Source organism: Paraclostridium sp. MRS3W1, assembly GCF_032465715.1.
Lineage (GTDB): Bacteria > Bacillota > Clostridia > Peptostreptococcales > Peptostreptococcaceae > Paraclostridium > Paraclostridium dentum.
This window is the reverse complement of sequence record NZ_JAWDJM010000007.1, coordinates 1-57,671: the sequence shown is the minus strand read 5'-3', so window position 1 is coordinate 57,671 and position 57,671 is coordinate 1. Positions and strand designations below refer to the sequence as shown.

Genomic DNA, 57,671 nt, shown 5'->3' with positions numbered 1-57,671 from the left:
TTTGATTGTCAGTTAGATGATAGTATGTTTTCAGTAGAAGAGATTAATGAACTACTTGAAGAACTAGGTGAAGAAGCTACTGTAGAAGAATTTCAAATATTATTTGAAGATGTAAGAGCTTTTGTAAAAGATATTACAGATGAAATTGAGTCGGATTTAAGAGAACAGTATTTAAATGATGATATAAGATGCTTTTTTAATGTTTATAGTATAGATGAAACATTTACAGATTTTAAGTTGGTATTTGTAATAAGCTTTAAAGATATAAGCATTGCATCACTTACTAGCTTGACTGAGTTAATAGGAAAAAAACAATTAAATGGAGATTCTAAATTTTATAGCTAAAAATAGTTTTGGGGATGCCTTAAATAAAAACATTTAAGACACCCCCATTTTAATGTAAAAGAATATAAATTGTAATAATGAAAAATTAAAAGTATAATAATACCTATAAAATAAGATGAATAAAAATAAAAGAAAGGATGGAAATGGGATGCCACAAATAAAAATAAGAGGAATAAATGAAACTGATGTATGTAAAATAAGCGAGAATATGATAGATAAATTAGTTGAAGCAGTTAAATGCCCAAGAGATTATTTTGAAATAGAGTGTATAAAGTCAGTTGCTATAAGAGATGGAAAGATTGCAGAGGTATATCCTTTTGTAGAAGTTGCATGGTTTGATAGAGGACAGGAAGTTCAAGATGTAGTTGCTAAAATTATAACTGATAGTATAATAAATAATTTAGATGTAGAAAGTATGGATTTAGCTTTTACAGTCTTTGAGAAAGAAAAGTATTATGAAAATGGAGAACATTTTTAAAGGAAGGTACAGATTATGGCTAAAAAACAACGATTAGATAAAGTACTTTCTAACTTAGGCTATGGAAGTAGAGCTGAAATAAAGAGAGATTGCAAAAATGGACTAGTTAAAGTAAATGGGAAAATAGAAAATAACCCGGGTCTTCAAGTTGATACGGATAAAGATATCATAAATTTTGATGGAGAAACTATAGAATATAAAGAATTTATATACTTAATGTTAAACAAACCAGATGGATATATATCAGCTACTTTTGATAAACATGATCCTATAGTTTTAGATTTAATAGATAAAAAATCATTAGCATTTGAACCGTTTCCAGTAGGAAGGTTAGATAAGGATACTGAGGGGTTATTAGTATTAACTAATGATGGACAATTATCACATAGGGTTTTATCACCAAAGAGTCATGTTCCTAAAACTTACTTTGCAGAAATTGATGGAGTTGTAACAGAAGATGATATAAAAGCTTTTAAAGAAGGAGTAATATTAGATGATGGCTATAAAACTATGCCAGCAGAACTTATTATTCTTGAAAGTGGAGACGTATCTAAAATAGAGCTTACTATACATGAAGGTAAGTTTCATCAAGTAAAAAGGATGTTTGAAAGTGTAGACAAAAAAGTTACGTACTTAAAGAGACTTTCTATGGGAAAACTAAATCTAGATGAAAGTTTAGAGTTGGGAGAATATAGAGAATTAACAGAAGAAGAAGTTAAATTAATAGAAGAAAGATAATTTTGTATACGGAGGATTAAAGAGTGAAAAGAAGAGATATTATAGAATTTGAGATAGATAAAATGGAATTTGGAGGAACGTCAGTAAGTCGTTTAGGAAATAGAGACATATATATGAAAGGCGGAATAACTGGACAAAAAGTTAAGGCTTCGGTTAAAAAAACTAAAAGTGGAAAAGCTGAAGTAAAAATGATGGAACTTTTAGAAAGTTCACCACTAGAGACTGAAACACCATGCAAGCATTTTAACGTATGTGGTGGGTGTAGTATGTTATCTGTGCCTTATGAAAAACAATTAGAAATAAAAGAAAGACAAGTAATGGATTTATTTTTAGAGCAAGATATATTTGGATTTAACTTCCAAGGTATCGAGCAAAGTCCTCAAACTAAAGAATATAGAAACAAAATGGAGTATACTTTCGGAGATGAAATGAAAGATGGACCATTAACTTTAGGATTACACAAAAAAGGGAAACATATTGATATTTTAACTGTTGATGGATGTTTTTTAGTAGACAATGATTTTATAAATGTTTTAACATCTACAGTAGAATATTTTAACGAAAAGAATACACCTTATTACAGAAATATGAGTCATAAAGGTTATTTAAGAAATCTTGTAGTAAGAAAAGGTATAAATACAAATGAAATGATGGTTAACATCGTTACATCATCTCAAGAAGATTTCGATATGACAGAATATAAAGATATGCTTCTAAACTTAGACTTAAAAGCTGATTTAGTAAGTATATTACACACAATAAATGACGGGTTAGCAGATGCAGTTAATTGTGATGAACTAATAGTTTTACATGGAAGAGATTATATACAAGAAGAACTTTTAGGCCTTAAATTTAAGATATCTCCATTCTCATTCTTCCAAACAAACACAAAAGGTGCTGAAGAATTATACAAAATAGCTAGAGAGTTTGTCGGGGAACATAATGATAAAGTAGTATTTGACTTATATAGTGGGACTGGAACAATAGGACAAGTTATGGCTGAAAAAGCTAAAAAAGTTTATGGTATAGAGATTATAGAGGAAGCTGTTGAAGCTGCAAATAAAAATGCAAAATTAAATAACTTAACAAATTGTGAGTTTATAGCAGGAGATGTAGCTAAAACAGTTAATAAATTAAAAGCTAAGCCAGATATAATAATAGTAGATCCACCAAGACCAGGAGTTCATAAAGATGCTATAAGAGATATATCAAAATTTGATTCTAAAGAGATAGTTTATATATCTTGTAATCCAAAAACTTTAGTATTAGACTTAGTAGAGTTTAAAAAATATGGATATGAGGTAGAAAAGGTTAAATGTATGGACATGTTCCCAAATACTCCTCATGTTGAAACAATTGTAAAATTATATAAGAAAAATTAAAATAATATAAACTAAAAAAGCTATCTCGATTTACGAGATAGCTTTCAATTTATATATTAAGCTTTGTTTATAGAACCGAATAATTCCATTTTCTCTTTAACAGTAGCTTTTATAGCTTCAAATCCTGGAGCTAAAACTTTACGAGGGTCAAAACCTTTACCTTGTAGGTCTTTTCCTTCTTCTATATATTTACGAGTAGCAGCAGCGAAAGCTAATTGACACTCTGTATTAACGTTTATTTTAGAAACACCTAAAGATATAGCTTTTTTTATCATATCAGCAGGTATACCTGTTCCACCATGTAAAACTAATGGCATGTCTCCTGTAACATTGTTTATAGCTTCTAAAGCATCAAAGTTTAATCCAGCCCAATTTTCTGGATATTGACCATGTATGTTTCCTATACCAGCTGCTAACATATCAACACCTAAATCAGCTATTAATTTACATTCATTAGGGTCAGCTATTTCACCAGCACCAACAACACCATCTTCTTCTCCACCTATAGAACCAACTTCTGCTTCTACAGATATTCCTTTAGCATTTGCTATTTTTATTACTTCTTTTGTTTTTTCTATATTTTCTTCAATAGAATAATGAGAACCATCAAACATTACAGAAGAGAATCCTGCTTCTATTACTTTTAATGCTCCTTCATAACTACCATGATCTAAATGTAGAGCTACTGGAACTGTTATATTTAATTCTTCTAACATTCCATTAACCATACCAACTATAGTTTTATATCCACCCATGTACTTACCAGCACCTTCAGATACCCCTAGTATAACTGGAGAATTGTTTTCCTGAGCTGTAAGTAATACTGCTTTAGTCCACTCTAAGTTATTTATGTTGAATTGACCAACAGCATATTTACCTTCTCTAGCTTTGTTTAACATTTCTTTAGCTGAAACTAACATATTAAAAACCTCCATAAGAAAATTAACTTTAATAACAATAACAAGATTGTTAAAAAGTTATGTATATACCTAATGCATATTATACCCTAAAAGGACAAAAATGAAAATAAAATATTAAATTAGATTTTTGTTTTGGATAAAAAAAGTTTTATAAAAATATTTAATATTATGTAAATTTAGCGATTAATTATAAATAAACAGGTATACTTAAAGTATGAAATATTGTATATTTATATATGGGAAAACCATATTTAATTCAACTCTCACATAGTCTATAGTTAGGAGGGCATATATGTACAAAATTATAAAGAGCTTCAATAATAATGTTATCTTATGCGTAGAAGAAAATCAAAATAAAGAGTACATTTTAGTAGGAAGTGGAATTGGATTTAAGGCAACTATAAATTCAATTTTTAAAGATACTAATAAAATTGAAAAAATATTTGTTATAAATGAAGATAGATATAAAAATATAGAAGAATTATATAACTCTATAAATCCAACCTATATTGGTGTTGCCACAGAAAGTTTATCTATATTAGATAATAGTATAAATGTGGATATGAATGATAAATCTCATATGGCATTGTTAGACCACTTAGTATTTGCTATAGAAAGATACTTTGACAATATATATTTAGAAAATCAATTTAAGGCAGAATTAAAAACCCTATATGAATATGAGTGGGATTTAGCTAAAGATATAATTGATTTTATAAATAGAGCACTAGGTATAAATTTAACAGAAGATGAAGTTGCGTTTGTAACGATGCATATAAATGGAATATTAAATAAAACAAAAGTTGTTGATAGTGCTAAGCAAGCTATAATAATTAAAGAAGCTATTGATTTTTTAGAAAAAGAATTAGGTATAAATATATGCAAAGATTCTATATATTATAATAGGCTGATAATACATTTAAGGCTAGCTATAAATAGAGCTGTAAAAGGAATTTCAGAAGAAAATATGTTATTAGATCATATAAAGGAAAAGTTAAAGAACTCATACAACATATCTGAAACATTATGCAATTATTTAAATGAAAATTATGATATAAAGTTAAGTGAAAATGAAATAGGATTCATTACACTACACATTGATAGACTAATAACAAAAACAAAAAAATAATGTAGAAAAAAGTCGGGAAACTGTTTACAAGGTTTAAATTAGATGCTATAATATAACATATACTTAATAAATGAGCGTGTTACTGGTAAAGCAGGCAAGAGCTAATATATTTGTATTTATACGATTATTTTATAATACGTAAAAATATGAATATTTTAGCTCTTTTTTATTTATCATAGTAATATGTATAAAATGTTAATTTAAATTTAATTTGATTAGTCATACTAAAAAATTAAGGAGGAATTATAATATGCTTCAATTTTTACAAAGAATAGGTAAAGCAATAATGCTTCCAATAGCAGCATTACCTGTTGCAGGGATATTATTAGGAGTTGGTGGAGCGCTTCTTAATATAGCAGCATTACAAAATGCGCCAGCTATATATCAACCACTAATAGCATTTGTATCTATACCTGCAGTAACAGTAATTTTACAGATAATGCAAGGTGTAGGAGATATAGTATTTGGAAACTTACCTCTATTATTTGCAGTTGGTACAGCAGTAGGGCTTGCAAAAGAGGATAAAGGTACATCAGCACTTGCTTCAGTATTTGGATTCTTAATAATGAATAAAGTTATAGGTGTATTACTTGGATTAGGAGTTACACAATTAGGAGTTATAACTCCAGATAGCACTCCAGCTCAGTATGCAACATATGTAACTACAACATTAGGTATATACACACTTAATATGTCTGTATTTGGTGGTATTATAACTGGTATAGTTACATCTACTTTACACAATAAATATTACAATATACAATTACCACAAGTTATAGGATTCTTCTCAGGATCAAGATTTGTTCCAATAGTAGTTTCAATAGCTATGGCAATTGTAGGTGGAATACTTGCATTTGTTTGGCCATTTGTTCAAGATGGAATAGCATTTATAGCATTAGGAGTTAACAATGCAGGTGCAGTAGGAACATTCTTCTACGGAGTTATAGAAAGATCATTAATACCATTTGGATTACACCATGTATTCTATACACCATTCTGGTTTGGTTCTTTTGTTGATGGTCATGTTTTAATAGATGGAACTTGGCAAACAGTTCAAGGTGCAAACTATGCATACTTTGCACAATTAGGAAGTATGCAGGATTTAGTAGGAGCTTCACCAGAAACTATGTCAAGAATAGTAGCAGGAACAACAAGATTTATGGCTGGTAAATTCCCATTCATGATGTTTGGATTACCTGCAGCAGCATTAGCAATGTATCATACAGCTGCTCCAAGTAAGAAAAAAGTTGTTGGAAGTTTATTATTATCAGCAGCAGTTACATCTTTCTTAACAGGTATAACTGAACCATTAGAATTTACATTCTTATTTGTTGCACCAGTTTTATATGGAGTTCACTGTATACTTGCAGGTATTTCATTCTTACTAATGGATGTATTAAATGTATTTATAGGAATGACATTCTCTGGAGGATTTATAGACTTCTCATTATTTGGAATACTTCCAGCTGGAGCAGGAGTTCCAACTAACTGGTTAAGAGTTATAATGGTAGGAGCTGTATATGCAGTAGTTTACTACTTCTTATTCAAGACTTTAATACTTAAATTAAACTTAAAAACTCCAGGTAGAGATGAAAATGAAGAAGAAACAAAATTATATACAAAAGCTGATTATCAAGCAGAAAAAGGCGGAAAATCAGCTAATAGTGAAATAGAAGAAAATGCACCATATGTTTTAGAGGCATTAGGAGGAGCTGAAAATATAGTTTCTGTAGATGCATGTATAACTAGACTAAGAGTTGAAGTAAAAGATACTTCTAAAGTTCAAAAAACTAGATTTAAAGAACTTGGTGCTGTTGGGGTTATGGAAGTTGGTAAAGGAATCCAAGTTATATACGGAGCTAAAGCTGACGCATACAAACAACAAATTAATAAAATATTAGGAAGATAAATAAAAAGCCTTAAAGTTTAACTTTAAGGCTTTTTTTATGTTTAAAAAATTATATGCTTGTTAGTAAATTAAGAAAAATAAATTGTATTACAAAATATAGGTATAATATTTTTTACTTATAAATCACATACTATATATTATGCAACAGGAGGAATATATACTATGGTAAATATAAAAAAGATTATATCCTTAATTATAATTACAATTGTATCAATTTCTGCTATTTTTATAAATTTAAAATTAAATGAAAATATGAGTATCAATGAAATAAAAACATCAATAATACAAGGTTTTAAAACTGTAAAGATAATAGCAGATAAAAGTAGTATTGATTATGATGGACTAAAATTTAATGTAAATATGCCAGTTGTAGACTATGAGGATAAAGATATAGAAAGATATATAAATACATATATAAGAAAAAATATAAATGAATTTATTAATTTAAAAAAACAAAGAAAAGATGTTTCTAAAAATTATAAAGGTGAGAAAATAGATATAAATTATCATGTGGTATTTGAAGATAAAAATGTATTGAATATTCTTATATATAAAGATATATATATAAAAAATAAGAAATACGAAAGAATAAAAGATAGTTATGTATTTGATTTAAAAACAGGGCAAAGAATATATATAGACAATTTTTTAAAAAATAATCAAGATTACAAAGACACAATAGAAAATTATATTATTAATGATGCTAATAAAAAAAATATTAAAATAGATAAAAATAAAATAAGAATAGATAAATATACAAATTACTATATAACTAATGAAGGTATATGTGTATATTTTAATCCATACCAAATTAGTAATAGAAAAAATATTTATGATTTTAAAATTCCAGTTACAGCATTTAATAATAAGATAAAAGATATAAACACAAATCCAATAGTGGCACAAATCGATACTCAAACTATAACTAAAAACAATACTTATTTAAATAGTATAATAAATGTACCAATCATAATAACTGAAAATAAAAATATTGAGAAAAATATAAATGAACTTATAAAAAATGACATAATGAATGGGTATTTTGAAGTAGAAGAAGAGGCTAAAGACTTTTTAAAAAATACACCTAAAGAATATATAACTCCGTATATATATAACGTAGATTTTGATGTTAAAAAGAATAGTGATTCAATGCTAAGTATTTTAATTAAAATTTACCAATATAGTGGAGGGGCTCATGGATACTATGAGAATAGATCCTATAATATATTTATAGAAAACGGACAAAACTTAAATTTAAAAGATTTGTTTAAAGAAAACGCAGATTATAAAAAGGTTATAAATGGTTTAATAAGGGATGAAATAAAAGAAAATAAACAAGAATATAGTTTTAAATCAATTTCTGAAAATCAAAAATTTTACATTCAAGATGATAAGTTAGTTATATATTTTGATTTGTATGAAATAGCTCCTTTTGCAGGTGGAATTCCAGAGTTTAGAATAAGTTCAGATAAAATAAATCACATTTTAAATGAAAAATATATAAATATATTTAAATAGTGTAGTAATATTACTACACTATTTAAATTTTTCGATTAAATTGTTGGATTTAAATTAAAGAAGCTATTTTTGTAACTGCAACATAAACTCTAGAAAGTTCATACCATGTTTTAAAGTCTACAATTCCGCTTTTAGGTAATCCAAATATACCTTGAAATACTTTAACAGAGTTTGCAGTATCCTGACCAAATACTCCATCTTCTTTAACTTTAGGAATTGCAGGATATCCCTTAGAAATAGCATTCAATTGATTTTGAATTGTTCTAACATCTTTACCTGAAGAGCCTACTTTTAGAGGTTCGCCAGGGAATGATACAGGAACTCCACTTACTATTGGAGCTTTTTCAAGAACTATACTTTCACCATAAAACTTTCTTAAAATTTCTTCATAACTAAGGCCTTGATCTCCTAAATTTTTACTTCCCCACTGAGTCATTTGACCAGGACACTGAGTTTTATTTCCATCACAATATTGTGCTAACAAAGGCTGTCTAGCAGTTGGAGGTCTTTTTATAAAAGTGTTGAAAACTTCGTCTACAGCAATGCTTATAGTATCGAATACATTTCTTTCGTGAATATATTTGTGGTCATAAGCTGTAGTTGAAGTAATGGTAAATGAGTAACCTTTACTTCTATACCATTCAGTAAAAACTCTATTTAATGTAAATGAAACAATTGCTATTACATTAGCCAGTATCGTTTCTGTTGGCCATGTAGAATAAATCTCTGAAGAAGCAACATTTTTTACATAGTCTTTAAAATACACCCAATAGTCAGGAGCATTTTTGTTTTCAGGCAATCCATCATGCACAACTACAAATTCTGGGACTACTGGATTATCTAAAACAACGAACCCTGTTGGAGGTGGAATAGGCTTTAGGTCGCTTTCAGGAATCTTAGGAGGATAAGTACCCCATAATGTATGAGCTCCTATATCCACTACTATTTCGTTTTGTCTACTATATAAGCGCTTACTTCTTTGACGAGGTACCATTTGTATACCTTGTTGAGCTATAACCGTTGCCAAAACTTGTGTACCATTAATTATAATTGTTTCGTATCCATCTTTGATAACCTCTACTATATATTGACTGTAAGGTCTTACATCACTTGGTTGTTGAGAATATATTAAATCTGGAGCAGCTAGATTTAAACCAACAACCTGACCAGAGATATCGGTTTTTAAATTTTGATAAATTACTGTCGAGGCTTTATTGTCATCTCCTACGGAGTATACGTTTACGTTTGCACCTACAACTGGAAAGTTAGTAGTACTATCTACGACGCTAACAGTTAAAAAACCATCTTGCATAAAAAAACTCCTTTCTTATATGAAATCAACTTATCTATACATAGTATGAATAAAGGTATTATTTTGTTAAGATATTTGGAAATAATATAATATGAATGATAAAAAAGAAAGGTAATTCAAAAAATGAAATTAGACTTGTTAATAATATCTCTAGCGCCTACAATAGCGATTTTAATATGGATATATATAAAAGATAAATATGATAAAGAACCTATAAAGGTACTTATAAGATTATTTTTTATAGGTACATTGATAAGTATACCTGCAATAGCTATTGAAGATATATTACTTAAAGCTAAGATTGATAATTCGCATTTAAACTTAATTTACACTGCATTTGTAGTAGCAGCTGCAACAGAAGAAATTTTAAAAATTATGATTTTAATTCCTTATACTTTAAGAAGTAGGCATTATACAGAAAAATTAGATGGAATAGTTTACAGTATATTTACGACTCTCGGATTTGCTACAATAGAAAATCTTATTTATATTTTTCATGGAAACCAATTAAATTTATTACAAATTGGATTAGCTAGGGCTGTAATATCTATTCCTGCACATGTTTTATTTGCAATAAATATGGGATATTACTTATCTATGTATAAGTTTAATTTGGATAAGCCTAAAGTAAGAAAAGTATTTTTAGCTAAGTTGATTTTAATACCGATAGTTTTACATGGAGTATTTGATATTTTAGCTATGATAAAAACGACAGGGGCTTCTATATGTTTTGTTATTTATTTAATTTATTTATGGAAAATAAGCTTAGATAAGTTAGATGAATACACAGATTATGCTAGAAGACGTTTTTTAAGATTAAAGAAAAAGAAACATAAACATAAAAAATAAATAGGAGTGATTTTATGAGTTATATAAACAAAAGTCAAGAATTAGTAATATCTAAGTTTTTGCAAAGATATGATTACGATGGTGTTTTAGATATATTAATTGAATGCGGAATAGAGAGTGGAGATTTATATTATTTATTAAAATCATGTAAATATGCTACTAATTTTGATTTTAAAACTGCACTTAAACTTACTAATAATTTAAGTGAACAAATGCTGGAGAGAAAAGAAATTAAAAATCTTATAACTAATTTAGAAAATTTAAATAAAGGAGAACCTGAAGATATACTATCAGAGTTAATTGAAAATATAAAAATTCAAATTGTTAATGAGGAATATATAGATTTTTTAGGAAGATTGTATAGATTAAAAGAAGCTTTATTTAAATATATATTTGTTAATACGAAAGAAGGCAAAAGGTATACTGTATCAATGCATGGCAATATGGTATCTAAGAAAAATATACTATATACATTAAAAAAGAAGTATAATATATATAATGGTAATCTTATACATGGTGTAACTCAGTATATAAAAAGATATCTAAAACAAACTAAAAGGATGGACAGAGTTCTTGAAATACTAAATAGTGAAAAGCTTGAAAATTTAATAAGACTTAGAAATGAAAGCCCTGTAGGCCATGGATTTAGAGGTGTAAGTAAAGAAGATATTGAAAAAATTTATGGAAGTCCTATGGAAGTTGTTTATGACTTGATAAAGGCGTGTGAACTTTTAGATTTGGGAATAAATACTAAAAAGTATGAACATATAAATGATATAGTTATAGAACTTTTATCTAAGTATGTAGAACATGGAGGAGATGGTGAATTTGAGCGCAAATGTTAAAAAAGAAATAATAGAATGGATAAAAATAATAGTTACCTCACTAGTCATAGCACTTGTAATAACTCACTTTGTTAGACCTACATTAGTACAAGGCTCATCAATGTATCCAACACTTGAGGAAAAAGACTATTTAATAATAAATAGAGTTGCCTATAACCATAAAGAGCCTCAAAGAGGAGATATTATAGTTTTTAAATCTGATTTAGTGCAAGCTAATGGAAAAGAAAAAGATTTAGTAAAAAGAGTTATAGGTGTTCCTGGTGACCATCTTAAGATTACAAATGGAGATGTGTATATAAATGGAAAGCTTCAAAATGAACCTTATATACATGGTCAAAAAACTGAAGGTGAAATAGACACAACTATTCCAAAAGGATATATATTTGCAATGGGAGACAACAGAGGTAACAGCATGGATAGTAGAGATCCTGAGGTAGGTATAGTAAAAGAAAGTGATATAATGGGTAAAGTTGTGATTAGACTATTACCTTTCAATAAAATTGGTAAAGTTTCATAGGAGTTTAAAATGAAATTAGGAATATCTGCTTTAGTTCATGAAATAGATCGTGCTATTTGTATATGTAAAACAAATAAAAATATAAATCATATAGAAATAGGTATAGATAATTTAATTGAATGTAAAAAAGTTCTATTATATAAAGATGAATTTAAAAGAAATAACATAAGTATAGGGATTCATTTGCCTATGGAATTAAACAGTTGTGAAAATGTAGAATATATAAGAAATTCATGGGTAAAGTTTATACATGAAATGAATTCAGAATTAAAAGAACTTGATATAAAATATTTTAATATGCACTTAGGATATGTAATAAAGTCTAGATTTGAGAGAAATAAGCAAAAGTATTTAGATAATTCTATAAAATTTCTACAGTCAATAAACTTAGAAAATAAGTATGTTTTTATAGAAAATACATATACAAATGGTGGAGATATATGCAATATAGGAACAACAGCAAATGAATTTGAATATATATTAAATAATATAGCCAATATTGAATTTTGTTATGACACAGGTCATAACTTAATAAATGAGGATTGTTTTGTAGATATATTAAATTCCAAAATAAATTTGATACATTTAAGTGATAATGATGGGAAAAAAGATTTGCATGTTGGGATTGGAAAAGGAATTTTAGATTTAGAAAGTTTAAAAAATTTAATGTCTATGAAGATTCAATATGCAGTTTTGGAAATTAAATATGAAGATATAGATGAATCTATAAAAGTGTTAGAACGGTTTATGTAAAATAAATCGTTCTAACTTTATAAATAGACATATTAAAGGATAGGAGAAAGATTTATGGAAACTATAAATATAAAAATTAATAATAAAAATTATGAATATCCTAAAAATGTAGCTTTAGATATAATAGCGAAAGATTTAAGTAATGAATATAAGGGTATAGTAACAATAGGAAAGATAAAAAATAAATTAAAAGATTTAAACAGTACTTTAGATAAAAATTGTGATTTAGAATTAATTGATACAACTCAACCAGATGGAATGAGAGTTTACATGAGAACGTTGTCTTTGGTTTTTATAAAAGCATGTGAAGAAATTTTTAATGGGTGTAAGGTTACAATAGAACACTCATTATCAAATGGATTATACTGTGAAATAAAAAATAATAAAAGTGAAGTTACAGAAGAAGATATAGAAAAAATAAAGGCAAAAGTAAAAAGCATAATAGAATCTGATTTAAAAATAGAAAAAATTGTTACAGATAAATCGGAAGCAATAAAAATACTTAAAAATAATAATAAAAATGCAAAGGCAGAATTATTAAAGTATAAAGAATATGAAGATGTGAAATTATATAAATGCGGTGGATATATAAATCATTTTTATGGTCATATGTTGCCGTCTACTAGCTATGTTAAAACTTTCGATATAAAAAAATGGCAATCAGGAGTAGTTATATTAGGACCAAGCAAAGAAAATAAAAATGAACCTCAAAATTTTGTAGCTCAGCCAAAGCTTTCTAATATATATAAAGAGTCAGAAGTTTGGTCTGAACTTATTGGAATAGACAAGGTTGCTAGTTTAAATGAAGCTATAGAAAGTAAAAAATACGGAGAAATAATCAGTATAGTTGAAGCATTGCATGAAAAAAAGATATCGCAAATTGCAGACATAATAAAAGAAAATAATAAAAGAGTTATATTAATAGCTGCGCCATCTTCATCTGGAAAAACAAGTTTTGCACATAGATTATCTATACAATTAAAAGTTAATAACTTACATCCGGTGCCTATTTCTTTAGATGACTATTTTGTTGATAGAGAAGATACTCCTTTAGATGAGTTTGGTAATTTTGATTTTGAATCTATATATGCAATAGACTTAGAATTATTTAACAGTGATTTAGAAAAATTATTAAAAGGTGAAGAAATTAAACTTCCAAAATTTAATTTTAAAACAGGAAAAAGAGAATTTAGCGGAAAAACTTTAAAAATTGAAAAAGACCAACCTATCATTCTAGAAGGTATACACGCATTAAATCCAATGCTAACACAGAGTATAGATGATAAGGATAAATTTAAAATATATATAAGTGTTCTTACTCAAATAAATTTAGATAACCACAATAGAATACCAACAACAGACTTAAGACTTATAAGAAGAATAGTGAGAGACTACAATTTTAGAGGATATAGTGCTGAAAAAACTATTTTAAATTGGTGGTCAGTAAGAAGAGGAGAAGATAAAAATATATTCCCTTATCAAGAAGAAGCTGATATAATGTTTAACTCAGCTTGTTTATATGAGTTAGCGGTTTTAAAGAAATATGCAAAGCCACTTTTAGAACAAATTGAAGATGACAACGAAGCATTTATAGAGTCTAATAGAATATTAAAGTTTTTACAATATTTTGTAGAGTTAGACGATGAATTAGATATACCTCCAACATCTATAATTAGAGAATTTATTGGAGGTAGTAGAATTGTTGATTAGACTTGGAATCCTGGGAAGTTGACATAAACCCAGGATTTTTTGTATTATATTACTTATAATCTTGTGACGTTATTAAAAAATAAGGAGGAATGTGTATGGAAAATGTATTAGAACAAATACTTGAAGACAACAGAAAATATACAAATTATGGACATGTAGCAACTTATATACCAGAATTAAAAAATGCAAGACAAGATGATTTAGGGATATGCATGATTGATATGAACAATGAAATTCATACGGCTGGGAATTTTGATAAAAAGTTCACAATTCAGAGTATATCTAAACCTATAATACTAGCTTTAGTACTTAGTGAAAATGATTGGGAGTATGTGTTCTCAAAAGTTGGAATGGAACCTAGTGGAGACCCATTTAACTCTATTATGAAATTAGAAACTAAAGAATCTAAGAAGCCTTGCAATCCGATGATAAATGCAGGAGCTATAGTTACAACTTCCATGATAAAGGGCAAGGATCTTAAAGAAAAAGAAGAAAAGATGTTAAACTTTTTTAGAACACTAGCTAAAAATGATAATTTAAAAATAAATTATGATATATATGAATCGGAGAAATTAACAGGAGATAGAAATAGGGCTATGGCTTACCTACTAAAAAATGATGGATTTATAGAAGGTGATGTAGAAGAAGTTTTAGACTTATATTTCAAGCAATGTTCTATAGAAATTGACTGTATAGACTTGGCTAGAATAGGCGTTAACTTAGCATCTTATGGAGTGGATGTTGAAACTGGAGAAAGACTTATAGATGAAAGAATATCACGTATAGTTAAGACGTTTATGGTAACGTGTGGAATGTATGATGCGTCTGGAGAATTTGCAATAAAAGTTGGAATTCCTGCAAAATCAGGTGTTGGAGGTGGTATATTAGCTTCAGTTCCTAAGAAGATGGGAATTGGAATATATGGACCTGCCCTTGATAAAAAAGGCAATAGTATTGCGGGTATAAAGATATTAGAATCTTTAAGTGAACAGTACAAAATAAATATATTCTAAAATAGAGAATTTTTTGACAATTACTACTTGATAATATATAATTATTTATATAATTAAATATTTTTATGGGTGGTGGGGGAATGAAAGAAGTTTTAGTACTAAGAGATTTAGAGTGCATAAAAGCAATTGCACATCCAAGAAGAATAGATATTTTAAATGCGTTTAAATCAATTCCGTTGTCAGCAAAACAATTATCTCAATTGCTAGATGAACCGCATGCAAAAATAAATTACCACATAAAGACTTTGTATAAGGTTGGTGTATTAGATTTAGTAGAAGAGAAGGTTAAATCTGGAATTGTTGAAAAGTATTATTATCCTACAGCTAAGCATATTGTTATAGGGAAGAATGCTTTAAATTTTAACAGTAATACAGAAGATAAAGATATAGGGGATATATGCATATCGAAGTTTGAGAATATGAGTAACTTATTTTATAAAGCTATAGAGGAAAATGATATAGATAGTGAGTACATAGCTAATTATAATCAAGTTTGCTTAAGTAAAAGTGAAATAAAAGAGTTATCCAATACAATAGAAGAAAAAATTAATGAAATTGTATTAAATAGAAAACATAATGAAGCTGAGATGAAATACGACTTAGCATTGATAACGATACCATTAGAAGAAAAATGTAAAGCATAAAGTATCAACAAAATTTGTTGATACTTATTTTTTTGGGTATATTATAAACGAATATAAAATTTAGGAGGGAACATAGTGATAGTAATAGGACCACATATTTCGATAGCAAAAGGTTTTGCAAAAGCTGCAGAAACAGCTGTAAGTATAGGAGCAAATACATTCCAATTTTTCAGTAGAAATCCAAGAGGTGGCAATGCTAAATCTTTTGATGAAAAAGATATAATGAAATTTCAACAAATAAGAAAAGACAACAAATTTGGCCCACTATTAGCACATGCTCCATATACAATGAACTTAGCTGGTGCAAAAGAAGAAGTTTATGAATTTGGAAGAATGGTTATAAAAGAAGATATTCAAAGAATGGATTCTTTAGGAATTGAATATATGTGTTTTCATCCAGGTAGCCATGTTGGGTCAGGAGTAGATACAGGTATAGATAAAATAGCTAATGCGCTTAATGAAGCTATAACTGGAAATGAAAATATAATGGTACTACTTGAAACGATGTCTGGAAAGGGAAGTGAAATAGGGTTTAGTTTTGACCAGGTAAAGGCTATAATCGATAAAGTTGATCATAATGAAAGGCTAGGCGTATGTTTAGATACTTGTCATGTATTTTCAGCTGGATATGATATTGTTAATGATTTAGATTCGGTTTTAGATAATTTTGATAATATTATAGGTTTAGATAAATTAAAGGCAGTCCACCTTAATGATAGTATGATGCCTTTTGGAGCGAAAAAAGATAGACATGCTTGTATTGGAGAAGGTGAGATAGGATTAGATGCAATAATAAGATTTATTACTCATCCTAAGTTAAAACATTTACCATTTTTCTTAGAAACTCCATTAGAAGATGAGGGTCATAAAAGAGAAATTGAAATGATAAAAGATATTATAAAACAAATACAATAAAATAATATATAATATAAAAATAAGATACGATATTTACAAAGTATCGTCTTAATTTATAAAAACGGAAATTAATTGTTTAGGAAAATCAAAAAATGAAATAAAATTGGGGGATGATTTATGAGAAAATTAGGAAGCACTAATATTGAATTAAATAGAGTTGGGTTTGGAGGGATTCCAATACAAAGAATAACTCAAGAAGATACAAATTTAGTTATAAATGAGCTTATAAATCAAGGAATAAACTTTATAGATTCAGCCAGAGGATATACTGTAAGTGAAGAGTACATAGGGAATGCAATTGAAGGTAAAAGGGATAAATTTATATTAGCTACTAAAAGTATGTCTAGAAGTTATGATGATATGATAAGAGATGTAAATATAAGTTTAAATAATTTTAAAACTGAATATATAGATTTATATCAGCTTCACAATTTAAAGCCAGATGAATATGATGGAATATTTGATGATGATATGGCTTATGAAGCTCTTTTAAAATGTAAAGAAGAAGGAAAAATAAAGCATATAGGAATAACGAGTCACAGTATAGATACAATAAAAAAAGCAGTAAATAGTGGTAAGTTTGATACAATTCAGTTTCCGTATAATATAGTAGAAGATCAAGCTGATGAAATATTTAAAGAAGCTAATAAAAATGGTATAGGGATAATAGTAATGAAGCCTCTTGCTGGAGGAGCTATTGACAATGCAAAATTAGCTATAAAATATATATTATCTAAAGACTATATAGATGTAGTTATCCCAGGTATGGATAGTGTAGATCAGGTTATTGAAAATACATCAGTCTTAAATAATCTTAATATAACTGATGAAGAAAATTTAGAGATAAAAGATATTATAGAAAAATTAGGGAATAGATTTTGTAGACGTTGCGAATACTGTATGCCTTGCCCTGTAGGGATAAATATACCTATGAATTTTTTACTTGAAGGATATTATAGTAGATACAACTTAAAAGAGTGGTCAAAAGATAGATATAAAAGTTTAGATGTAAATGCTTCTAATTGTATAGAATGTGGGAAGTGCGAAAGTAAGTGTCCATATGAATTACCTATAAGAGAAATGCTAAAAGATGTATCCAATATTTTAGGGTAAAAAAATCCCCCTATAAAGGGGGATTTGCTATTTCTTAGTAATAGTATAATCAACTTTGTACTCAGACAAAGGATATAACTCTATTTCTACTCTTGGGTTTTCCTTATCTATAAAATCAAACAAAAGAACTGGCTTTAACTGTTTATCATTTTTTATAATACCGCTTTTTTCTATTCCATCACATATACTTTTAGGATAGTTATGTAAATCGCCCATTTTTTTATTTGGAAAATATAGTTTCAATACAGTTATAAGGTCCTCTTCTATACAAGGGCCATCGTATTGTGTATTTATATATCCAGCAATCATATTTTCATATGCTAAGTACTTAGAGTGTTTGCCTTTAGAGGGCATCCAAGATTGACCGTGAATATTGTGAAGTTTAAAATTGGATTTACTTATTGGTCTACCTGGAATTGTCAACTTTATCATATATACCACATCCTTTATACCTTAGTTATTATAAATGTAAATAGAAATTAATGAAAGGGAAATTTATGAATAAGAATAAATTAAAAGAATTTTGTGAAAGTATAGGAATTAATTGTGTAGGAATAGCAGGAGTTGGACCTTATCACGACTTGGAAAATATTATAAAAGATAGAACAAAAAAAGATTTTATAACAGGAATGGAAGAACCATCTGTTGAGAAAAGAATTAATCCGAGAGCTAGCATGGAAAATGCAGAGAGTATAATAGTATGTGCTTTTCCATATTTTGTTGAAGACGTAGTAGATTCTAATTTATCAAAGTATTGTTATGGAAAGGATTATCATATAGTTGTAAAAGAAAAATTACAACAAATTGCAGATTATATAGATAGTAAAACTGAAGAATTTCAATATATGATATTTACAGATAATGGACCACTAATAGATAGATATTTAGCAAGTATAAGTGGAATAGGGTATTATGGAATAAATAATAATATAATAACTGATGAATATGGATCTTTTGTATTTATAGGGTATATAATAAATAACTATTATTTTGAACCAGATAAAAAAAGCGAAAAATCGTGTGCTAAATGTGGAAAATGTATAACATCTTGTCCTGGAAAAGCTATATTAGGTGATTTTGAAATGAATCCTAAAAAATGTTTATCATATATAACTCAGAAAAAAGAAGATTTAAGTGAAGATGAAAAAATTGCATTGAAAAATAATAAAAAAATATTTGGATGTGATATATGCCAAGATGTATGCCCACACAACATAAGTATCTCAAAAACAAATATTAAAGAATTTAAAGAAGAATTGATATATAATTTAAAAGAAGAAGAAATAAATAATATATCAAACAAAGAATTTAGAAGAAGATATAAAGAAAAAGCTTTTAGTTGGAGAGGTAAAAAGATAATACAAAGAAATATTGAAATACTAGAAAGATAAAACTTTTAACTTGTACAGTTAGAAGTTTTTTATTTTTTTACTTAACATTTAGTAGCTAGAAACATATTATATAAAAAGGAATTTTAAAGGGGGATGGATATGGCTAGATATGCTAATACCTCTCAACTAGAGGGCTTAAATGAGATAATAGGGCAAGAAAATGCAACAAAAGCTATGGAGCTTGGACTTAAAATAGATAATCCTGCATATAACATCTTTGTAGCTGGGGATAGTGGGACAGGGAAAACTACTTATGTACTTAGTGCTTTAAAAATGCATGCAGAAGATAAAAATGACCATAAAGACTGGTGCTATGTATATAACTTTGAAAATAGCAGAGAGCCTATAGCTATTGCACTAGATAAAGGTATGGGTAAATTATTTAAGAAAGATATGGAAAAGTTAATAGAAAGTTTATTGGATGAACTTAAGGATGCATTCGAAAGTGAAGAATTTGAAATAAGTAAAAATGAATTATTAGATGATTTTGAAATTGAAAAAGAAAACTTACTCCAAAAAATTAAGAAGTATGGAGAAGAAAAAGGATTTAAATTAAAAAATAGTAAGGTAGGCATGATTTTCACGCCACAAGATGAAGATGTAGATACAACTTCTGAAGAATTTTATAAAGTTAAAAAGGAATTAGAAAATGCAGCTATACAAATTGCATATAAAATTAAAGATATAGAAGAAGATGCAAAAGAAGCTCTTTTAGATTTAGAATATGAAGTAGGAAAATATATAGTAGATCCACATATAGATAGTTTACTTGAAAAATATGGAGACTTTGAGAAAGTAAGAAAGTATTTAGATGATACTAAAAATGATATTTTAGAATATGTGTACTTATTCTATATGGATGAAGAAGATTTGAAAGAAAAGTACGATAAAGAACACTTTACAAGATATAAAGTGAACTTGTTAGTAGATAATGGATTAGATAGATGTGGGGCACCCGTAATTGTGGAAATAAACCCGAGTCCAGCAAACTTATTTGGGAAGGCGGAATACGAGTACTATAATGGTACTGTAAAAACAGATTTCACTAAGCTGTTACCAGGTGCAGTGCATAAAGCTAATGGAGGTTACTTAGTACTGTATGTGGATCAACTTCTGAGATACAATTTATCTTGGGATATACTTAAAAAAACAATACAACAAGGTGAAATAACTTTAGATACACAAACAGCTATAAAGCCAGAGAATATACCTGTTAATATAAAAGTAGTACTTATAGGAAATAACTATATGTATAATTTACTATACAACTATGATCCTGAGTTTAATAAATATTTTAAAATATTTGTAGACTTTGACAATGAAATGAAAAAAAATGATTACAATGAAACTAGATTGGCAAATTTCATAGCTTCGTATTGTAATAGTAACAATTTAAATCATTTTACTTATGAAGGTGTAGAGCAAGTTGTTAGGTATAGTACTAGGATAACAGGTGATAGAGAAAAATTATCAACTAAATTTAATAAAATTGTAGAGATTTTAGTAGAAGGAGATGCTTATTCAAAAATAAGAGGATCTAAATATGTAGATAAAGAAGATGTATTAAAAGCAATTAAAGAGAGAAGAGAAAGATTTAGTAAAATAGAAAAGAAAATGGATGAATCTATAGAAAATGGGTTTACATTAATATCAACAACTGGATCTAAAGTTGGGGTTATAAATGGATTATCAGTTTTAAATATGGGTGAGTACTCATTTGGAAGACCTTGTAGAATAACAGTTACTACTGCACCTGGAAGCTCTGGAATTGTAAATATAGAAAGAGAAGTTGAAATGAGCGGACCTATACACAGTAAGGGCGTTCTTATATTAAATGGATTTTTACTAGAAAATTTAGCACAAGAATTTCCTTTATCACTTAATGCAAATATATGTTTTGAACAAAACTATGGTGGCGTAGATGGAGACAGTGCATCTGGAGCAGAGCTTTATGCCATGTTATCATCATTAAGTGGAGTTCCTATAAAACAAAATATTGGGGCAACGGGATCCATAAATCAAAAAGGAGATATACAAGTTGTAGGTGGAGTTACTGAAAAAGTAGAAGGATTTTATTATGCATGCAAGAAAAAAGGTTTAACAGGAAGTGAAGGTGTAATATTACCAAGGAATAACCTTAGAAATCTAGTTCTTGTTGAAGAAGTAAGAAATGCTATAAATGAAGGTAGATTTCATATATATCCTATAGATAGAATTGAAGAGGCTATAGAAATATTGACAGATAAAACTTTTGAAGAAGTTAAAAGCTTAGCTATTGAAAAATTAAAAAAATATAGTGAATTAGATAAATAAAAAATAAAGGAACTGCATTTTTACTGCAGTTCCTTTATTTTGGGCAAATAACAAAATATTACAAGATAATAAATATAATTATAGTATATATATTATTTTGTTTTGATAAATAATATAAGTAAATAGATATAAAACTTAATAAGTATAATTTTATATATGTTTAAATTATGTTTAAAATTGTTATATATTATATATGTAAAATTACAACAAGGGGGAATTAAAAATGGCAAAAGCAAAAAAGAAAAATAGAGAAAATATAAAAAAAATATTAGATATATTAGAAGAAACATATCCAAATGCAGAGTGTGAATTAAATTACACAACTCCATTTGAACTTCTAATTGCAACTATATTATCTGCTCAATGCACTGATGTTAGGGTTAATAAAGTTACATCTGAATTGTTTAAGAAGTATAATACAGCTGAAGAATTTGCTAAACTTAACACATTTGAAATTAGTGAGGAAATAAAAAGTTGTGGGCTATATAAAAGTAAAGCTCAAAAAATAAAAGAAACATCAGTGTTGCTTTGTTCTAATTATGGGGGTCAAGTTCCTGATAATATGGAAGAATTGACAAAACTTCCTGGAGTGGGAAGAAAAACTGCAAATGTAGTACTAAGTAATGCTTTTGGAGTCGATGCAATTGCTGTAGATACTCATGTATTTAGAGTATCTAATAGAATTGGGTTAGTAAAAACTGATACTCCTGAAAAAACAGAATTTGAACTTATGAAAGTTTTACCGAAAAAAAGATGGTCAAAAGCACATCATTTAATAATTTTTCATGGAAGGAGAATTTGTAAAGCAAGAAAACCAGAATGTAATATATGCCCATTAGTTGAATACTGTGACTATTATAAAGAAGGGAATGACTAAAAATTGAAGAGACAGAAAATATTTTTCTTAGTAACATTAGTTATGTTATATTGTTTTGGATTGACGTATAAATCTTATTGTATGAGCAAAGAAAGTAAAATCTATAAAAATATATATATTGAAAATATTGATGTCTCGGGACTGACAGAAAGTGATGCGATAAAAAAACTAAATAAATCTTTATATAAGAAAGATTCTATAGAATTATTTTATGGAGATAAGAAATATAATCTATCTTTAAACGAAATTAACTTTAAATTTAAAGTAGAGGATGCTGTAAATACAGCTATTAACATAGGTAGAGGTAGTGACTTTTTTAATAATACAAAAACAAAATTTAATTTAAGTATAGGTAAAAGTATAAAATTAAATGTTGATACTGAATATGATAAAGCAAAATTAAATGAATATATCAATAATTTGTCCAAAGAAATAGATATTGCACCAGTTGATGCGACTATAACAGTAGAAAATAACAATTTTAATATTAGTAAAGAGGTATATGGAGTTAATTTAAAGAAAGAAGCTCTACTTAGTGAAATTGATAAAAATATAAAAAATAAAAAATTTGGAAATATTAATATATACACAGAAACGATAAATCCAAAATATACTTATGAAAAGTTAGTAAATATAAATACATTATTAGGTCAATATGAAACAAAATTTAACTCGAAAAATCAAAATAGAGTTAGTAACATAAAATTAGCTATAAATAAAATAAATAATGTATTAATAGACTATAATGAAGAGTTTTCATTTAATAATATTATAGGTAAAAGAAGCACAGAACAAGGATTTAAGAGCGCGCCTATAATAGTAAATGGAGAAATGCAATTAGGAATGGGTGGAGGAATATGTCAGGTATCTAGTACTGTATATAATGCTGCACTATACTCAGGACTTGAAATCGTACAAGCTAGAAATCATAGTATACCTAGTGGATATATAGAAAAAGGAAGAGATGCTACTGTATCTTATGGAAATATTGATTTAATATTTAAAAATAATTATAAAAGTCCTATTCTAATAAAAAATGAGGTAAGAGATAATAAAATAATAACTACTATATATGGGAACGAAAATGATAAAAAGATAGTAGATATAAGAACTGATATAGCAGGAATTATAAAGCCTAAAACTATAGAAAAAGAAAGCAAAGCTTTATATGAAGGAGAAACTAGAATAGAAAGCAAAGGCAGAAATGGATACAAAGTAAAAACATACAGAGTTTATAAGAATGAAGATGGATCTTCTATAAATGAAGAATTAATTAATGAAAGCTACTACCCTCCTAAAAATAAAGTTTTAATAAAGGGAACAAAGAAAAAGGTAGATACAACAAAAAACTTGAACTCTGAAATAATATAAATCTCCTAATGTAAGGAGATTTATATTATTTTATTATTTTATAAGTTTTTAGAAATGAAAACTTTTGATATAATTAGACTTATAAAATGTTAAGGAGGATTACGTATGTCTTTAAATATCGTATTGGTAGAACCTGAAATACCACAAAATACAGGAAATATAATAAGAAGTTGTGCTGCAACTGGTACAACTCTTCACTTAGTTAGACCCTTAGGTTTTTGTATGGATGACAAATATCTAAAAAGAGCAGGTTTAGATTATTGGGATTTAGTTGAAATAAAATATTATGATAGTTTTGATGAAGTAAGAGAACAAAATCCAGATGCTAAATTCTTTTACTCAACAACTAAAGCTAAACAAACACACTCAGATGTAAAATATGAAGAAAATTCATTTATAGTGTTTGGAAAAGAAACTAAAGGATTACCTGAAAGTTTAATAATGGATAATTTAGAAACTGCAATAAGAATACCTATGGTTGATATAGAAAAAGCTAGATCTTTAAATTTATCAAATTCTGTAGCTATAGTATTATTTGAAGCGTTAAGACAAATAGGATATCCTAATCTGAGATAAAGTGTATACTATATGATAAAAAATAGGTTCAAAAAGAAGGTGAGAAATCTTATTATGATTATGAAAAAGATTTCCTATCTTCTTATTTTTTTAAATTGTATACACTAAATATTAAAAAAAGTGAATAAAATTAAAATTAAATGTAGAAAATATTTTGCATATAGTGTAAAATTTATGGTAAGAAATTATAAGAAAGATGTTCATAGGAGGTAATTATGAAACTTAAAAAGTTATTGTCTATAGGTCTTGTTACTGTATTAGCAGGATCGATGTTAGTAGGATGCAGTCCTTCTAAAGATTCAAAAGACAGCAATTCAGGTGGGGATGACAAAGTAAAAGTAACTATGATAACTGACGTTGGTGGAGTAAATGACCAATCTTTTAACCAAAGTGCATGGGAAGGTTTAGAAAAAGCTAAGAAAGACTTAGGAGTAGATGTTAAGTACATAGAGTCTAAGCAAGAATCAGATTACGCTAACAATATAGAAACAGCAATAGATGATGGAGCAAACTTAGTAATTGGTGTTGGATTTAAGATGGAAAAGGCTATAGGTGATGCTTCAAAATCTTATCCAGATCAAAAATTTGCATTAATAGATGCTGATTTCGGTGGAAAACCACCTAAAAATGTAGAAAGTATAATGTTTAAAGCAGAAGAATCATCATACTTAGTAGGATTAGTAGCAGGTAAACTTACAGAAACTAATAAAGTAGGATTTGTTGGAGGAATGGAAGGCCCAGTAATTGAAACTTTCCAAGCTGGATTTACAGCAGGAGTTAAAGCTGCAAAACCAGATGCTGAAGTAATATCTCAATATGCAAACAGTTTTGCTGATCCAGCAAAAGGTAAATCTATAACTAATCAAATGATATCTAATGGTGTAGATATAATATTCCATGCATCAGGTGATACTGGTAATGGAGTTATAGAAGCAGCTAAAGAAGCTGGTAAAAAAGCTATAGGTGTTGATAGAGACCAAAATAGTGTTGCTCCAGAAACTGTTATAACTTCAGCTATAAAGAGAGTTGATGTTGGGGTTTATGATACTGTTAAAAACCTAGTTGATGGTAAGTTTAATGGTGGAAAAGTAACTGTTTATGGATTAAATGAAGATGGAGTTGGAGTAGCAGATACTACAAAAGAAGATGTATCTCCAGATGTATTAGAATTTGTTAATAAACAAGGTGATAAAATTAAGAGTGGAGAAATAAAAGTTCCATCTACAATGAAAGATGTAAAATAATTAAATTAAATTAATTTAATAAAAAAGACTAGCTATGCTAGTCTTTTTTTTCGCCCAAATTAACTATGATAAAAATTTAGATAAATTGTTTGAGGTAAATAAATGTAAATTAGATTTAAAATGAATTATATATATATGAATACGAATTAAAAAATTAAGAAAATATTAAAAAAATTTTTATAAATAAAGAGGATTTATCAAAAAATAACATAAATATTTAGAATAACATAAAAAATAAATAATATGGTTATTTGTAAGGAATCTAATGTATTATAACTTACAATTTAAATTTAAATTATAATAAATATAAAATTAAATTATAAAAATGACAAAAAATAACAAAAAGTATGTACAATAAATAAAATATTACCTACTATTTGTTGAAATTAAATTGTTATAATACTTATTTTTTAGTATAATAAAATTGGCGATAAGTAAATAAGGAGGGTTATTATAAACTATGATTAATAGCAATGTAGACCACAGTCTAAAAGTTGTAGAAATGAAAAGTATAACTAAAAAGTTTGGAAATTTCACAGCTAACGATAATATAAATTTGACTGTACATAAAGGTGAGGTACATGCTTTATTAGGTGAAAATGGAGCAGGAAAGTCAACATTAATGAATATTCTTTATGGGCTATACCATCCGACTTCAGGGGAGATATTTATAAAAGGGGAAAACGTTAGAATGGAAAACCCTAATGTAGCGATATCTCATGGGATAGGTATGGTTCACCAACATTTCATGTTAGTACAGCCATTTACAGTTGCTCAGAATATAATACTAGGTACAGAACCTACAAAAGGTATCGGAGCAATAGACATGAAAAAAGCGATAGAAGATGTTAGTGATCTTTCAAAAAAATATGGATTACATGTAGATCCTAATTCAAAAGTAGAAGATATAAGTGTTGGGATGCAACAAAGAGTTGAAATACTGAAAGCTTTATACAGAGGGGCAGACATACTAATATTAGATGAACCTACTGCAGTTTTAACGCCACAAGAAATAAATGAGCTTATGAATATTATAAAGAACTTAACTAAGCAAGGAAAATCAGTAATAATAATAACTCATAAATTAAAAGAAATAAAGGCAGCAGCAGATTACTGTACTATCATAAGAAGAGGTAAAGATATAGGAACGGTAAAGGTAGCAGATACAACAGAAGATGAATTGGCAGCTATGATGGTAGGTAGAGAAGTAAGCTTTAAAGTTGATAAAGAAGATTCTAAAGTAGGAGATATAATACTTGAAGTTAAAAATATAAGTGCTAAAGACAATAGAAAAGTACAAGTATTAAATGATTTATCTTTAGAGGTAAGAGCTGGAGAAATTTTAGGAATAGCAGGTGTAGATGGAAATGGTCAATCTGAACTTGTTGAAATATTAACTGGGTTGAAAAAAGCAGATTCAGGAAGTGTAAAGGTTAATGGTTCTGAACTTATAAATGAAAAGCCAATTAATATATTCAAAAAAGGTATAAAAAATATACCAGAGGATAGACATAAAAGAGGGCTTATACTAGATTTTACAGTTGCTGAAAATACAGTTTTACAAAGATATAAAGAAAAAAGATTCTCTAAAAATGGAGTTTTAAATAATAAAGAAATTGAAAAACATGCAAACGAAATAATAGAAGAATTTGATGTTAGACCAACTGATTTTACATTAAAGGCTAGATCTTTATCTGGAGGAAATCAACAAAAGGTCATAATTGGTAGAGAGGTTGACAACATAAGAGTAGATAGAGATGCGACAGGACAACCTCAGGTATTAATAGCAACGCAACCTACTAGAGGGTTAGATGTTGGAGCAATTGAATTTGTTCATAAGGCGATAGTTGAACAAAGAGATGCAGGTAATGCAGTTTTATTAGTATCTTTAGAACTTGATGAAGTTATGAATCTATCAGATAGAATAGCTGTAATTTATGAAGGAAAAATAGTTGGCATTGTGGATGCTAAGAATGCAGATGAAAATACTTTAGGATTTATGATGGCAGGAGGTGTAGATAATGAGTAATGATGTTAAGGCAAAAAAGAAAATTTCTTTTGCTAATAATACGATAGTATTTTCTATTATATCTATATTTTTAGGATTATTAGTAGGGGCAATAGCTTTAACTATAGCGGGATTTAATCCAATAGAAGCTTATTCAGTAATGATTGAAGGAATAATCGGTAAACCTAAGTATATAGCATGGACTATTATAAAGGCTACTCCGTTAATTTTAACAGGTTTATCAATAGCTTTTGCGTTTAAAACAGGATTATTCAATATAGGTGCAGAAGGTCAGTTTATTATAGGTGCTTTAGCAGCAACTATAGTAGGATATACAGTTCATTTACCAGCAATAATACATATACCTCTTACTTTAGCTGTAGCTGCACTAGCGGGAGCCTGTTGGGGAGGATTTGCAGGTTTTTTAAAATCAAAATTTGGAGTTAATGAAGTTATATCTACCATAATGTTAAACTGGATTGCGTTTTATCTGAATAATTATATGATAATGCAACCATGGTTAAGAGAAGGTAATAGTGAAGCATCTCATATGATAAATGAGAGTGCAAGCATAAGTATAGATTGGTTAACGGGACTAGTAGGACCAGCCACAAAGGCTAACTGGGGTATAATAATAGCAATTATATTAGTTTTAATAATAGCTTTTATATTATCTAAAACAACTTTAGGATACGAACTTAGAGGTGTTGGATACAATAAATTTGGAGCTGAATATGGAGGAATAAATATAAATTCATCTATATTTAAATCTATGGCTATAGCAGGTATGCTTGCAGCATTAGCGGGAGCAGTTCAAGTTATGGGTGTAGCACAAAATATAACAGTACTTGCAGCACCAGAAGGAAATGGATTTGATGGGATAGCTGTTGCACTTATTGCTAACAGTAATCCTATAGGTGTAATTTTCTCAGGATTATTATTTGGAGCTCTTAAGTATGGTGGAACAAAAATGCAAACTATACAAGCTCCATCAGAAGTAATAAACATTGTTATAGGGTCTATTGTTTACTTTATAGCACTAAGTAGTGTAATAAGAATGTTATTTATCAAATATAAGAATAAAAAGAAACAAGGGGGACTTGAATAATGGAAGATTTAGCTTTAATTTTAAGTACGACTTTAATGTACTCTACGCCCCTTATATTTACAGCATTAGGTGGAGTATTATCAGAGAATTCAGGTATAGTTAATATAGGATTAGAGGGTATGATGACTATAGGTGCTTTCGCAGGGGCAGCAGCAGGTTATTTAGTAGGTAATCCATGGATAGCATTTTTAATAGGTGGATTAGCAGGTGGTTTATTTGCATTAATACATGCTATTGCAACTGTAAGTTTTAATGCAGATCATACTATATCAGGTGTTGCTATAAATTTACTGGCACCTGGAGTAGCATTATTTTCTTCGAAAATATTATTTGATGGAGCAACGATGACTCCAACTATAGCTATGGAAGATAAAATACCAAGACCTTTAAATGGTTTATTTGCAGAAGGTAGTATATTAAATACAGTTTTTAACACTTATGCAACAGTATTTATAGCATTTATACTTGTAGCTGTAGTGTGGTATGTTTTATATAAAACAAAGTTAGGACTTAGAATAAGATCTGTTGGAGAACATCCAGGAGCAGCAGATACTTTAGGTATTAATGTAAATCGCGTTAGATATATTGCGGTAATTTCATCTGGTATATTAGCTGGTTTGGGAGGAGCATCTATGAGCTTAGCTATTGTTTCTTCGTTTAGACCAACATTGATCTCTGGACAAGGATATATAGCTATGGCGGCTGTTATATTCGGTAAGTGGAAGCCGCAAGGAGCTATGGCAGCTTGTTTACTATTTGGTTTCTCAACTGCTCTATCTGTATTCTTTGGGAACCCAGAACTTCCATTTAGAATAAATGAGAATTTATTATCTATGATACCATATGTAATAACATTAGTGGTGTTAGTGTTATTTATAAAATCTTCTAAAGCTCCGGCAGCATTAGGAAACCCATATAAAAAAGGTGAAAGATAAAAAAAGATGATAGCATTGCTATCATCTTTTTTTATGTCTAAAATAAATATAAAAAAATTATTATTAGTCTATTAAAAATGAAAATAAGTATATAAAATATTAGTTGCATTATAAAAGTAAAATCGATATAGAAGGAACGGTGAAATGAAAGCAGTACATAGTAGACAATCTTTTGTAATTGATGGTGATTTATGTCTAGCGTTGGTAGATAAAAGAATTACTTGCGATATAGAACTAGAATTAAAAAGAAGAAAAATACAAATAATAAAAACTATAGAATGTAAAGAATGTTATGATGCTATAAAATATCATCCAGATATATGTGTATGCAACTTAGGTGAAGGAAATATAGTTGTAGCGCCAAATGTATATGAGTTTTATTCAGAGATATTAATTCCATTAGGATTTAATGTAATTAAAGGAAGTCGCTATATAGAAAAAAAATATCCTAACAATATTCAATATAATGTAACTATGATGGGAAGATTTGCAATACATAATTTTGATTATACAGATGAAAAAATTTTAGACTACATAAACAAAAAAAATCTTATAAAGGTAAATGTAAAACAGGGATATTCTAAATGTTCGATTTGTATAGTTGATGAAAATTCAATTATAACTTCTGATAAAGGGATATATAAATCTGTAAAACAATATGGTATAGATTGCCTTCTTATAAGACCTGGAAATATAAATTTATTTCAATTAGATTATGGATTTATAGGTGGATGTACAGGGTTTATAAGTAAAAATGAAATAGCTTTTTTAGGAGATGTAAAAAAACATCCAGATTATGAACTTATAAAAAAATTTATAAAATCAAAAAATAAGGAAATAGTAAGTTTAAGCAAAGAACAATTATTAGATTTAGGTTCTATAATTCCTTTGATGACTAGAAAGGAGTGATGACTATGGACAACAAAGAGATTTATCTGAGCTTATTGCCTAAATATGAATTAGCTGTAAATCAATTTGTAAAACAAACTAAGTTTAGCAATATTATAAATTACAATGATGATGTTATAGAAATAAAAATAAGCACGAAGGATAGAACGGATGAAACAGTTCTAGAAATATCAAGAGAGATAACTGATATTTTGATGCAAGTAATAAAAGAGGTTATATTGAAGGAATATATACAGAAATCATATGGAGATAAGTATAATCAGGAAATAGAAAAAATATATTTAAAATCATTAGAAGTATTTAAAAGTAAAGACTTATTATTAAGAGAAATAATATTTTGTAGAATGAATAATTACATATTAAATAATGACCATATAGATGTGGATGGTTTTGTAAAGTTTAGAATGAAAGAACTAATGGGATATATAGCTAACATTTGTGAAGATGCACTAGAAGAATATTTAATAGAGAAAGACTATGATGAATTCATTAGTGTATTAAGATATTTTATAAATGTACAAGAAACTAAAATTGACACATTGAAAGTATACATAAGGAAAGATAACTCGTTCATATTATATGATAAAAATGACAACATAATAGAAAATGAAAATGATGAAGAGTTAATAAATATGTTTATAAAAGAAAATTTAAATTATGAAGATTTCTTAATTAGTACATTGCTTTCTTTGTGCCCAAATCATATAATTATATACGATTCTTTACAAACTAACTCATCTAGAGAAATTATAGATACTATAAAAGCGATATTTGAAGAAAAGGTAGAAGAAAAAAATAAATCTTAAAATTTAAAAAATGTATTGAAAAAAAATCATTAAAGTATAAAATATATATTGTTTCTAATTAAAATAATAAGGAGATTTGAGATGAACAATATATATATAATTTTGATAATGGCAATTATTGGAGGTATTATCGGATATGTAACTAATAAATTAGCTATAAAGCTTATATTTAGGCCTATAAATCCTATAAAAATACCTCTTGCAAATTTTGAAATAATAGGTCTTATCCCGAAGCGAAGAAAAGAAATAGCTATAAAAATAGGAGAAGTTATCCAAGATGAGTTTGTATCTTTAGATGATATATTAGAAAATTTAATAACAGAAGAAGATAAAGTAAAAGCTACTGAATATATAAAGTCTAAAGTTAATTCTATAGTAGAGGAAAAAGCGACTCTTATACCTAGTTATATAAAATCTGTTATAAAAAACTATATAGAGGATATAATAGAAAAAGAAGTTAGTGCTTCTATTGATGAACTAGGAAGTGAAGTTGTATCAAAAGCGCATGAAAGAGTAAATATACAACAAATAGTAGAGGAAAAAGTTGATAGCTTAGATTTACTTGAATTAGAAGATATAATACTTAGTATAGCAAGCAATGAGTTAAAGCATATAGAATTATTGGGATTAATACTAGGTTTTGTTATAGGAATAATACAAGGTATAATAACAATTTTTATATAAATTTTATGTAACAAAAAAATATTTAAATTTATATAATATTTAGAGTTGATATATATCGCTTGATTTGATATAATTTGTATTAATATTAATATAGTTGCTATGAAAAGGAAGAGTAAAATAGAAACAATTTTCAGAGAGGATATATCATAGGCTGAAAGTATATCTAAAAATGACTATTTGAAAACTACCTTGGAGCAGAGTTTAGTAGCTTATAAGCGCTTATAAGTAAAAGTACTCGGTTGACAACCTTATAGTCATCAAGAGGGCAATGTTTATAACATGCCAACTTGGGTGGAACCGCGAATGTTACTCGTCCCATGATTTTCATGGGCCGAGTTTTTTTATTTTATACAAAAAAATTAAGGAGGTAAGGTCATGATAAAAGTTACTTTAAAAGACGGATCTGTAAAGGAGTACTCTAAAGGTACTACAGTTATGGATATTGCTAAATCGATAAGTGAAGGATTAGCTAGAAGTATAGTAGCTGCATCTGTTAATGAAGAGGTTGTTGGGTTAGATTTCGAAGTTAATGAAGATTGCGAATTAAATTTATTTAAATTTGATGATGAAGAAGGAAAAGATGTGTTCAGACATACATCTGCTCACATGCTAGCACAAGCTATAAAAAGACTATACCCTGAAGCTAAATTAGCTATAGGGCCAAGTATTGAAAATGGATTCTACTATGATATAGATTTAGAGTACAGATTAACTCCAGAGGATTTAGAAAAGATAGAAGCTGAAATGAAAAAAATAGCTAAAGAAGATTTAGCTATAGAGAGATTTGAATTAAGTAGAGAAGATGCTATAAAGTTAATGGAAGAACAAGGGGAAAACTATAAGGTAGAACTTATATCAGAACTACCTGAAGGAGAAATTATATCTTTCTATAAACAAGGAGATTTTACAGATTTATGTAGAGGGCCACATTTATCTTCTACTAAAAAGGTTAAAGCTATAAGACTTCAAAACGTAACAGGGGCTTACTGGCGTGGAGATGAAAAAAATAAGATGTTACAAAGAATATATGGAACATCTTTTGAAAAGAATAAAGATTTAGAAGCATACTTACACTTAGTAGAAGAAGCTAAGAAAAGAGACCATAGAAAATTAGGTAGAGAATTAGAATTATTCTTCATACCAGAAGAAGGGCCAGGATTTCCATTATTCTTACCAAAAGGTATGGAACTTAAAAATGAATTATTAAAATTCTGGAGAGAGCTACACAGAAAAGACGGATATGTAGAGATAGAAACTCCTATAATATTAAACCAAAAATTATGGGAAACTTCAGGACACTGGTATCACTATAAAGAAAACATGTACACTGTAGATATAGATGATATGCAATTTGCTATAAAACCAATGAACTGCCCAGGTGGTATGTTATACTATAACTTTAAGCAACATTCATACAAAGATTTCCCTATGAGAGTGGCTGAGTTAGGAAGAGTTCATAGACATGAATTATCTGGAGCTTTAAATGGTCTTAAGAGAGTTAGAGCATTTACTCAAGATGATGCACATATATTCATGCTACCAGAGCAAATAAAAGATGAAATAAAAGGTGTTGTTTCATTAATAGATAAGGTGTATTCTGCATTTGGATTTGAATATCACTTAGAGTTATCAACTAGACCAGAAGATTCAATGGGAACAGATGAAGAGTGGGAAGCAGCTGAAAACGGATTAAGAGAAGCTTTAGAAGAATTAAATCTACCTTATGTAATAAATGAAGGAGATGGAGCATTCTATGGTCCTAAGATAGACTTCCACTTAAAAGATTGCTTAGGAAGAACTTGGCAATGTGGAACTATACAATTAGATATGCAATTACCACAAAGATTTGATATTAGTTATGTAGGCGAAGATGGGGAAAAACATAGACCTGTTATGATCCATAGAGTTGCATTAGGAAGTATAGAAAGATTTATAGGTATATTAATAGAACATTATGCTGGTAAATTCCCAACTTGGATATCTCCGGTTCAAGCTAAAATATTACTAGTATCTGATAGATTTAAAGAATATGCAGAAGAAGTTAAAAATGCATTATTTGATAAAGGTATAAGAGTAGAACTTGATGATAGAGCTGAAAAAATCGGATATAAAATAAGAGAGGCTCAACTTCAAAAAGTTCCTTACATGTTAGTGGTTGGAGAAAAAGAAGTTAATGAAAAGAAAGTTTCTGTAAGATCAAGAGATAATGGAGAAATGGGTGCAATGGATATAGATGCATTTATTGCAAATGTATTAAAAGAAGTAGAAGAAAGAACTAATGTAATTCAAGCATAATAAACAATAAAAAAGTTAGCCTTTAAGGCTAACTTTTTTTTATACACATTCTTTTCTTATTATATTTTTTAACTCTTCGTGAGTCATAGTTTCTTTGTCAAATAGATGTTGAGAAACTAAATGAAGGTCATTTAAACTTGAGTTTAGAAGATTAAGAGTTTCTTCATAACAAGAGTCTATTATACTAGTAGTTTCTTCTTGGATTTGTTTTGATAAAAAGCTTTTTTGATTTTGATCTATAGTCATAGCTCCAAGATTACTCATACCATAGTCACAAACCATTTGAGTTGCTATATCAGTTACTTTTTTTAAGTCATCCTTAGCTCCTGTAGATTTATGACCAAATATTATTTCTTCAGCAGCTTTACCTGCAAGTAAGATTTTAATTTTTCCTAAAAGTTCATCTTTAGTATAAATATATCTATCTTCATCTGGAAGTTGAAGTACATATCCTAGTGCTTGACCTCGAGGTATTATAGATATTTTTTGTATAGGGTTTATACCTAATGTATTACTAACTAAAGCATGACCAGCTTCGTGGTAAGACACTATACGTTTTTCTTTTTCAATAAGTTTTGAATTTTTTGATTCAAGTCCAGCGATAACTCTTTCAATAGCTTTGTCAAAATGAATACTATTGATATTTTCGCTGCTTTCTCTTACTGCAAATATAGCAGCTTCATTTGCTATATTTGCTAAGTGAGCACCATTGAACCCGTGAGTTTTTTTAGCTAATAAGTTTAAGTCTACGGAGTTATCAATTGGTTTGTTTTTAGTATGAACTTTTAGTATTTCTAATCTAGTGTGATAATTAGGTTCTCCTATATGGACATGTCTGTCAAATCTACCTGGTCTAAGTAATGCATCATCTAATAAGTCTAGTCTATTAGTTGAACCTACTATAAGTATGTTAGAATCTTTATTAAATCCATCCATCTCAACAAGAAGTTGGTTTAATGTTTGATCCTTTTCATTATTACTTTCTAGATGTCTTTTGGCTCCTATTGCGTCAATTTCATCTATAAATATTATACTAGGGGCTTCTTTTCTAGCCTTTTCAAACAATGTTCTAACTCTTTTTGCCCCTACACCAACATATTTTTCAACGAATTCAGATCCTGTTACATTGAAAAATGATGCGTTCGTTTCACCAGCCATAGCTGATGCAAGCAATGTTTTACCTGTACCAGGAGGTCCATAGAATAAAACACCTTTAGGAATTTTAGCACCCATTTTTTGATACTTTGTTGGGTTTTTCATAAAATCAACTATTTCAAATAGTTCTTCTTTAACCTCTTCTAATCCAGCAACATCATTAAATGTTGTTTTAGGCTTAGTTGAATCAGAGTTGTCATTAGAAGTTTCTTTTTCCATTTTTGTCTGATTAAACGCAGGCGCAGGGTTGTTGATTTTCTTAAAAAAATTATTTAACATTTTCATAGTCAAACACCTCAGTTATAAAAATTGTTGTTATTACATATATTTGCCGATTTTCAAATTAATATTATTAAATTTTTATATTTTTCAAATTAAAAATATTTAATTCATTAAAAGTATGTCCATAAATCTAATAATTAATTATAAAATTAAAAAAATAATTGACACTTATTTAAACTGATGGTATAGTATATAGAGTAATAAAAAACAAGAAGAAGTCCGCTTCTCACCTTACAACAATAAAGTTAGTAAGGTAAATATAAGTTAAGATTTAAGCGTTTTATTAATTGTAGTAACTTATATGGCGGATGATGATATCATTCGCCTTTTTTAATATAAAATTGGAGGTGTCCTACTATTAGTAAGGAATTAGCAATCAATGATGAGATAAGAGATAAGGAAATAAGAGTTCTTTCAGAAACTGGTGAGCAACTTGGAATAATGACTTCTAGAGATGCACAATTAATGGCAAACGAGAAGAATTTAGATTTAGTAAAAATATCACCTAATGCGAACCCACCAGTATGCAAGTTAATGGATTATGGTAAATATAAATATGAACAATCTAGAAAAGAAAAAGAATCTAAGAAGAAGCAAAAGGTCGTAACTGTAAAAGAAGTTAGATTAAGACCAGGTATAGAAGAAAACGACATAAATACAAAAGCAAATAATGCTATTAAATTCCTTAAAAAAGGAGACAAAGTTAAGGTTGAACTTAGATTTAGAGGTAGAGAACTAGGGCATAAGGATTTAGGAAAACAAGTAATGCTTAAGTTTATAGACCTAGTAAAAGAGTTTGGAGAACCAACAAAAGCCCCTGCATTTGAGGGTAATAACATGGTTGTAATGATAGATCCAAAAAAATAGATATACATTTGAGAGGAGGATATTAATATGCCTAAAATGAAAACTCATAGAGGAGCAGCTAAGAGATTCAAAAAGACTGCTAGTGGAAAATTAAAGAGAGGTAAAGCTTTCAGAAGACATATACTAACTAAGAAAGATGCTAAGACTAAAATGCAATTAAGAAAGTCTGGAGTAGTTAGTGAAGGTGATGCTAGAAGAATAGCACAATTATTACCATACTTATAAGATCGAATACAAATAGATAAAAATTATTTAGAACAGAGAAACGAAGGAGGTTACGACGATGGCAAGAGTTAAAAAAGCTATGAACGCTCGTAAGAAGCATAAGAAAGTATTAAAACTTGCAAAAGGTTACAGAGGATCAAGAAGTAAATTATACAGACCAGCTAACGAGTTTGTAATGAAAGCATTAAAGCACGCTTATGTTGGTAGAAAATTAAAGAAGAGAGATTTCAGAAAACTTTGGATACAAAGAATAAATGCAGCTACTAGAGCTAACGGAATGTCTTATTCAAGATTTATGAACGGATTAAAATTAGCAGGTGTTGAAGTTAACAGAAAAATGTTATCTGAAATGGCTATAAACGATCCTCAAGGATTCGCTAAATTAGTAGAAGTTGCTAAATCAAAATTAGCTTAATTATATAAAACTCTGGGTTTTGACTCAGAGTTTTTTTTATGCATTTAAACATTAGATTAAACAAAAAATTGCTGGAAAATCAATTTAACTTGCATATAAAATAAAGTGAAATTTTTATCAAATGAGAAAAGTTACATATGTTAAATTTATGTAAAGATATAATAAATATTTTTAAAATTACAAATTTCCATTTAAGTATAGATATATTTAAAAACTAAGTATATAATGTATTTTATTATTGTTATAAGCACAATAATATAGTTATACAAAATGAAGATTTAATTATAATATATACAGGAGGAGATAAAGTAGGTGAAAGAGTTTATTTTAAAGATTAAAAAGCCGATTAATAAATTAAATCCACCTCAAATAATGGTAATTGGTTTTGCTACTGTTATATTAATAGGAGCGATACTACTTACACTTCCTATTGCTACAAACACGGGAGAATCTACTCCATTTGTAGATGCTTTATTTACGTCTACGTCTGCGGTCTGTGTAACAGGTTTAGTAGTAGTAGATACAGCTACACATTGGAACTTATTTGGACAAATTGTAATAATTGCATTAATTCAAGTCGGTGGTTTAGGATTTATGACAATAACAACTTTATTTGCATTAATAACTAAAAAAAGGATAAATCTGAAAGAAAGACTTCTTATACAAGAGGCATTAAATCAAATTGACCTATCTGGATTAGTTAAACTAACTAGATATGTATTATTGATGACTTTTGTTATAGAAGGATTTGGAGCGTTAATATTATCAACAGTATTTATACCTGAATTTGGTTTAGTTAAAGGGATATGGTTTAGTATTTTCCATGCTATTTCAGCATTCTGTAATGCTGGATTTGACCTTATGGGGAATATAAGCGGACCATTTACTTCAATTACAAAATATGTAAATAATATAACGGTAAGTCTTACTATCTCAGCGCTTATAGTGCTTGGAGGTATAGGATTCCCGGTAATTTTAGATGTAGTAAAAAATAAAAAACCATCTAAATTAAATATACATTCAAAAGTAGTATTAATAACAACGGCAACATTAATAATTACTGGTATGGTATTTATATTATTTATAGAATATTCAAATCCTAAAACACTAGGAGATCTTTCATTAAAAGGTAAACTATTAGGATCATTATTCCAATCAATTACACCGAGAACTGCTGGATTTAATACTATAGACTTAGCATCTATGCATCAGGGCAGTTTATTTATAATGATTATTTTAATGTTTATAGGAGCATCACCTTGTTCTACAGGTGGAGGTATAAAAACTACAACTATTGCAACTATAGTACTTGCTGTAAGAAGCTTTATATTTGAAAGAGAAGATATAGAAGTATTTGAAAGAAGAGTCGGGATTAATGCAGTAAGAAAGTCTATAGCAATATTCTTTATAGGAATATTAGTTGTATTTGTAGGGATTTTAATTATAAACTTAACACAAGAATCTTTTGATTTAATAGAATCAGCATTTGAGGTTGCATCAGCATTTGCAACAGTAGGTTCAAGTATAGGAGGAAGTCCTAATTTAAACGTATTTGGTAAAATAGTAATAATGATGTATATGTTTATGGGAAGAGTAGGATTCTTAACTATATTTATAGCATTGGTTGCTAAAAATTCTGTTAAAAAACAAGTTATAAGATTCCCTGAAGGTAAAATTATAGTAGGATAGAAAGTTAGGAGAGAACAGGTATGAAACAATATATAGTTATAGGTTGTGGAAGATTTGGATCGTCAGTAGCAACTACAATGCATTTACTAGGACATCAAGTAATGGCAATAGATAAAAGTGATGATGCAGTACAAGCTATATCTGAAAAAGTTACACATGCAGCGATTGTAGATGTTACGGATGAACAAGCACTAAGAGCTTTAGGTATGGGAAATTTTGATGTAGCAATAATTGCGATAGGTTCAGATATAAGAGCTTCTATAATGGCTACTTTAATAGCTAAGGAAATGGGTGTAGAGCAAATTGTATGTAAGGCAAAAGATGAACTACAAGCTAAAGTTTTATATAAAATAGGTGCTGATAGAGTTGTATTCCCTGAAAGAGATATGGGAGTTAGAGTAGCACATAATTTAGTTTCAAATAATATATTAGACCATATAGAGTTAGATCCAGACTATTCTATAGTTGAAATTGTTACACCTAGAGAATGGGAAGGTAAGACATTAATAGAATTAGATTTAAGAGCTAAATATGAAATAACAGTATTAGCTATAAAGTGTGATAAAACTATAAATGTTACACCATCTCCAGAAGAAAAATTAAATGCAGGAAGTATATTAGTTGTTATAGGTCAAAACAGTAAAATAAGTACAATAACAGCAGATAGTGACTTTTCATTTAGGAGAAAATAAAAAATGATAGTATCGATAAGTAGTAAGGATAATGAAAAAGTTAAATTAACTAAATCTCTTTTAAAAAGCAAAAATAGATTAAAAGAGTCTAAATTTTTAATAGAAGGATTTAGAATTTTAACTCAAGCTATAGATTGTAGTGCAGATTTGCAATATGTATTTATAAATGAAAATTTTGAGACTAAAGAAGAACATGTTGAATTCTTAAAAGTTTTAGAAAGTAAAAATATAAAAGTATACAAAACTACAAATAAGATATTTAATGAGTTTATAGATACAGAAAGCACTCAAGGTATAGTTGGAGTTGTTGGTATACAAAAAAATAATATTCAAGATATTTTAGATGAAAATTGCAGATTTGTATTAATTTTAGATAGAATACAAGACCCAGGGAATATGGGGACTATAATAAGAACAGCAGATGCAGCAGGTGTAGATGCTATAATAAACTTAAAAGGTTGTGTAGATATATATAATAGTAAAGTTACGAGATCTACAATGGGGTCAATATTTGATATGAAAATAATAAATATGACTCAAGAGGAAGCATTAAAAGAACTAAAAGATAGGAAATTTGATATTGTATCAAGTTATTTAAATACAAATAACTTTTATGATGGAGTAGAATATAACTATAAAACAGCTCTTGTTATAGGTAATGAAGCTAATGGTGTTAATGATGAACTTATAGAAGAATCAGATATACTAGTTAAAATACCTATATACGGAAAAGCTGAATCTTTAAATGCAGCTATAAGCTCAGCTATACTTATGTATGAAATCAAAAAATATATGATATAATAGAGTTGTATTGAAAATTCACACTATATATGATATAATTTACAATCAAAGTTTAATATTTAAAATACTATGAAAGAGAAAAGTATTTTAATAGTCCTTAGCGCAGAGATAAGTACCTAGGCTGAAAGTACTTTCTAAGTTATTAAAAGAAGTTCCCTCTGGAGTATCATGGCTGAAATTTAAGTAGGTTATGACGTTTAAAACACGTTACGTTTTTCGAGTGGTTTGAATTATTTTTAATAAATCAAGCTACTAGGGTGGTACCGCGAAACAATAGCCTTTCGTCCCTAGATAGGGATGAAGGGCTTTTTTTGATGTATAAAAATTAAAGTGAAAGGGTGAATATAGTGCAAGAAAAACTACTTAATTTACAACAAGCAGCATTAAGTGAAATAAAAGACATGCAAGATATAGAGCAAATAGAGTCTTTAAGAGTTAAGTACTTAGGAAAAAAAGGTGAAATAACATCTATATTAAAAGAAATGGGTAAATTATCAGCTGAAGAAAGACCTGTAATAGGAAAGGTTGCTAACGAAGTTAGAGAAGCGATAGATACTGCTATAAGTACTAAAAAAGATGAATTAAAAAATATTGAAAAGCAAAGAAAATTAGCTGAAGAAGTTTTAGATGTAACTATGCCAGCTAAAGAATTTAAAGTAGGTAAAAAACATCCTATATCTCAAATTATAGATGAAGTAAATGAAATATTTATAGGAATGGGATTCTCGATAGCAGAAGGACCAGAAGTTGAAACAGTTGAAAATAACTTTGATGCATTAAATGCACCAAAAGACCATCCATCTAGAGATATGAGTGATACATTCTATATAAATGATGAATTATTACTTAGAACTCAAACATCTCCAGTTCAAGTTAGAACAATGAAAAATGAAGAGTTACCAATAAAAATAATATCTCCAGGTAGATGTTTTAGATTTGATGCTCCAGATGCAACACATTCACCAATGTTCCATCAAATAGAAGGGCTTGTAGTCGGAAAAGATGTTACTATGGCTCAATTAAAAGGAACATTAGATATGTTTGTTAAGAAGTTATTTGGAGAACATACTAAAACTAAATTTAGACCACACAACTTCCCATTCACAGAGCCAAGTGCAGAAGTAGATGTTACTTGCTTTAAGTGTCAAGGCGCAGGATGTCAGATGTGTAAAGGTGAAGGTTGGATAGAAATATTAGGAGCTGGTATGGTACATCCAAATGTATTAAGAAACTGTGGAATAGACCCTGAAGTTTATAGTGGATTTGCTTTTGGTATGGGTCTTGATAGAATAACAATGCTTAAGTATGAAATAGATGACATAAGACTATTATTCGAAAATGATATGAGATTTTTAAATCAATTTTAATTAGGAGGATTTGATATGTTAGTACCTTTAAAATGGCTTAGAGACTACGTTGATATAGATAGAGAAACTCAAGAATTCGCTGATATGATGACTATGACTGGTTCAAAGGTTGAAAAAGTAGAGTTCTTCGGAAAAGAAACTAATGGAGTTGAAGTATGTAAAATACTTGAAATAGAACAACATCCAGATGCAGATAGATTAAAGGTTACAAAAGTTGAAGTGGCTGATGGTCAAATACTTCAAATAGTAACTAATGCTACAAATATAAATGTTGGAGATTATGTTCCAGTTGCAAGAATAGGAGCTGTTCTACCAGGTGATTTTAAAATAAAAAAAGGTAAATTAAGAGGAGTTCTTTCAGAGGGAATGTTCTGTGGAGCAGAAGAATTAACTATACCTTCTCAATATGTAGAAGAACATAAAAAAGATGGAATATATATATTAGACCACCAAGATTCATTTGAACTAGGTATGGACGTAAGAGAAGCATTAGGAATAAATGATGCTTTAATAGAATTTGAAATAACATCAAATAGACCTGACTGTAGATCAATAATAGGAATAGCTAGAGAAGCTGCAGTAACTTTAGGGAAAGAGTTAAAATATCCACAAATAACTGTAAATGGATCTGATGAAGAAATGAAGTTTGAAATAGATGTTCAAACAGAATTATGTAAAAGATACTGTGGTAAGGTTATTAAAGATGTTAAAGTAGGGCCTTCTCCATATTGGATGCAAAGAAGACTTATAGAGGCAGGTATGAGACCTATAAACAATATAGTGGATATAACTAATTATGTTATGTTAGAACTTGGTCAACCACTTCATGCATTTGACTTAGAAGATATAAAATATGATAAGATGATAGTAAAACTTGCACAAGAAGGTGAAAAATTTACTACATTAGACGGTGTCCAAAGAACATTAACATCAGATATGTTAGTTATAGGAAACCAAGATAAGACTTTAGATTTAGCTGGTATCATGGGAGGAGAAAACTCTGAAGTAAAAGATAACACTACATCTATATTCCTTGAAGGAGCAAGTTTTGCAAAGGAAAATATAAGAGCAACATCTAAAAAATTAGGATTAAGAACAGAAGCTTCATCAAGATTTGAAAAAGGAATAGATGTAAATCTAACAGAAGCTGCTGTAAATAGAGCTTGTCAATTAATAGAAGAATTAGGTTGCGGTACAGTTCTTAATGGTATGCTTGATTATTACCCTAAAAAGGAAGAAGTACAAAAAATAACTGCTAACCCAGAAAGAATAAATAAACTATTAGGTGTTAATGTACCTATGGATCAATTTATAAATATACTTGAAAGATTAGAGTTTAAGTGTAATTTAATTTCATCTGATAAGTTAGAATTAGAAGTACCAAGTTTTAGATTAGATATATGTGAAGATGCTGATATATTAGAAGAGGTTGCTAGAATATATGGATATGAAAATATACCATCTGCAACTTTAGAAGGTAATGCTACAGCAGGAGTAAAAACAAATAAACAAAAATTTATGGATAATGTAAAATCTAATTCTATAGCTGTTGGATTAAATGAAATTTTAACATATTCATTTGTAAGTCCAAGAGGAGTAGATAAGCTAAACTTAGCTGAAGATGATGAGAGAAGAGAATTTGTTAAAATTATAAATCCTTTAGGTGAAGAAACTTCTGTTATGAGAACTACTTTAATACCTAACATGTTAGATGTAATATCAACAAACTTATCTCATAAAGTTGAAGAAGTTTATGCTTTTGAATGTGGAAATACATTTAGACCACAAGAAGGATTACCTGTAGAAACGAAGAAATTATCTATAGGAATGTACGGAAAAGAAGTAGATTTCTTCTCTATAAAAGGTGCAGTAGAAACTATATTAACAAATGTTGGATTTGATGGATACGAAGTTGAACCAGAAACTAAAAATTTAACATTCCACCCTGGAAGATGTGCTAAATTAGTGTATAATAATATATGTATAGGGACATTCGGAGAGCTACATCCAGATGTACTAGAAAACTATGATTTAAATCAAAGAGTATATGTTGCAGAGATAGATATTGACTTAGTATTTGAGAACTTAAATAATTCTAAAGTTTATAATCCATTACCTAAATATCCAGCAACTACTAGAGATATAGCTTTATTAGTTAAGGATGAAGTGTTTGTAAAACAAATAGAAGATATAATAAAAGCTAATGGATCAGATATATTAGAAAGCTATCAATTATTTGATGTTTACAAGGGAGCTCAAATAGAAGAAGGGCACAAATCTATAGCATACTCAATAACTTACAGAAGTAAAGATAAGACTTTAACTGATGAAGACGTAGCAAAAGTTCATGATAAGATAGTAAGTGAGCTAAGTGAAAAACTAAATGCGAATTTAAGATCAAATTAATTAAGAAACAAATGTAGGGGGGGTTAGGATGAACAAAGTTACAGTAAAGATACATGGATCTGAATATCCTATGGTATCTGAAAAATCTAAAGATTATATGATAAAAATAGCTCATTATGTTGATGAAGAAATGAGCAGAATAGCAGAAGCTAATTCAATGCTTAGTACATCTCAAGTAGCTATATTATCAGCATTAACGATTACTGATTTGCTATTTGAATGTTCAGAAGAAAATGATAAGCTAACTAAAGAGAATAAAGAATTAGTTAAAAAAGCAGAAAAACCTAACCAAGAAGTTCAACTAGAGATGAAAAAAATAAAGTTAGAACTTAATAATAAAGTTGAAGAGCTTGGTAAAAAACAAGATGAAATAGATTCTCTAAATGAAGAACTAAAAAATAAAGTTAATGTATTAGAGGGAATGAATCCTCTTAAAGAAGAAATTGAAGAACTTAAAAAGAATTTAGATGAAGCTAATGAGAAAACTGAAATAGCTGAAAAGTTAGCTTCAGATTTCCAAAACAAATTATATGATTTACAGTTGAAAAACATAGAGTTAGAACAAGAGTTAAATTATATAAAAGCATCTGGAAAACTTTTAAAATAATAGAATACTTTTAGAAACCTTCAGGAAAAATAACCTGAAGGTTTTAGTTTTTAATGACAATAAGGAGGTAGTTATGAATACAGAATTACTAGCACCTGTAGGTAGTTTTGATGCGTTAAAAGCAGCTGTACAAAATGGAGCAAATGCAGTTTATTTAGGTGGAAAAGAATTTAGTGCTAGAGCCTCAGCAAATAACTTTGATAGAGAAGAATTAAAAGAAGCTGTAAAGTATGCGCATATAAGAAATGTAAAAGTATTTGTAACGGCAAATACGCTTATAAAACAATATGAAATAGATGATTTTCTTAATTATATAAAATATTTATATGATATAGATGTTGATGCAGTTATACTTCAAGATATAGGAATGGCTAAACTAATAAAAAGTTTACTACCAGACTTTGAATTACATGCAAGTACACAAATGGTTGCTCACTCTCTAGAAGATACTTTATATTTACAAAACATTGGATTCGATAGAGTTGTTTTAGCTAGAGAACTTAATATAGATGAAATTGAACATATATGTAAAAATACTGATGTTGATATTGAAATATTTGTACATGGAGCATTATGTGTATGCTATTCAGGTCAGTGCTTAATGAGCAGTATGATAGGAAATAGATCTGGAAACAGAGGTAGATGCGCTCAACCATGTAGACAAAAGTATGAATTAATAGACATAAATTCAGGCAAAGTTATAGATACAGAAGGCGATTATTTATTAAGCCCTAGGGATTTAAATACAATAGAGGAAATAGATAGAGTTATAGAAGCTGGAGTACACTCTTTAAAGATTGAAGGAAGAATGAAACGTCCAGAATATGTAGCAACTGTAATAAGTAGTTATAGAAAAACTATAGATGCATATTTAGAAAAAAATCAAGTAAATGTATCAAATGAAACTATGAACAATTTATATACTATATTCAATAGAAAGTTCACAAAAGGATATTTATTAGGAGAGGTTGGAGAAGATGTTATGAACTCAAATCGACCTAATAATGTAGGACTTTATATTGGAAAAGTAATTGATTACAATAAAAAAGCTAAACGCTTAAAAATTAAATTAGAGAATACACTTAAAAAAGGTGATGGAATTAACTTAGGTGGAGGAACTATAGGAAGAATTATTAAGCAAAATAATACAATAAGTGATATAGGAGAAGCTGGAGAACTTATAGAATTAGATTTTATAGGAGAAGCTAAAAAAGGACAAATCGTATATAAAACATCAGATAGTGATTTATTGAATACTATTAAGAAATCATTTGAAGAAGATGTTGAAAATATAAAAATTCCTATAGATGCGACTATTGAATTAAAGCTTGGACAACCTCCAAAACTTAGACTAAAAGATGGGTATGAAAATGATATAACTGTTACAAATGAAAAGCTTGTAGAGAAAGCTATGAAGGTTGCTCTAAGTGAGGAAAAAATAGTATCTCAAATAAAGAAACTAGGAAACACAGCATATGTATTGAGAAATATAGAGGTTGATATAGATGAAGATATAAGTTTACCAATAAGTATATTAAATCAACTTAGAAGAGATGCTATAGATAAATTAAGTAATGAAAGAGTCGTTATAAAAAATAGAAACTTCAAAGATTCTTTTATAAAGTACTCACCAAAAGTTATAAAAGAGGATAAAGACATAAAACTAAGAGTTAAAGTTAAGAATATAGAACAATTAAAAACTGTGTTATTATATGATATAGATGCAGTATATTATGAAGACATAAACACATTAAAAGAAGCTAAAGAAGCTTGTTACAATAATATAAAACTTATCTACTCTCCTCCTAGAATTCTTAGAAATAAAGATTATGCTATTTTAAATAAGGTTGAAAAAGTACCTGTACAAGCTGGAAATTTAGGTTGTGTAAATTTATATAAGGGAAAAGATATATATATAGATAGCTACTTAAATTCTTTTAATAGTGAAACTATAAATCACTATAAATCAGAAGGCGCAAATACGATTTGTTTATCTCAAGAGTTAAATTTAACAGAAATAAAAGATATGTTAAAGTACACTGATAGTGAAATAGAAAGCATAGTTTATGGATATACACCTCTTATGATTAGTGAATACTGTCCAATGGGAGTTTTAGTTAGAAACTGTAAAAAAGATAAAAGAAGTTCTATTTGCAACAAGAGTTTATATGCACTAAAAGATGCTAAAGATGGGACTTATAGATTATCTCAAGATATTTTCTGTAGAACTAGTATATACAATTCTAAACCACTATGTGTATTAGAAGATTTAAGTGAATTAAATAAAGCTGGCATAAATGTATTTAGAATAGATTTAACATTTGAATCAAATGAAGAAATAAAGTCTATAATTGAAGCTTTTGAAGAGTGTATAGAAAATGATTTTAATATAGGCATAAAATCTAAAAAATTATATAAAGAGCTTGAAAATACTGGATTAACATCCGGTCATTACTATAAAGGTGTTGAATAATAAAAAAGGATAATATGTATACTAATATTACATATTATCCTTTTTTATGCAACTAAACACATAAGAAATTTTTTGTGTAAAAATATATAAAATGAAGTCACAAAATGTACACAAATATTGAAATTTGGAGAGTTTTTTGTTAAATTATGTAAATTAGGGTATAATTTAAAATTGTGTAAGTATATTTTATAAATTTAATTTATGCAACTAGTCAGATAAGTTATAATATAGTGTATTGCTTGTGCGGATTTTGTAAAAAAATATATAAATATGTACAAGTTTATTACTGTTGATATACAAACTAAGGGAGGGATTTGATAAATGAACAAGCACAAATTGTTTAAATGGCTAAAAATAATTTTTGCATTGGCAATTTTCATTGTAGTAATTAAAGAATTTAAAAATGTATTTGAATCCTTTAATATGGATGTATTTAAAAGGTATGCAGATAAGTTAACAGTGTCAAACATGCTAATAATAGTTTTATTAGGAATAATATCTTATTTACCATTAAGTTTATATGATTTTATACTTAAAAAAAGAGTTGGAATAAAATTAAACAACCTTAAATTATATAAGTATTCATGGATAGCAAGCTCTATTGCTAGTATAGCTGGATTTGGAGGTAGTACAGCAATAGCGCTAAAAACTAATTTCTATAAAGATCACGTTAAAGATACAAAGCTATTAGTAAAAGAAATATCTAAGATAGTTGCTTTAAACCTTACGGGATTTTCGATGGTTTGTTTTGTTTATGTTATAACGAACTTTGGAGAAATAAAACTAAATCAATTTGTAAGTATAATGACAGTATTAATAAGCACTTATTTTCCTATATTATCAATATATTTAGTATTTAAATTTTTAAAATCAACAGCAGATCAAAAAACAGATATAAAAGATGCTGTTATTATAATGATTATATCTGCTTTAGAGTGGGTTACTACGATATTCTTAATATACAGCACTATAAGAATTCTAGGAGAACCAGTTCCTGCTGCAAAATTCTTACCAATATTTGTAGTTGCAATTGTTGCAGCAATTGTAAGTATGGCTCCAGGTGGAATAGGATCATTTGATATAACGATGATACTTGGTCTAGAAACTTTAAATGTACCATCAGAAAAGGTATTATTAGCAATGTTTTTATATCGTGTTTCATATTATATAATTCCTTTACTTATAGGACTTTTATTATATGCTCAAGACTACTTTAAGAACTTAAATGATGATGTAAAAGATATAATAATGACAACTTTATCAAAAATTGCACATATAGGGCTAGTATTGCTTGTATTATTATCAGGTGTTAGTTTGCTAATAACTGAAGCAACTCCTGATTTAGCTCGGAAATTTTTTATATTAAATAAAGTATCTAGTTTTTCGATAGTTCATATACCACAAAGAATATCTATAGTTATAGGATTCTTATTAATTGCAATGTCTAGAGTAATGATTTATAAATCAAAAGGAATTTATAAACTAACACTAACATTAATAATTGGAGCAGTTGTAATTACTCTTATAAGGGATCCATGGTATTATAGAAGTGCTTACCTAGCAATAGTTGCAATCTTATTGTGGGTTGGTAAAAAACAATTTTATAGAGAAAGCTTCGTAATGAGATGGGGAGTATTTATACAAGATATAATCTTGCTATTATCTTTCCAAGGTTTATACATTTACACAGTTTATGCAAACTTAAATGGGAAAATAGGAAAATTACCTATTGCAAACTATAAGATACAATCTATCAAACATTATGGATTATCTTTACTAGGATTAAGTATAAGCGGACTTATAATTGCTATATTTTTATTATGGATGATTTATAAGATAAATAAAGATAATGATTTTCCTCGCAGACATATAGATGAATGTGAAGACGATGTTAAAAATATAATTGAGAAGTTTGGAGGATCTCCATTAATACACTATATTTATTTAAAAGATAAATTTGTATATATAAATGAAACTAAAGATGTTTTACTTCAATATCAAATATCAGCTGATAAAATAGTAATACTTGGAAATCCAGTAGGAAACAAAGAAAAAGTACTTGATACTATTGAGAATTTTTACAATTTAGCTGATTTATATGGGTACTCACCAGTATTCTGTGCTATAGATAAAACTATGATGCCTGATTTACATGAAACTGGTTATGAGTTTATGAAATTAGGTGAAGATGGATTAGTTGACTTAAAAAACTTTACACTAGAAGGTAGAAAAATGAAAAGTGTAAGAAATGCACTTTCTAGAGTAGAAAAAGAAAATTATACATTTGAGATTATACATCCACCATTTTCAGATGAAATGTTTGATCAATTAAAAGAGGTTTCGGATGAATGGTTAGGGGGAAGGCAAGAGAAAGGATTCTATATAGGATTCTTTGATAAGGAATATTTAAATAAACAACCAATAGCTATAGTCAGAAATAATGAATATGAGATAAAAGGCTTTAGTAATTTAATGCCTATGTATGATAACAACAAAACATTATCAATAGATTTAATGCGTTTTTCACATGAAACATGCAATGGAATAATGGATTTTATATTTGTAAATCTATTTAAATGGGGAAAAGAGCAAGGTTATGAAAGATTTAATATGGGTATGGCTCCTTTATCTAATGTAGGTAGATCAAAATACTCATTTTTATCAGAAAAAATAGCGGCACAAATATATTCTCATGGACAAAATTTCTATTCATTTAAAGGATTAAAAAGATTTAAAGAAAAGTATTGTGATATATGGGAAAGTAAATATATGGCGTATAGAAAGAAAACTTCATTACTTACAACTGCATTACAAATAATAATTGTTGCTGAAAAGCCAATAGATAAATTGAAATAAAAAAACTCCTCTAATTTAGAGGAGTTTTTTATTTTACTACTTCATAGATTTTAATATTGCTACTAAGTAGTTCCATGTATTTTCAGTTGAAGATATGCTTAAGTGCTCATTTGGAGTATGAACATCGTACATATTAGGTCCAAATGATATAGCTTCAGCATGAGGCATCTTGTCAAGTAATAAACCACACTCAAGACCAGCATGTAAAGCCATTATTATAGGATCTTTACCTGTAAGATTTTTAAATGCTTCAACACATATTTTTTCTAATTGTGAACCTTTAGTATATTCCCAAGCTGGATAGTCACTAATTAATTGAAGACTTCCACCAAACTCAGATATTAAAAGATCCATTCTATTTGTTATGTCTTCTTTAAGTGATTTAACAGAACTTCTAACAGCACACTCAAATGTAACTGAAGAATCTGTAGTTCTAACAACACCTAAGTTAGTAGAACTTTCAACTAGGTTTTCTATATCCATACTCATAGTTTGGATAGCATTTGGTATTAAGTTAAGCATTTTTATAACTCTATTTTTAGAAGTAGAGTCAAGTATTGATTCAGGTGAATTAGTTTCAGAACATACTATTTCAAGTCCTGGATCAGAAGTGCTTAATTCATGTTTAAATGTATTAGTTATATCTTTTACGTGAGTTAAAAACTCATCTATTTGATCGTTGTTAACCATTATTACACAATCAGCTTCACGAGGGATAGCGTTATTTTTAGAACCGCCTTCAACCTTTGCAATATCAAAATCAACATGTAAAGAATTTAAAAGTCTTCCTAATAACTTATTAGCATTTCCTCTTTGTTTTATTATATCCATACCAGAGTGTCCACCAAGTAATCCTTTTATTTCTAATAAATAAGCTTTTCTAGGAGTTTCTGGTTTTACAAAGTTAACTGGTAAAGTTGATAAAGCAGTTACTCCACCTGCACAACTTACTAAAAGATAACCCTCTTCTTCTGAGTCTAAGTTTAATATGTATTTTCCTTTTACTAAACTACCATCTAGTGCCATTGCACCAGTCATACCAGCTTCTTCATCAACAGTTACAAGAACTTCTAAAGCTGGGTGAGCTATATCATTAGAAGCAAGTATAGCAAGTCCCATAGCAACAGCTATACCGTTATCAGCACCTAAAGTTGTATCAGTTGCATATATATAATCTCCATCTATTCTTAATTTGATTGGGTCTTTCATAAAATCGTGATTAGTACTTTTATTCTTCTCACAAACCATATCCATATGACCTTGAAGTACTACGCCAGGCGCATTTTCATATCCAGGAGTTGCTGGCTTTCTTATTATTATATTTAGACTTTCATCTTGAATAGTTTCTAACCCTAAGCTTTCACCAAAATTACGTAAGTAGTCACTTATAGCTTTTTCATTTTTTGATCCTCTTGGTATTTGAGATATCTCTTCAAAATACTTAAAAACTAAACTAGGTTGTAAATCTTTTAAAACACTGTTCATAAAAAACATCTCCTTGCTAAAAATTAAATTAAATTATATATATCACAAAATAGATTTGATTATGTATAATATATAAATAGTATAGTACAAAATTACATAAAATACACTTAAAATTTACATAAAAATTTCTTTAGGAGGAAGCATGAATAAAAAATCGTTGAAAATTTTAGAGTTTGATAAGATAACATCATTATTAAAAGAAAAAGCTTCGTCTTCTTTAGGGTTAAAATACATCAATGAATTAGTACCTAGTTCAGACTATGAAGAAGTCAAATATATGCTAGAAGAAACTAGCGAAGCTCAATCGATACTTATAAAAAAAGGTGGAATAAACCTACAAGGTCTACATGATGTAGAAGATAAAGTTAAAAGAGCAAAAGTTGGAGCGTCTATAGATCCTGGAAGTTTATTAATGATAGCAGATACTTTGAGGGTAGCGAGACTTTTAAACAACAACTTATCTTCAAGTGAAGAAGAAGATTTCAACTACCCAATAATACAAGCATTATCAAGTGGGCTATATACTTATAGGGAAGTAGAAGACAAGATATACAATGCTATAGTTAGTGAAGTGGAAATTTCAGATAGCGCTTCAAGTGAATTAAGATCTTTAAGAAGAAAAATAATACAAAAAAATCAATCTATACGTTCTAAATTAAATGGAATAATCAGTTCATCAACTTACCAAAAATATTTACAAGATGCAATTATATCAATAAGAGGAGATAGATTTGTAGTACCTGTAAAGGCTGAATATAGAGGCCAAGTATCAGGTATAGTTCACGATCAATCGTCATCAGGAGCAACTTTATTTATAGAGCCTATGAGCATAGTTGAGATGAATAATGAACTTAGACAATTTAGATTAAAAGAAAAAGAAGAGATAGAAAGAATACTAAGTGAATTATCAGCTATCGTTGGAGAGATAAGTGATGATATATTAAGTAATCAAGAAATTCTAGGAAAGATAGATTTCGCATTTGCAAAAGGTAAATTATCATTAGCATTAAAAGGTATAGAACCAAAGCTAAATAAAGAAAATTATATAAATATAAAAAATGGAAGACATCCTTTATTAGATAGAAAAAGCGTGGTAGGAAATGACATAAGACTAGGTGAGGAGTTCCATACATTAGTTATAACAGGGCCTAATACAGGAGGTAAAACTGTTACGATTAAAACTGTAGGACTATTTGCGCTTATGGTACAAAGTGGGTTACACATACCTGCAGACTATGGAACGAGTATGTGCGTTTATGACAATGTATTTGCAGATATAGGAGATGAGCAAAGTATAGAACAAAGTTTATCTACATTTTCATCTCATATGACTAATATAGTATCTATATTAAATGAAGTAACTGAAAACTCATTGGTAATATTTGATGAGTTAGGAGCTGGAACAGATCCTGTAGAAGGTGCAGGACTTGCAATAGCAATACTTGAAGATGTAAATATGGCAGGAGCTAAATGTATAGCGACTACTCACTACAGTGAGATAAAACACTATGCACTTACTAAAGAGGGTGTAGAAAATGCAGCAGTAGAATTTGACCTAGAAAACTTAAGACCAACATATAGATTATTCATTGGAGTTCCAGGAAAATCTAATGCATTTGCAATATCTAAAAGATTAGGGTTAAGTGATTATGTAATAGATAGAGCTAAAGAGTTTATAGATACAGATACTATAGCTGTTGAAGATGTAATTCATAGCTTAGAAAAATCAAGAGTAGAAGCTGTTGAAGAAAGAGAAGAAGCATCTAGATTAAGAAAAGAAATTCAAGAGCTAAAAGAAGAATATGAATCTAAGTTAGATAAAATAGCAGCTCAAAGAGAGCGATTATTAGAAGAAGCTAGGCAAGAAGCCTTTAGAATTACGAGACAAGCGAAAGAAGAGACAGAGGCGGTTATAAAAGAGCTTAGAAGATTAGAACAAGAAAGCATGTCTAAAGATAAAAATAGAAAAATAGAAGAATTAAGAAAAGAAATCTCAAATTCTATGGGTGCATTACAACCAAGTGTAAAAAGTATGATAGTTCCAAAAACATCATCAAGAGAAATAAAAGAATTAAATCCTGGAGATGAAGTAAAGGTAATAACTTTAAATCAACAAGGATCTGTAGTTACAGCAGATAATAATAAAAAAGAAGCTGTAGTTCAAATAGGAATAATGAAAATGAACTTGCCATTTAAATCTTTAGAAAAAGCTAAAAAAGATCCAAAGTCTACAGTTACAAAGGCTACTAGAAATGTTATAAAATCTAAATCTGGAAGAGTTAAAAATGATGTGGATTTAAGAGGTATGACTTTAGAAGAAGCTAGAGAAGAGGTAGATAAATACCTTGATGATGCATGTTTAGCAGGGCTTGAAAAAGTAACTGTTATACATGGGATAGGAACAGGAGTATTAAAAAGTGGAATAACTGAAATGTTAAAAAAACATAAACATGTAAAATCTCAAAGACCAGGTCAATATGGCGAAGGTGGTATGGGAGTTACAATAGTAACTTTAAAATAAGGAGATAAAAAATGATATTAGTATCAGCGTGTTTATTAGGAATAAACTGTAAATATGATGGCGATAATAACAACCATGAAATAGTTAAGAAATATTTAAAGGGCAAACAATTTGTTTTAGTTTGCCCTGAACAATTAGGTGGATTAAGTACACCAAGAATTCCATGTGAAATTGAAAATGGAAATGGATTTGATGTTTTATCAGGTAAATGTAAAGTTAAAAATAAAGATGGAATAGACACAACAGAAAATTTTATAAAGGGTGCTAAAGAAGCTTTAAAAATAGCACAATTATATAATTGTAGTGAAGCAATTTTAAAGGAAGGAAGTCCGTCTTGTGGAAGTAATAAAATATATGATGGAACATTTACAGGAAAAAAAATTAATGGGCAAGGTGTTACAGCTGCAATCCTAAAAAATCAAGGAATACACATTATCAATGAGAAAGATTTGGAAAAGTAGACAGATACTTGAAAAAAAGTATAATTTGTTTTATCATAAAGTGTTATAAGAATAAGGAAGGAGTACTGATATGCAAGATTTTAAAATAGAAGTAGCCAAATCGTTAAAAGAAAAAATAGAAGATTTATCTTTAGAAGAAATAGTTGGGTTAATAGAAATACCACCTAATAGTGAGATGGGAGATTACGCATTTCCATGCTTTAGATTAGCAAAGGTATTTAGAAAAGCTCCAAATATGATAGCTGCAGATTTAGCTGAAAGTATAGAAGCAAAAGATGCTATATCAAAAGTTGAACCAGCGGGAGGATATGTTAACTTTTTCGTTAATAAATCTCAATTAGCTAAAAATGTTATAAATGATGTATTAACTCAAGGAAAAAAATACGGACATAGTGAATTAGGAAAAGATAAGACAGTAGTTATAGACTTCTCATCTCCTAATATAGCTAAGCCTTTCCATATAGGACATATAAGAACAACAGTTATAGGAAATGCTTTATATAAAATATATGATTCTCAAGGATACAACACAGTAAGAGTAAATCACCTTGGAGATTATGGAACTCAATTTGGTAAGCTTATAGTAGCTTTCAAAAAATGGGGAAATAAGGAAGCAGTTGAATCTAACCCAATACCAGAACTATTAAAACTGTACATACAATTCCATGATGAGGCTGAAAAACATCCAGAAATGGAAGATGAAGCTAGAGCTTGGTTTACTAAATTAGAAAATGACGATAAAGAAGCTAAAGATTTATGGCAGTGGTTTAGAGATGAAAGTTTAAAAGAATTCTCAAGAGTATATGACTTATTAGATATAGAATTTGACTCATATGCAGGAGAAAGTTTCTATTCAGATAAAATGGATAGAGTAATAGATATAATAAAAGATAAAGGATTATTAGAAGAATCTGAGGGAACAAACATAGTAAACCTAGAAGAATATAATATGACACCAGCGCTTATAACTAAAAAAGATGGGTCAACATTATACATGACTAGAGACTTAGCTGCTGCACTTTACAGAAAAGAAAATTATGATTTTGAAAAGTGTATATACGTAGTTGGATCTCAACAAAGTTTACACTTCCAACAACTATTTAAAGTCTTAGAGTTAATAGGATTTGAATGGGCTAAAGATATGGTTCACGTTCCATTTGGAATGGTAGCATTAGAAGAAGGTACAATGTCAACTAGAAAAGGAAGAGTAGTATTTTTAGAGTCTGTATTAAGACAAGCTATAGAGAAAACAAAGGAAACTATGTTAGCTAAAAACCCAAATGCTGAAAATGTAGATGAAATAGCTAAACAAGTTGGAGTTGGAGCTGTAGTATTCCAAGAACTATCTAATAGTAGAATAAAAGACTATACTTTCTCATGGGAAAGAACATTAAGCTTTGAAGGTGAGACAGGTCCATATGTACAATATACTCATGCTAGATGTTGTTCTGTTTTAAGAAAAGCTAACATGGATGTAACTGCAGATGTAGACTATAGCGTATTAAGTGATGCTGACAGTTCGGAAGTTTTAAAATTAATAGCATCATTTAATGATAGTATATTAGCATCAATGAGAAAAAATGAACCACATATAGTAACAAGATTTGTATTAGATTTAGCACAAGCATTTAATAAGTTCTATCATGATAATCCTATATTAGTAGATGATATAGAAGTTAAAAAAGCTAGAGTAGCATTAGTTGCAGCTACAAAACAAACTATAGAAAATGCTCTTTCTATATTAGGTATGGGTGCGCCTGAAAGAATGTAGTAAATACGCGTTTGTCGAAAAATAATACTTTACATCTAAATTTGGGGTATTGTATAATTAAATTAAGAAATGGCTCTGAAATATGAGTTTATTAGAATCAAAAGATATATATGGAAGTAGAGTATATAAACACTATTCTACTCCCCCCCTACATTTACGGCAGCTAATAGCTGCCTATTTTTTTTAAAAATCAAAGCTATTATATTATAAAAGTATATCAAGTTAATTAATTGATAAAACTATAAAATAGTTTGAGGGTTAGGAAGGTAGTATCTATGAAAGAAGAGTTATTAAAAAAAGCATATATAAATGCATTTAGCATTGAGGATAAATATATAAAAAATATGATTATCTTGAATACTAAGTCTTTAATTGATGATTTAGCTCAGAGATATGTAAAAATAGATAAAAATAGATTAAGAGATGAATTACTTTATTATAGATTTTATGGTGAAAAGCTAGATGATATAAATATAGTAAATATTTTATTACCAGTTATAATATCCAATACAAACATGAAAAAAAGTGAAGAAGAAGTTGTAAAAGTTATAAAGTATTATGTATTGTATAATAAGAAAAATGAATATATGAATGATTTTTTAATTTCTAGTTTAATTTACAATACATTAATTCACTCTATTATAGAAAATAAAGACATAGAGTATGAAGAATTGATGCAAAAAATTAAATCAACGATAATTGAATTTACATATGAGATGGAAAAAGTAGAAGTTATTAAATTTGAAATGAAGAGAATACAAGTAATTCAAAGTATAGATAGATATATAGATTTAAAGATAAAAGACTATGAAGATAGTGACATAATAAATAACCTGTTAAATGTAATATATGATGTATACATAAATGATAGAGATACTCAAATACAAGGAATAAAGAGCATAAAAAAATCTATATTATCTATTTTAGGCTTTGATATAAATGAGAAGATAGATAATATAGATTTTATAAACTCTATGGCAGAATATATTAT

Annotated in this window: 49 protein-coding genes and 2 other annotated features (1 of these 51 running past the window's edge); of the genes, 44 read left to right on the top strand and 5 right to left on the bottom strand. The window is 28.4% G+C overall.

The features are described 5' to 3' along the window. The 4 genes from RWY47_RS00755 to rlmD form a co-directional block, all read left to right on the top strand. Positions 1-345: the 3' portion of a hypothetical protein gene (locus tag RWY47_RS00755; protein ID WP_021428520.1), read on the top strand. It extends 141 nt beyond the left edge of the window; only the last 345 of its 486 coding nucleotides appear in the window; its start codon lies off the left edge, out of view; it ends in the stop codon at positions 343-345. Positions 346-493: 148 nt separating this feature from the next. Beyond that, positions 494-823, top strand: coding sequence for a DUF1904 domain-containing protein (locus tag RWY47_RS00760; RefSeq protein ID WP_150841904.1), 330 nt, complete (start codon positions 494-496; stop codon positions 821-823). A gap of 15 nt (positions 824-838) precedes the next feature. Next, positions 839-1,561, top strand: a complete 723-nt coding sequence (locus RWY47_RS00765; protein ID WP_021428518.1) for a pseudouridine synthase — start codon at positions 839-841, stop codon at positions 1,559-1,561. Positions 1,562-1,584: 23 nt separating this feature from the next. Further along, entirely contained in the window at positions 1,585-2,943 is a 1,359-nt protein-coding gene (gene rlmD, locus RWY47_RS00770; RefSeq protein WP_142730569.1) for a 23S rRNA (uracil(1939)-C(5))-methyltransferase RlmD, read from the top strand. A gap of 56 nt (positions 2,944-2,999) precedes the next feature. Here the strand turns inward: rlmD and fba are convergent, their stop codons facing one another. Then, entirely contained in the window at positions 3,000-3,863 is an 864-nt protein-coding gene (gene fba / locus RWY47_RS00775; protein ID WP_021431687.1) for a class II fructose-1,6-bisphosphate aldolase, read from the bottom strand. Positions 3,864-4,155: 292 nt separating this feature from the next. Here fba and RWY47_RS00780 point away from each other — a divergent pair, with 292 nt between their 5' ends. From RWY47_RS00780 to RWY47_RS00790, 3 genes are all read left to right on the top strand, one after another. Further along, positions 4,156-4,992, top strand: a complete 837-nt coding sequence (locus tag RWY47_RS00780; RefSeq protein WP_224170633.1) for a PRD domain-containing protein — start codon at positions 4,156-4,158, stop codon at positions 4,990-4,992. Positions 4,993-5,242: 250 nt separating this feature from the next. Continuing rightward, entirely contained in the window at positions 5,243-6,901 is a 1,659-nt protein-coding gene (locus RWY47_RS00785) for a PTS transporter subunit EIIC (protein ID WP_024619961.1), read from the top strand. A gap of 162 nt (positions 6,902-7,063) precedes the next feature. Beyond that, complete coding sequence (locus RWY47_RS00790) at positions 7,064-8,419, top strand: DUF3298 domain-containing protein (RefSeq protein WP_224170634.1); 1,356 nt, start codon at positions 7,064-7,066, stop codon at positions 8,417-8,419. Positions 8,420-8,468: 49 nt separating this feature from the next. Here RWY47_RS00790 and sleC read toward each other — a convergent pair whose 3' ends face one another. Further along, positions 8,469-9,731 (bottom strand): spore cortex-lytic germination protein SleC, encoded by a 1,263-nt coding sequence (gene sleC / locus RWY47_RS00795; RefSeq protein WP_150841906.1) that lies wholly within the window; start codon positions 9,729-9,731, stop codon positions 8,469-8,471. Positions 9,732-9,854: 123 nt separating this feature from the next. On the opposite strand from sleC, the gene RWY47_RS00800 reads away from it, so the two are divergent. The 9 genes from RWY47_RS00800 to RWY47_RS00840 all read left to right on the top strand — a co-directional run bounded on the left by RWY47_RS00800 (position 9,855) and on the right by RWY47_RS00840 (position 18,090). Continuing rightward, positions 9,855-10,580, top strand: coding sequence for a PrsW family intramembrane metalloprotease (locus tag RWY47_RS00800; RefSeq protein ID WP_021428388.1), 726 nt, complete (start codon positions 9,855-9,857; stop codon positions 10,578-10,580). Between the two features lie 14 nt (positions 10,581-10,594). Continuing rightward, complete coding sequence (locus tag RWY47_RS00805; RefSeq protein ID WP_021428508.1) at positions 10,595-11,425, top strand: hypothetical protein; 831 nt, start codon at positions 10,595-10,597, stop codon at positions 11,423-11,425. Further along, positions 11,409-11,942 (top strand): signal peptidase I, encoded by a 534-nt coding sequence (lepB, locus tag RWY47_RS00810; protein WP_021428444.1) that lies wholly within the window; start codon positions 11,409-11,411, stop codon positions 11,940-11,942. Before RWY47_RS00805 ends, lepB begins: the two co-directional genes overlap by 17 nt. A gap of 9 nt (positions 11,943-11,951) precedes the next feature. Next, positions 11,952-12,695, top strand: coding sequence for a TIM barrel protein (locus RWY47_RS00815; protein ID WP_224170635.1), 744 nt, complete (start codon positions 11,952-11,954; stop codon positions 12,693-12,695). Positions 12,696-12,749: 54 nt separating this feature from the next. Beyond that, entirely contained in the window at positions 12,750-14,405 is a 1,656-nt protein-coding gene (locus RWY47_RS00820; protein ID WP_150841908.1) for a nucleoside kinase, read from the top strand. A 95-nt stretch (positions 14,406-14,500) separates the two neighbouring features. Beyond that, positions 14,501-15,418, top strand: a complete 918-nt coding sequence (gene glsA, locus RWY47_RS00825) for a glutaminase A (protein ID WP_021428511.1) — start codon at positions 14,501-14,503, stop codon at positions 15,416-15,418. Between the two features lie 80 nt (positions 15,419-15,498). Further along, a complete protein-coding gene (locus RWY47_RS00830) occupies positions 15,499-16,062 on the top strand; it encodes a winged helix-turn-helix domain-containing protein (protein WP_024619966.1) in 564 nt (187 codons plus the stop codon). Between the two features lie 75 nt (positions 16,063-16,137). Further along, complete coding sequence (locus RWY47_RS00835; protein WP_150841909.1) at positions 16,138-16,977, top strand: deoxyribonuclease IV; 840 nt, start codon at positions 16,138-16,140, stop codon at positions 16,975-16,977. Positions 16,978-17,094: 117 nt separating this feature from the next. Next, positions 17,095-18,090 (top strand): aldo/keto reductase, encoded by a 996-nt coding sequence (locus tag RWY47_RS00840; RefSeq protein ID WP_021428514.1) that lies wholly within the window; start codon positions 17,095-17,097, stop codon positions 18,088-18,090. A 27-nt stretch (positions 18,091-18,117) separates the two neighbouring features. Here the strand turns inward: RWY47_RS00840 and RWY47_RS00845 are convergent, their stop codons facing one another. Further along, a complete protein-coding gene (locus RWY47_RS00845) occupies positions 18,118-18,522 on the bottom strand; it encodes a RusA family crossover junction endodeoxyribonuclease (protein ID WP_021431699.1) in 405 nt (134 codons plus the stop codon). 65 nt (positions 18,523-18,587) lie between these two features. On the opposite strand from RWY47_RS00845, the gene queG reads away from it, so the two are divergent. From queG to thrS, 13 genes are all read left to right on the top strand, one after another. After that, the gene (gene queG / locus RWY47_RS00850; RefSeq protein WP_150841910.1) at positions 18,588-19,481 is read left to right on the top strand and encodes a tRNA epoxyqueuosine(34) reductase QueG; all 894 of its coding nucleotides are present in this window, start codon (positions 18,588-18,590) and stop codon (positions 19,479-19,481) included. A gap of 99 nt (positions 19,482-19,580) precedes the next feature. After that, a complete protein-coding gene (locus RWY47_RS00855) occupies positions 19,581-21,794 on the top strand; it encodes a Lon protease family protein (RefSeq protein ID WP_024619969.1) in 2,214 nt (737 codons plus the stop codon). A gap of 223 nt (positions 21,795-22,017) precedes the next feature. Beyond that, positions 22,018-22,671, top strand: coding sequence for an endonuclease III (nth, locus tag RWY47_RS00860; protein WP_024619970.1), 654 nt, complete (start codon positions 22,018-22,020; stop codon positions 22,669-22,671). Between the two features lie 3 nt (positions 22,672-22,674). Next, positions 22,675-24,042 carry a VanW family protein gene (locus RWY47_RS00865; RefSeq protein WP_224170636.1) on the top strand — a complete coding sequence of 456 codons (1,368 nt, stop codon included), beginning with the start codon at positions 22,675-22,677 and terminating at the stop codon, positions 24,040-24,042. Between the two features lie 105 nt (positions 24,043-24,147). Beyond that, positions 24,148-24,618: a tRNA (uridine(34)/cytosine(34)/5-carboxymethylaminomethyluridine(34)-2'-O)-methyltransferase TrmL gene (gene trmL / locus RWY47_RS00870; RefSeq protein ID WP_021431704.1), complete on the top strand. Its 471-nt coding sequence runs from the start codon at positions 24,148-24,150 to the stop codon at positions 24,616-24,618. 215 nt (positions 24,619-24,833) lie between these two features. Beyond that, positions 24,834-25,862 (top strand): BMP family lipoprotein, encoded by a 1,029-nt coding sequence (locus RWY47_RS00875; RefSeq protein WP_021431705.1) that lies wholly within the window; start codon positions 24,834-24,836, stop codon positions 25,860-25,862. Between the two features lie 460 nt (positions 25,863-26,322). Further along, the gene (locus RWY47_RS00880) at positions 26,323-27,891 is read left to right on the top strand and encodes an ABC transporter ATP-binding protein (RefSeq protein WP_224170637.1); all 1,569 of its coding nucleotides are present in this window, start codon (positions 26,323-26,325) and stop codon (positions 27,889-27,891) included. Continuing rightward, positions 27,884-28,978 carry an ABC transporter permease gene (locus RWY47_RS00885; protein ID WP_021428498.1) on the top strand — a complete coding sequence of 365 codons (1,095 nt, stop codon included), beginning with the start codon at positions 27,884-27,886 and terminating at the stop codon, positions 28,976-28,978. Before RWY47_RS00880 ends, RWY47_RS00885 begins: the two co-directional genes overlap by 8 nt. Then, positions 28,978-29,913, top strand: a complete 936-nt coding sequence (locus RWY47_RS00890) for an ABC transporter permease (protein WP_035116942.1) — start codon at positions 28,978-28,980, stop codon at positions 29,911-29,913. The genes RWY47_RS00885 and RWY47_RS00890 overlap by 1 nt, the downstream gene beginning before the upstream one ends. 144 nt (positions 29,914-30,057) lie before the next feature. Further along, positions 30,058-30,822 (top strand): DUF6873 family GME fold protein, encoded by a 765-nt coding sequence (locus tag RWY47_RS00895; protein WP_224170638.1) that lies wholly within the window; start codon positions 30,058-30,060, stop codon positions 30,820-30,822. Positions 30,823-30,827: 5 nt separating this feature from the next. Further along, the gene (locus tag RWY47_RS00900) at positions 30,828-31,628 is read left to right on the top strand and encodes a putative sporulation protein YtxC (RefSeq protein ID WP_021431710.1); all 801 of its coding nucleotides are present in this window, start codon (positions 30,828-30,830) and stop codon (positions 31,626-31,628) included. A gap of 81 nt (positions 31,629-31,709) precedes the next feature. Beyond that, positions 31,710-32,312: a DUF445 domain-containing protein gene (locus RWY47_RS00905; protein WP_224170639.1), complete on the top strand. Its 603-nt coding sequence runs from the start codon at positions 31,710-31,712 to the stop codon at positions 32,310-32,312. A 90-nt stretch (positions 32,313-32,402) separates the two neighbouring features. Further along, positions 32,403-32,633: a binding site (T-box leader), on the top strand. A 54-nt stretch (positions 32,634-32,687) separates the two neighbouring features. Beyond that, on the top strand, positions 32,688-34,607 hold the full coding sequence (gene thrS, locus RWY47_RS00910) for a threonine--tRNA ligase (protein WP_224170640.1): 1,920 nt from the start codon (positions 32,688-32,690) through the stop codon (positions 34,605-34,607). A 39-nt stretch (positions 34,608-34,646) separates the two neighbouring features. Here thrS and RWY47_RS00915 read toward each other — a convergent pair whose 3' ends face one another. Next, complete coding sequence (locus RWY47_RS00915) at positions 34,647-36,047, bottom strand: ATP-dependent metallopeptidase FtsH/Yme1/Tma family protein (protein WP_021428474.1); 1,401 nt, start codon at positions 36,045-36,047, stop codon at positions 34,647-34,649. A gap of 354 nt (positions 36,048-36,401) precedes the next feature. Between RWY47_RS00915 and infC the strand changes: the two genes are divergently transcribed. The 11 genes from infC to mprF all read left to right on the top strand — a co-directional run bounded on the left by infC (position 36,402) and on the right by mprF (position 50,442). After that, positions 36,402-36,911 carry a translation initiation factor IF-3 gene (gene infC / locus RWY47_RS00920; RefSeq protein ID WP_077066026.1) on the top strand — a complete coding sequence of 170 codons (510 nt, stop codon included), beginning with the start codon at positions 36,402-36,404 and terminating at the stop codon, positions 36,909-36,911. 27 nt (positions 36,912-36,938) lie between these two features. After that, positions 36,939-37,136 carry a 50S ribosomal protein L35 gene (gene rpmI, locus RWY47_RS00925; RefSeq protein WP_021428430.1) on the top strand — a complete coding sequence of 66 codons (198 nt, stop codon included), beginning with the start codon at positions 36,939-36,941 and terminating at the stop codon, positions 37,134-37,136. Between the two features lie 58 nt (positions 37,137-37,194). Then, positions 37,195-37,551 (top strand): 50S ribosomal protein L20, encoded by a 357-nt coding sequence (rplT, locus tag RWY47_RS00930; protein WP_021428465.1) that lies wholly within the window; start codon positions 37,195-37,197, stop codon positions 37,549-37,551. 312 nt (positions 37,552-37,863) lie between these two features. Continuing rightward, a complete protein-coding gene (locus RWY47_RS00935) occupies positions 37,864-39,240 on the top strand; it encodes a TrkH family potassium uptake protein (RefSeq protein ID WP_021428477.1) in 1,377 nt (458 codons plus the stop codon). A gap of 20 nt (positions 39,241-39,260) precedes the next feature. After that, positions 39,261-39,932, top strand: a complete 672-nt coding sequence (locus RWY47_RS00940; RefSeq protein WP_021428431.1) for a potassium channel family protein — start codon at positions 39,261-39,263, stop codon at positions 39,930-39,932. Positions 39,933-39,935: 3 nt separating this feature from the next. After that, complete coding sequence (locus RWY47_RS00945) at positions 39,936-40,733, top strand: TrmH family RNA methyltransferase (RefSeq protein ID WP_220795989.1); 798 nt, start codon at positions 39,936-39,938, stop codon at positions 40,731-40,733. A gap of 60 nt (positions 40,734-40,793) precedes the next feature. Further along, positions 40,794-41,025 (top strand) — a binding site (T-box leader). A gap of 55 nt (positions 41,026-41,080) precedes the next feature. After that, positions 41,081-42,100: a phenylalanine--tRNA ligase subunit alpha gene (gene pheS, locus RWY47_RS00950; RefSeq protein ID WP_021428375.1), complete on the top strand. Its 1,020-nt coding sequence runs from the start codon at positions 41,081-41,083 to the stop codon at positions 42,098-42,100. 15 nt (positions 42,101-42,115) lie between these two features. After that, positions 42,116-44,506, top strand: coding sequence for a phenylalanine--tRNA ligase subunit beta (pheT, locus tag RWY47_RS00955; protein ID WP_021428416.1), 2,391 nt, complete (start codon positions 42,116-42,118; stop codon positions 44,504-44,506). Positions 44,507-44,534: 28 nt separating this feature from the next. Beyond that, positions 44,535-45,113 (top strand): cell division protein ZapA, encoded by a 579-nt coding sequence (gene zapA / locus RWY47_RS00960; RefSeq protein WP_021428492.1) that lies wholly within the window; start codon positions 44,535-44,537, stop codon positions 45,111-45,113. A 73-nt stretch (positions 45,114-45,186) separates the two neighbouring features. Continuing rightward, positions 45,187-47,586, top strand: a complete 2,400-nt coding sequence (locus tag RWY47_RS00965; protein ID WP_224170641.1) for a DUF3656 domain-containing U32 family peptidase — start codon at positions 45,187-45,189, stop codon at positions 47,584-47,586. Positions 47,587-47,907: 321 nt separating this feature from the next. Beyond that, the gene (mprF, locus tag RWY47_RS00970) at positions 47,908-50,442 is read left to right on the top strand and encodes a bifunctional lysylphosphatidylglycerol flippase/synthetase MprF (RefSeq protein WP_224170642.1); all 2,535 of its coding nucleotides are present in this window, start codon (positions 47,908-47,910) and stop codon (positions 50,440-50,442) included. Between the two features lie 36 nt (positions 50,443-50,478). Here mprF and RWY47_RS00975 read toward each other — a convergent pair whose 3' ends face one another. After that, positions 50,479-51,927: an aminoacyl-histidine dipeptidase gene (locus RWY47_RS00975; RefSeq protein ID WP_150841920.1), complete on the bottom strand. Its 1,449-nt coding sequence runs from the start codon at positions 51,925-51,927 to the stop codon at positions 50,479-50,481. 142 nt (positions 51,928-52,069) lie between these two features. Here RWY47_RS00975 and RWY47_RS00980 point away from each other — a divergent pair, with 142 nt between their 5' ends. The 4 genes from RWY47_RS00980 to RWY47_RS00995 all read left to right on the top strand — a co-directional run. Continuing rightward, entirely contained in the window at positions 52,070-54,448 is a 2,379-nt protein-coding gene (locus RWY47_RS00980) for an endonuclease MutS2 (protein ID WP_224170643.1), read from the top strand. 11 nt (positions 54,449-54,459) lie between these two features. Then, a complete protein-coding gene (locus RWY47_RS00985) occupies positions 54,460-54,909 on the top strand; it encodes a DUF523 domain-containing protein (RefSeq protein ID WP_024619978.1) in 450 nt (149 codons plus the stop codon). Positions 54,910-54,979: 70 nt separating this feature from the next. After that, on the top strand, positions 54,980-56,680 hold the full coding sequence (argS, locus tag RWY47_RS00990; RefSeq protein WP_150841922.1) for an arginine--tRNA ligase: 1,701 nt from the start codon (positions 54,980-54,982) through the stop codon (positions 56,678-56,680). Positions 56,681-56,955: 275 nt separating this feature from the next. Beyond that, the coding region (locus RWY47_RS00995) for a hypothetical protein (RefSeq protein WP_316030203.1) at positions 56,956-57,671 on the top strand (716 nt) is incomplete at its 3' end.

Bases quoted from the DNA above. Each gene is read 5' to 3' on its own strand.
- RWY47_RS00765 (WP_021428518.1), top strand. From the start codon at position 839: ATGGCTAAAAAACAACGATTAGATAAAGTACTTTCTAACTTAGGCTAT.
- trmL (WP_021431704.1), top strand. From the start codon at position 24,148: ATGTCTTTAAATATCGTATTGGTAGAACCTGAAATACCACAAAATACA.
- glsA (WP_021428511.1), top strand. From the start codon at position 14,501: ATGGAAAATGTATTAGAACAAATACTTGAAGACAACAGAAAATATACA.
- nth (WP_024619970.1), top strand. From the start codon at position 22,018: ATGGCAAAAGCAAAAAAGAAAAATAGAGAAAATATAAAAAAAATATTA.
- RWY47_RS00845 (WP_021431699.1), bottom strand. From the start codon at position 18,522: ATGATAAAGTTGACAATTCCAGGTAGACCAATAAGTAAATCCAATTTT.
- RWY47_RS00805 (WP_021428508.1), top strand. From the start codon at position 10,595: ATGAGTTATATAAACAAAAGTCAAGAATTAGTAATATCTAAGTTTTTG.
- RWY47_RS00940 (WP_021428431.1), top strand. From the start codon at position 39,261: ATGAAACAATATATAGTTATAGGTTGTGGAAGATTTGGATCGTCAGTA.
- queG (WP_150841910.1), top strand. From the start codon at position 18,588: ATGAATAAGAATAAATTAAAAGAATTTTGTGAAAGTATAGGAATTAAT.
- RWY47_RS00905 (WP_224170639.1), top strand. From the start codon at position 31,710: ATGAACAATATATATATAATTTTGATAATGGCAATTATTGGAGGTATT.
- RWY47_RS00800 (WP_021428388.1), top strand. From the start codon at position 9,855: ATGAAATTAGACTTGTTAATAATATCTCTAGCGCCTACAATAGCGATT.
- RWY47_RS00815 (WP_224170635.1), top strand. From the start codon at position 11,952: ATGAAATTAGGAATATCTGCTTTAGTTCATGAAATAGATCGTGCTATT.
- RWY47_RS00885 (WP_021428498.1), top strand. From the start codon at position 27,884: ATGAGTAATGATGTTAAGGCAAAAAAGAAAATTTCTTTTGCTAATAAT.
- sleC (WP_150841906.1), bottom strand. From the start codon at position 9,731: ATGCAAGATGGTTTTTTAACTGTTAGCGTCGTAGATAGTACTACTAAC.
- RWY47_RS00895 (WP_224170638.1), top strand. From the start codon at position 30,058: ATGAAAGCAGTACATAGTAGACAATCTTTTGTAATTGATGGTGATTTA.
- RWY47_RS00785 (WP_024619961.1), top strand. From the start codon at position 5,243: ATGCTTCAATTTTTACAAAGAATAGGTAAAGCAATAATGCTTCCAATA.
- RWY47_RS00840 (WP_021428514.1), top strand. From the start codon at position 17,095: ATGAGAAAATTAGGAAGCACTAATATTGAATTAAATAGAGTTGGGTTT.
- RWY47_RS00855 (WP_024619969.1), top strand. From the start codon at position 19,581: ATGGCTAGATATGCTAATACCTCTCAACTAGAGGGCTTAAATGAGATA.
- RWY47_RS00820 (WP_150841908.1), top strand. From the start codon at position 12,750: ATGGAAACTATAAATATAAAAATTAATAATAAAAATTATGAATATCCT.
- RWY47_RS00760 (WP_150841904.1), top strand. From the start codon at position 494: ATGCCACAAATAAAAATAAGAGGAATAAATGAAACTGATGTATGTAAA.
- zapA (WP_021428492.1), top strand. From the start codon at position 44,535: ATGAACAAAGTTACAGTAAAGATACATGGATCTGAATATCCTATGGTA.
- fba (WP_021431687.1), bottom strand. From the start codon at position 3,863: ATGTTAGTTTCAGCTAAAGAAATGTTAAACAAAGCTAGAGAAGGTAAA.
- RWY47_RS00945 (WP_220795989.1), top strand. From the start codon at position 39,936: ATGATAGTATCGATAAGTAGTAAGGATAATGAAAAAGTTAAATTAACT.
- RWY47_RS00780 (WP_224170633.1), top strand. From the start codon at position 4,156: ATGTACAAAATTATAAAGAGCTTCAATAATAATGTTATCTTATGCGTA.
- RWY47_RS00790 (WP_224170634.1), top strand. From the start codon at position 7,064: ATGGTAAATATAAAAAAGATTATATCCTTAATTATAATTACAATTGTA.
- RWY47_RS00875 (WP_021431705.1), top strand. From the start codon at position 24,834: ATGAAACTTAAAAAGTTATTGTCTATAGGTCTTGTTACTGTATTAGCA.
- pheT (WP_021428416.1), top strand. From the start codon at position 42,116: ATGTTAGTACCTTTAAAATGGCTTAGAGACTACGTTGATATAGATAGA.
- thrS (WP_224170640.1), top strand. From the start codon at position 32,688: ATGATAAAAGTTACTTTAAAAGACGGATCTGTAAAGGAGTACTCTAAA.
- RWY47_RS00890 (WP_035116942.1), top strand. From the start codon at position 28,978: ATGGAAGATTTAGCTTTAATTTTAAGTACGACTTTAATGTACTCTACG.
- RWY47_RS00975 (WP_150841920.1), bottom strand. From the start codon at position 51,927: ATGAACAGTGTTTTAAAAGATTTACAACCTAGTTTAGTTTTTAAGTAT.
- RWY47_RS00985 (WP_024619978.1), top strand. From the start codon at position 54,460: ATGATATTAGTATCAGCGTGTTTATTAGGAATAAACTGTAAATATGAT.
- RWY47_RS00900 (WP_021431710.1), top strand. From the start codon at position 30,828: ATGGACAACAAAGAGATTTATCTGAGCTTATTGCCTAAATATGAATTA.
- mprF (WP_224170642.1), top strand. From the start codon at position 47,908: ATGAACAAGCACAAATTGTTTAAATGGCTAAAAATAATTTTTGCATTG.
- rplT (WP_021428465.1), top strand. From the start codon at position 37,195: ATGGCAAGAGTTAAAAAAGCTATGAACGCTCGTAAGAAGCATAAGAAA.
- RWY47_RS00880 (WP_224170637.1), top strand. From the start codon at position 26,323: ATGATTAATAGCAATGTAGACCACAGTCTAAAAGTTGTAGAAATGAAA.
- argS (WP_150841922.1), top strand. From the start codon at position 54,980: ATGCAAGATTTTAAAATAGAAGTAGCCAAATCGTTAAAAGAAAAAATA.
- RWY47_RS00830 (WP_024619966.1), top strand. From the start codon at position 15,499: ATGAAAGAAGTTTTAGTACTAAGAGATTTAGAGTGCATAAAAGCAATT.
- rpmI (WP_021428430.1), top strand. From the start codon at position 36,939: ATGCCTAAAATGAAAACTCATAGAGGAGCAGCTAAGAGATTCAAAAAG.
- RWY47_RS00965 (WP_224170641.1), top strand. From the start codon at position 45,187: ATGAATACAGAATTACTAGCACCTGTAGGTAGTTTTGATGCGTTAAAA.
- RWY47_RS00980 (WP_224170643.1), top strand. From the start codon at position 52,070: ATGAATAAAAAATCGTTGAAAATTTTAGAGTTTGATAAGATAACATCA.
- RWY47_RS00915 (WP_021428474.1), bottom strand. From the start codon at position 36,047: ATGAAAATGTTAAATAATTTTTTTAAGAAAATCAACAACCCTGCGCCT.